Raw genomic sequence first — 46,302 nt, 5'->3', positions numbered from 1 at the left:
GATACAAGTTGTATGCCAAGTTTAATATCATATAAATAATTTTTTAATTATCTAAAAATCAGAAGCTTACAAACAACACTGCGCAATTATGATTTTCTACTATTAGAAGATGAAAAACATTCACCTTCCTTATTGCCGTTTTTTGCCGCTATTCTAGAAACATCATGCTTCGTACAAAAAAGCGGCAAACTGTGGCGTCATTCGCACGTATGGCATAGCACATACGGCAAGGAATCAACGCCATGGTGATCGACAAGCCACCATTAAATACCGATTGATCATTAAATATAGTTAAACAAGGTCAGGTCTTTGGTTTTGCCAAACGCTTGTTGAGAAGCTTGTAGTGCTCGAGAGTTTTCATTGAACTCAATGATCGCTTTCGAGTAATCCAAGTCTTCAAAGTTGCTTTTTGCTTTTGCTAAAGACAACTTGAAATCTTCATGTTGTTGCTCTTGAATATCCAAAGTACTCAAGCGTGCACCAACATCGGTTCTTGCCTTGGTCAAATGGATAAACGCAGCGTGGAACTCTTCAGTTACTTGGTGCAGTTTCGCTGTTGCTGATGCATCCGATACCGGGTTTTCAGCCTGCTCAGCAGCCTCTTTGAACGTATCAAAGATAGAGAAAGTCTCTCGTGGTTCTAAGGTGATCGAATCACCTTTAGTGATTTGGCCTTTGATTTGAATATTCAGCCCTTCATAAACAATGCCTGTCGAAGGATCAAAATCTTCTGCCGCAACCACTGCGCCGTCTTTTTCAAGCTGATAAGCGAAATTGCCCGTCTGCATGTCGACAAACGTCACTTTATAAGTAGACCCATCTTCATCGCTGTTGGTCGCACGCCCGAGCAATAACTCAGACGCAGGTTCAAGCTCGTACTGAGGTTCGTAGTCACCGAACGGGTTGTCTATTTCCATAAACATCTTGCTGCCCGGATCATTCATTGCCATTTCAAAGCTGCTTGCCACACGCATCTTGCGTTGGTAGTCATCACCTTGATATGTCACATTCCCTTCGTTATCTCGAAAGAAAGGCTGATTTTTCGGCTTAGTGCCTGCAAACGTGTAGTTACCCGACTCATCTTGAGAGTTGGCTAAATGCAGGAAGTTATTCGCCAGTTCTTGAATTTCACGCTTCTTAGCTAAACGGTCTTCCGGAGAAAGCGCACCGTTGATCATTTCCATCACGGTTCGTTTTGCTTCATCAGCAAAGCCTTCAGTGTTAGAAACCAATACTTCATGATGCTCAAGACGGTTTCTGACTAGAGTAATCGCATCGACATACTGTTTAAGCTGTTCTGACTGCTGACCAATGTTCTGTAAATAGTGCGTCGCTAATGGGTCATCACTTGGCGACTGTAACTTCTTACCCGAAGCAAGTTGTGCTTGGTTGTGATGCACCTTGTTCTCTTGACGGCGCAAGTCGTTTTGTACTGACTGATAATTATGGAAGCTAGAGATACGATTCAACATTTATACCTTCCTATCTCAGAGCCAAAATAGTGTTAAACGTATCATTGGCTGCTTGCATGATACGTGAAGAAGCCATATACGCTTGCTGAAATTTCATCATGTTTGCCGCTTCTTCATCGAGGTTTACTCCCGAGATAGAAGCAATACGTTCTTGAGCCGACTGTTTTTCTAATGTCGCAATATCACTCAGGCGATTTGCCGTTGAAGACTTCAAGCCCGTATTAGTATTCAAGTTGTGGTAAAGGTCTAAAATCGTAGACTCACCATCATTCAACAGCTTTCCTGTTTGAAGATCTTGTAGCTTACGCAGGTTACCGTTGTCACCTTCTGATGGGACAAGGTTTGCCGTAAACTTATCATTTGCCACCGCACCGGGTGTGAGCTCAAACGTTGTACCGTTGATGGTCACTGGCCCTTGTGGCGGATACGGTTGAGGCTGCATTAAAATGTTACCCTTCGGATCCGTCACAGCAAACTGCTCACCTTTTGGTGAGACAATCACTTCAAACTCACGCAGTTGACCTGCTTCTAGGATTTTAAATCCCGCTGTACCCTTGGCAAACGTGGTCGATGCCTCATAACTTTGCGCAGCAATGTCTTTCGGGTCTTTGGTTTCCATATGAATCTGCGCAGCAAAATTACGCGTTGGACGCAGTAACAGTTTCTCTCCTAATTCAGGAGGGTTACGTACTTCCACTCGCATGCCATCAAGATAAAAAGCACTACCGCTAGAGTCGGTCGCCATCTTAACGGTCTCACCGTTCGGCTTAGTCACGACATAATCACTGCCATCGTATTTCAGTCCATACTCACCGCCTTTTAAGGCAGAAGTATCATCAATGTATACCGCAACATCGGCTTTCGATTGCCCGCTAGCCGTGACACGAGATTTTGCCACCAGCTCTGAGTTCACGTCGGTAAACAAGTCCTTACCTACGTTGCCGTTAAGATCCAAACCTTGTTCTTGAAGACTATTGACCTCATATGAAAACGCGGTCGCCAAACGACCAAGCTCATCCATGATTGCTGGGATATGTTCGTCACGCATGTCTAGCATGGCGCCGATTTTTCCGTCGATATCACTGCTGGTGATCGGTTTTAAAGACTTACCTTCAACAATCGCTAGGCGGCGCTGATGTACATCGGGTAAGCCATCAACCATCTTCAGCTGACTCGCTTCACTACCAGAGACCAAGGTATGGCCATTACCAATATGGACATTAAACCCTTCGGCATTTGAGCGTGGTGTCACCGTAACTTTGGTGTAACCAGAAAGCTCATTAATCAACTTTTCATGCTGATCTCGTAGGTCATTATGAGGCCCAGGAGTTCGCATCATTAAACGCTGAACATCACGGATCTCGTACGCAAGTTGGTTAACTCGCTCGATACCCATATCTAATTTTTTATTCGTAGAATCAGACTGTTGACGAACTGTTTCATGAAATTCATTCAAGGTTTTAGTTACAAGCCCTGCTTTCTCTAACACGACCTTACGCGCACCCACATCATTTGGGGTATCGGCGAGAGTCTTAACGGAATCAAACCATTCGTTGAGGTTTTCTGGAATCTTCTTTGAAGCGACCGACGACAACATGCTCGACAACATATCGAGGTTGGCTTCGGTATCGCCTTTGTTGGCGGCATTGGTTGTCGATAAGTTAAGTTCTTTGACGGCAAACTGATCCCAAGAGCGGCGAACATTTTCCACATGTACCCCCATACCGTAGGATTGCCCACCGTACTGGCGCGGGTCATTCACACCTTGAATCACAGACTGGCGGCTATAGCCCTCTGTGTTAGCGTTAGAAATGTTATGACCTGTGGTGTTGAGCTGTCTCTGAGCCGTAAGAACACTTTGTGCCCCTACATTCAGAAGATCCGACGCCATAATGCCCCCAAAAAACTTAACAAAACCAGAATGAACTGATTAACTACAACCGTATATTACTAAGATAAATGCAATATATATGCCAACAAAAACAATAGGAAATTAAAAGACGATAATTTATTGAAGTGTAAGGAGATAACTATGGATTACGCGTAAGAACTGAAGGGGCGGAGAAGAAAAGAGCCTGCCAGTAGCAAGCTCTCTATGTTGATTTATGACGCTAGTTCATCTCATCAATCTTGGCTTTAACTCGTAAAACCTTGTCTGCATAGTTAGGGTCAGTTGCGTAACCAGCCTGATGAATACCTTTGATGAAATTCTCTGAATTGCCTTGATGCTGTAGCGCCGTTTCGTATCTTGGATTTTCGTTCAAGAACTTCACGTAATCATTAAAGCTATCTTCGAAATTAGAGTAAGAACGGAAGGAAGCTGACTCTTTAACGGCGGTTTTGCCATGGAACTCAAGAGTTTGAGTCGCGACCTTATCGCCCTTCCAACTTCTATCTGCTTTGATGTTAAATAAGTTATTGCTGTTGCCCAAAGAGTTCTTAACCATTTTAGAACCCCAACCCGTTTCAAGGGCAGCTTGTGCCAATAGAAGAGACGAGTCCACACCAAGCGCACTTGCCGCTTTTTCCGCGTAAGGCTTCATTGAGGTCACAAACGATTCTGGAGAATCAAAGGATACTGGCTGTTTTGCTGCTTGCGCAGGTTGAACGTCTGACGCTCGCTCTTCCGAACGGCCTGAATATTGCGGTCTTTGCAATGAAGCATCAAAGCCTTCACTGCGAACCTTCTCTTCAGACGTATCGCTTGCTTGGCCAGCGCTTAGTTGAGCCACGATCATATCTGCAAGACCTAATGAACCTGAAGCGCTTAACTCACTCGCCATTTGGTCATCTTGCATCTGACGATAGAACTGCTCGTTCTGGCTGTTCAACATATCCGACTTAAAGCTCGAGTTAGCATCGCGCATTGACTTAAACAACATCGAGGTGAAAATCGATTCAAACTGTTTTGCCGCCGCGGTTAATGCTTCTTTCTCGCTACCTTCTTCACCGTTTACCGCTTGTTGACGAAGACGGTCTAAACTACCGATGTCGTGAATAAAGCCGATGTCATTGTTATTCTTAATCATGCTTTATTCCTTAGATAATGATCAATTGGCCTTCAATCGCACCCGCTTGTTTCAGTGCTTGAAGGATTGCCATTAAATCAGAAGGTGCAGCGCCCACTTCATTGACTGCGCGTACCAAATCGTCCAGCGTTAGGCCAGGTTCAAATTTGAACATCTTACCATCGCCTTCCGTGATTTCGATATCAGAATCAGGGACCACTACCGTTTGGCCACCAGAGAATGCATTCGGTTGGCTTACGTTTAGATTTTCTTTAATTGCAACCGTCATACCACCGTGGGTGACCGCCGCCGCTTTTAGGCGAACGTGCTTACCAACCACAATCGTACCTGTACGAGAGTTGACGATGATTTTTGCAGAGCCTTCAGCAGGGTCGAACTCGATGTTTTCGATAGCCGACAAGAATGCTACACGCTGGCTGATTTCACGCGGTGCACGAACTTTTACTGAAGTTGCGTCTACCGCTGAAGCCATTTGTGGGCCTAGGAAATTATTAACCGCATCAGCCATACGCTGAGCCGTTGTGAAATCTGATTGGATTAGGTTGAAGGTGATGTAGTCACCACGACCGAATGGCGTTGGGATCTCTTGTTCAACCGTCGCACCGCTAGAGATGATACCAACGTTAGGGTTGTTACCGACAATCTTAGAACCGTCGTTACCTTGTGCACTAAAGCCACTTACCACCAAGTTACCCTGCGCGACCGCATACACTTGACCGTCTAGACCTTTCAAGAAGGTCTGTAGCAAGGTACCACCACGAAGGCTTTTTGCTGAACCGATAGAAGAAACGGTTACGTCAACTTCTTGGCCTTGCTTAGAGAATGCTGGCAGTTCAGCAGTCACAATAACAGCCGCGACGTTTTTGGTTTTTGGCTTAGTGCCGGGCGGCAATTGGATGCCAAAATTTTGCAGCATTGCGTTAAATGTTTGATCGGTAAAGGGAGTTGTCTCACCAGTACCCGGCAAGCCCGTGACCAAACCATAACCGACAAGTTGGTTACTACGAACACCCGCCACTTTTGCCACGTCTTTGATTCGCGCAGCATGGGCACTGGTGGCAAGAAATAGCATGCCGAATAGTACGAGTGTCAGTTTTTTCATTGAGTAACCTGTCTGTATTGCTTTAATTTATAATAGCTTAGCTAAATGTGGCTCAGTGATAGAGGCTGTCAGTATGTCGTCGTCCTATCAAGCTCTACAGAGATACATTAAAGAATCGTGCCAAGAATCCAGGCTCTTGCATATCTTTCTGCACGCCCGTGCCCGAGTACTGAATTCGTGCGTTAGAAACACGGTTTGAAGCGATGGTATTTTCAAAATCAATATCATCAGGACGGATGGTGCCGCTTAGGCGGATATACTCATCGCCTGTGTTCAGTGTCATCCACTTCTCACCACGAACCACTAGGTTGCCATTGGCTAATACTTCGATCACTTCTACGGTGATATAGCCGCTGATGCTGTTACTTTGGTTGGCTGACGCATCACCAGCGAAGGTATTGGTGTTGCTCAGATCGTAAGAGAAGTTGTACTTATCGATCGTCAGCTCTTGACCACCAACAGCCAGCGGCTCCATCGATGCATCATTCGACTTAGACATGTCTGCGTTGGCTTTTTTGGTCGCTCGAGTATTCTCATCTAGCGCTACAGTGATGATGTCACCAATACCACGAGGCTTTGAATCGTCATACATGCTGCCAATGTGGTTCACATTAAACAGTGAGCCCGTTGCCGCTGCATAATGCTCTGGCTTCTGCTTGGGGTTGATTGGCGCCCATGCAGGGTCACCAGCAATTGGATCGGTTCGCCCACGAAGCGTGTCGATAATTCCTGAACTTTCTTCTGCCGACTTATCGCCTTCAACCGCATCAACCACTGTGGTCGCGTTCTCTTGTGCTGGCGTCTCAATTGGATCCAGTACTGTACAACCAGTCATCGAAGCTAACAGGGCTAAACAAAAAATACGTTTCATGGCGATATACTCTCAGCAGGCAGTGGTAAATGGGTCAATTAGCAAAAACAGATAGATTAATTAAAAAAGTAAACGGCGAATAAACCAATTACAGCTGTTGGTTAACAAAGCTCATCATCTTGTCTACTGACGAGATAACTTTCGAATTCATTTCGTATACACGCTGAGCTTCAATCATGTTTACCAGCTCTTCGGTTACGTTTACGTTCGATGTTTCTAGCATCGATTGGCGGATGTTACCCAGGCCATCAAAGCCCGGTACACCCTCTTGTGGGTCGCCACTCGCGCCAGTTGGCAAGTAAAGGTTTTGACCTACTGGCTCTAGACCACCTGGGTTTACAAAGTCAGTAATGGTAATTTGACCAACCACGACGTTGTTTTGCTCGCCACGTAGACGAACCGATACTTCACCGTCGTTACCAACCGTTACCGAGATCGCGTCTTCAGGAATCACAATTTCTGGTTGTAGAGGATAACCTTGGCCCGACGTTACGATCGCGCCTTCACCGTTCAGTGTGAACTGACCATTGCGGCTGTAACCTGTTTCACCGTCTGGCATTTCAACTTGGAAGAAACCGTCGCCTTCAATCATCATGTCTAGGCTGTTAGATGTCGTTTGTGCGTTACCGTGAGTGTGCACTTTTTGAGTCGCGACGACCTTAGAACCAGCACCCAGCATCAAACCACTTGGCAGCTCAGTATTCTGAGACGATTGACCACCCGGTTGATTAATATTCTGGTAGAACAGATCTTCAAATACAGCGCGGCTCTTTTTAAAACCAATGGTCGAGGCGTTGGCAAGGTTGTTCGAAATCGTTGAGATATTGGTTTGTTGGGCGTCTAAACCCGTTTTACTTACCCATAATGCTGGATGCATAGCAATGTCCTTTAAATTCTATTAGCTCATACGAAGCAGTGAATCAGACGACTTGTCCATTTCCTCTGCTGTGCTCATCATTTTGACCTGCATTTCAAACTGACGTTGTAAGTCAATTAGGCTGGTCATTTCACCTACGGCATTTACGTTACTGCCTTCGATAGCACCTTTTAGCAACGTTACCGCTGCATCTGCTTCGTATGCCTGATCTGGGTTTTTCGAACGGAATAGACCATTCGTGTCTTTAAACAAACTTTGGTTGTCTGGACGTACAAGCTTAATACGATCAACCACGGCCAATTCTTCAGCTGGAGCGCCTTGAGGAATCACCGAAATCGTACCGTCTGTACCAATTTCTACTTTGCTGATTGGGATTGGCAGCGTGATTGGTGCATCGTTTTCACCAAGCACTAAGTGACCGCTTGCGTTGGTTAGTAAACCGTTTTGGTCAACCCTTAGGTTACCGTTACGTGTTAAACCTTCACGGCCAGTATTGTCCATCACTGAAATCCAACCATCACCTTGAATGGTAACGTCTAGATCTCGGCCAGTAGTAACCACACTACCCTGAGCGAAATTATGACCCGGACGCTCTGTCATGCTGAAAACACGAGTAGGCATGCCTTCGCCATACGCTTGCATTGAACGTGCCTGTGCTAAATCAGCACGGAAACCCGTTGTACTTACGTTGGCAAGGTTGTTTGCACGTAGCTGCAAAGCTTGCATATTTTGCTTAGCGCCACTCATGGCAAGAAACAGTGCGCGATCCATAATTTTGCTCCAAAAATCATCTTCTGGGGCTAATAAAGCAAACACTGTGCCAATATTTTTAACTGTTATTTATCAATAATTTAAATAGAAAACAAACGAAGATGGGTGATCGTCAAAGGATCATTGAGGAATAATTGTTGCCAGAGGCATTACCGGGCGGCAATAGGGGCGGCAAATAAGAAGACAAACAACAATACCCAATTCAATAACATTGAATTGGGTATTCGCAGATGATTCAAACGCTCGAAACGATTAACGAATCTGAAGAATATTCTGTTGTAGCTGGTTGTGTACTTCTAGAGAACGCGAGTTCGCTTGGAAGTTACGTTGAGCAGAAATCAAATCAACCAGTTCTTGAGTCATATCGATGTTCGACTGCTCTAGCGAGCCGTTGTTGATGCTACCAAATGAACCTTTGTTCGATTCACCCCAGATCTTGTCACCAGAGTCGTTGGTAGAATCCCATTGAGTACCGCCTTTCTTATCCAGACCTTGCTCATTTGGTACACGAACCAAGCCTACACGGCCAAGCATCACGTTTTCACCATTTGAGTAAGTACCTAGAACACTGCCGTACTCATCGAAATCGATTTTTGTTAAGAAACCTGTTGTCGCGCCATCTTCATCAAACTTAGTCAATTCAAACGGAGCGGCAAACTGAGTTGACGAATCTAGACCAAACTTAAGCACTTGAGTTGGATCAGCACCGTTCAAGTCAATTGGGTTCGCGCCAGCACCCAGTGGTTCCGAGTTAATCGGCTGACCATTGTTTAGGCTTGCTAACGTACCGTCATTGTTGAACTTCATTGTGTGACCAACATGACCTTGTGCATTCGTCGCATCACCACCAGTAATGTTGACCGGCTTTTCACCGTTCTCATCTGACATGGTGTAGTACGTTTGCCAAGTGTTTGGTTGAGTCTGATCTTTGAGGTAGTAAGTCGTTAACTTGTAAGACTGACCCATAGAATCGTATACCGTCGAAGACGTTGCACGGTTATAAGTATCAGCATCTTTGAAGTTAAATGCAGCCGGGTCTTTAAGATCACCGTTTGCAGGAAGGTTAACCCCTACTTCAATGTTTTCTGTCTGTTTTGGTTTACCAAACTCAGCAGGAATGTCGAGAGGCTTTGGCGCATAAGAAAGAACTTCCCCCGAGTTTGGATCAACATCGTAACCTAAAAGAAACTCATCATTAGCGGTAACCATGTAGTTGTCTTTGTTTAGGTGAAATGCACCATTACGCGTTAATTCGTTAATCTCTGGCACCATGCGGTCTTTAGATACTGCAAAGAAACCTGTACCACTTACACGTAAGTCCATTGGGTTGTTCGTATAAATACTTGAACCTTCGTGGAACTGTTGCGCCACTTGGCTAGCTTGCGCACCGCCACCTGCCGTCGTTTTTGCGTTAGTGAACAACGAGCTTGAGTAAACATCACCAAACTCGGCACGAGACTCTTTAAAGCCAAATGTGTTCGCGTTCGCAATGTTGTTACTGGTTGTATTAAGGTCTAATTGTGCAGCGGATAGGCCGCTTAAAGCTACATATGACATTCCATTATTCTCCTAATCTATCTAGCTAGCATAGTCACTCAATAAAGAGCTACGCTTTACCAACTTCTAGTACTTCAGCAAGTCGTACTGGCGATGTGAAACCAGCCAGATTGAGTAGTACGTTGCCATCGCCCTTACCAAGAAGCACACTGTTCACGTTCGCATAACTGGAAACTTGGAACTCTGTGTTCTCGCCATCCAGCAAACCCGACGCTTTCACGTTGTATTTACCGGCCGGCAATGGGTTACCGTCTTCGTCTTTTCCGTCCCATTCAACACGTGTATCACCAGATGGTTTAGAGCCGATATCAAATGTGCGAACCAATTGGCCAACTTCGTTCTCAACACGGACCATTACATTGTCCATTGCCTGAGGAAGCTTAACCATTGCCGCCATACCGCCATCACCGGGTTTTACACCTGCCGCACCAGGAACCAATACATCACGCCCAACTAAAGAGGAGGCCTGAAGAGCTTGGTTAGAGGTCATTGATGAATTCAAGCTTTCAAACTGTGTATTCATTTTGCCAATGCCATCTACGGTCGCAAATGAAGCCATTTGCGCAATCATCTGGTCATTGCTAACCGGCTTGAAAGGGTCTTGTTGTGCTAGTTGCTTAGTCAACAAAGATAAGAAGTCTTCTTGTTTAAGATCCTGCTTACCTGTTGTTTCGTCGGGCTTTTTAGCGCCATCTTGAAGACTCTTCAGCTGGTCAACATAGGACAAGCCGCTTTGACCAACATTGTTGTTGATTCCAGCCATGTGCTACCTCCTTATCCTTATTGACCCATCTGCAGCGTACGCAGCAGCATTTGTTTACTCGAGTCAGCAACCTGTACGTTTGTTTGGTACGCACGTGATGCCGAAATCATGTTTGCCATTTCTTCCATAACGTTGACATTAGGCTTGTAGATATAGCCTTCGTTGTTCGCTAATGGGTGATCCGGGTTGTACTCCGCGCTTAGCGGCTTATCGCTTTCCACAATACCTAATACTTTCACAGGCACAGTGTGACCACTGTTGCGTGCTTTATTTAACTCAGCGCCGAACACTGCGTGACGAGCCTTGTAAGTTTCTTCAGCAGAACTACTTACACTGTCCGCGTTCGCAAGGTTGCTCGAGGTCGTATTTAGACGAACAGATTCAGCACTCATCGCAGAACCAGTCACATTGAATACATTGAATAAACTCATCTAATTATTCCCCTTTAATCGCTTTAGTTAAATTCTTGAACTTACTTCCTAAGAAGTCGAGAGAGGCTTGATGCCTAATTTGGTTTTGCATGAAAAGGTTTCTTTCCAAATCCAAATCAACCGTGTTGCCATCTCCTGTATCAGGTTGGGTAGGAATGCGATACTTCGTTTCCCCGTTCACCGTTGTTGAGGCAGAAATGTGCCGACCATCTGTACGGCTAAGACCAATGCTTGCCCCAGAACTTGCCGCTTGCAGTGATTTCTTAAAGTCTAATCCCTTTGCTTTATACCCAGGCGTGTTTGCTTGCGCGATATTGGTGGAAAGCACCTCAGCGTTACGCTCACGTACACCAACTGTGTGCTGGTGAATGCCCAAAGCATTGTCAAAAGAAATAGCCATGTAAACCTCAACTCAAGAACTGACTGTTATGAAATAACCAAAGCAATATATATACCAACTTTTGAAACAAGGCGGTCTATCAATGCTTTTACAGGTTACTCGTGGGTAAACTTGCAATAAACAAGCCAAAAAATAGAGTAAATTGGAATGTCACTCTGACTTAAAGATATAGCTTAAGCAGGAAAAAGAAAACCCAGCACTTGGCTGGGTTTTAAATTTAGACGGTAACCTTACACCTAATATCGGTGCCGCTCGTTACTTTAATTTGTAGATGATGCCTGGATTACAGCGAACCATTTCAAAACGATCCGTTAAGCCTGTTAGTGATTCCGACGCACCTAATAGCAGGTAACCACCTGGGTTGAGGCTATTTGCCATCTGGTTAAGTACCTTTGACTTCATATCAGGTGAGAAGTAGATCAGCACGTTACGACAGAAAATGATGTCGAACTTGCCTAACAATGCATAGCTGTCCATCAAGTTCTGAGGGCGGAAGTTCACCATGCGCTTGACGTTATCTTTCACTTTCATACGGCCATCGCCCGCATCTTCAAAGAAAGTACGACGGCGCTCTGGAGAAAGTCCACGTCCCAATGCAAGGTTGTCGTAAGCGCCAGTGCGGCACATATCCAACATACTTGCTGAGATGTCAGTTGCGGTAATCGATACATTTGGCAGCATACCTGGCTTACGAGCTTGAGTTTCAAGAATCGTCATTGCCATTGAGTATGCTTCTTGGCCTGAAGAGCTTGCCGCAGACCAAATCTTAATAGGACGTTTATTTGCCGCTATTTCCGGTAGAAGCTTATCCGCAAGCACAGCAAACGGGTAAGTATCACGGAACCAAAGTGTCTCGTTCGTCGTCATGGCATCGACAGCAGCCACACGCAGCTCACGGTTTCGACCTGTTACTACATCTCTCAACAAATCAGACAAAGAAGCTAACTTAAACTTCGTTACTAATGGGCTTAGACGACTGCGCACTAAATACTGCTTGCTGTCACCTAATACAATGCCACATTGAGATTCTAAGAAACGGCTGAAATCGCGATACTCTTGATCACTTATTGTTATAGCAGTCATTAATGTCTCTTTTAGTTAGTTAACGCAGCTTTTACAGCTGCACCAAGCTCATCTGGGTTGAATTTAGCGATGAAGGAGTTAGCTCCAACACGCTCAACCATGGCTTGGTTAAATACACCACTCAACGATGAGTGTAAAATTACGTATAAATCTTTAAGTTCGGCGTGACGACGAATCTCAGCAGTCAGCGTGTATCCATCCATTTCTGGCATTTCGATATCAGAAATCACCAATGAAATCTGATCGTAAATACTGCCTTCTGATGACATCTGCATCAGCTTCTCATAGGCTTCTTTACCATCCTTCACCGAGATAACTTCAAAACCAATCGACTCAATAGCACGCTGAACCTGCTTACGAGCAACGGTCGAGTCATCAGCAATCAAGATGCGGCGAACCAGTTCTTTCTCTTGTTCTACTTTCGCAATATCTTCAGCAATCTTGCTATCCATTGTTTCATCAACAGGAGAAATTTCTGCAAGGATCTTCTCAACATCAAGAATTTCTACCAATTCATTATCAATGTTGGTTACCGCTGTCAGGTAGTTAGCTCTACCTGCGCCATCTGGCGGCGGAAGAATCGATTCCCAGTGCATGTTAATAATGCGCTCAACTGAACTTACCAAGAAACCTTGAATGGTTCGGTTAAACTCAGAGATAACCACAAAACACTTTTCAATATCCGTTGTAGGACGGCCACCAATCGCTAAGCTCAAGTCGATCACAGAGATCGTTTGGCCACGAATGTGTGCTACACCTTTAACCAGTGGGTTCAAGTTTGGCATCTTTGTCAGCTTAGGGCATTGCAGCACTTCTTTTACTTTAAAGACATTAATGCCGTAACGCTGACGCCCCATTAGGCGAAAGGTTAGTAATTCTAATCGGTTTTGACCGACGAGTTGCGTACGCTGATTCACCGAATCAAGAATACCCGTCATGAGCTCATCTCCATATCAAACTTTTTTGTATAAAAAGTGTTAGTCTACTGCAGGCTACGAACCACCAGAGAAACGGAATGACGTATTATAAAACAAATTTGCCACCTCTTTCCATAGCAATGTGTAGAGCTACTTTTAAAACTGTCGCTAAGTTTATCGGCATTTTATCAATATTGTTTAGTTTTTTTGTACAAGCTGCGACCCCAGAACAAATTGAGATGATTCAGTCTGCAGCGGAGCAACATATCCTTGATACAGTTGAGCAGCCACAAGGTGGCGAACTCTTTGTTAATTCAGCAAATGTTGACTCAAGAATCAAAGCGACAGACTGCCCAGTGCCTTTAGAGACCAGCGCTTCAACGACCACCAATACCCGCAGCAGTATTACGGTTTTAGTGCAATGTGTTCCTGATGAGTGGCGAGTTTATGTACCGGTGCGCCTTTCGATGTCGGTGCCTCTTGTCACCACCACTCGCTCACTCGCGAGAGGCGAAATCGTCGGTCAATACGATGTCACCACCGCTATGATTTCTCTTAACAAGTTTCGTCGCCAAGGTTTCACAGCTCCACATCAGGTCATCGGCGCTAAGGTAAAAAAGAACCTAAGACCGGGCGATGTTGTAGAAAGAGGTGATATCTGTGTCGTGTGCCGAAACGAGAAGGTTATCATACAGGCAGTAAAAGGTGGCATGACCATTACCACCAAAGGAACTGCGCTTACCGATGGCTCTATGGGTGATCAAGTAAGAGTGAAAAATGATAAATCACAGCGTATAATTGAAGGGATTGTTACCAGCATGTCTGAAGTCACGGTTTACTTTTAACTCTTTACTTCTAAATTGACGGTATCGTTAGCGATTTCACCCTCAACTCTAACGCCAAATATAACGGCTGCGGTGTTTTGTCCCTTTTCGACTATTGAGCTAAAAATTGCTAAAGTATTCGAACCCTTGGTCGATATTGACTGTACAGGTTCCCATTTTTGAAGAAAAAGGCTTAACTATGGCAGGCATTGATAATATTCGTTCAGGGCAAACCCTAACGACCACTAACCGATCAGCAGTACGCTCTGATTCTAGTTCTGAGGCATCACGCTCTGATGTATCAACTAAATCACCAGCAAGCAAAGATGCGGTTTCACTGAGCCAACAAGGCAAAGCGATTGGTCAGCTCCACCAAGATATGGCAGCACAGCCAAGCTTTGATTCTGTGAAAGTAGCAGCGATCAAAGAAGCAATTGCGAATGGTTCATACACTGTCGATCCAGAGAAACTGGCTGACAACATGATCAAGTTCGAAGATGAATTAAAAGGCCTTTAAGAAAACACTAACTTTTCATTGAAGTTATTGTCTTAAAGTACTCGAGGTTATGAATAGGTTTACGTTATGGCGGCACTAGCAGATTTAGTTAATTTTCAACTTCAAAATGCCAAAGCCTTATCTGAATTACTAAGTTCAGAGAAAACCGCTATTACGAGCCGACAATCAAACGATATTGAGCGAATCGCCAAAGAAAAAGTGGTCCTAGTTGAACAACTAAGATCAACCGATCAGCGAATCGCAGCCCATACCAATATCTCAGAACTGACCGAGAACCCTGAACTTGCTCAGTTAGTCACTAAGATCCAGTCGATAGTGCACGATTGCCAGCAAGCGAACCTTGTTAATGGCGAAGCCTTGAATCGAGCACACCTTAGCTTCAAAAAACTCAGCAATATGATGCAGCAAAGCCACGGCAAAATTGGCATGACCTACAATGCCGGTGGTCAAACGCATACTATCTCTACGCTGGGAACCAACGTAAAAGCCTAGTTAAGTTAACTCTTCCTCTTCAGTAATACCCCTTGTTAACCGTTTATCTGTATCTCAGACTATTCCTGTCGTTATCTTTTATTAAAACACCTAATCAGCCTTTGAACGCCCTGACAAAATCGATAAACAAAAAAGCGGCAAGTATTTTCATACTTGCCGCTTTTACATTCATATTAGTTATTGGTTGCCGATACGCCATCTGGAAAACGAAAGCAGCCAATATAACTGGATAGTCCTATCGCTAGACGCCCCTTGGGCTAGAACAGCGTTTGTTGTCTCTTTTCAGGTACAGGTTGAACTTCACCGTAATTACGTAGCTGTTCCATCTTACGGATATCAAGCTGAAGCTCAGTAACATAGCTATCGCCCACAGGGTAGCTGCGTACCACTTCTGCACCGCGGATTACGCCATCAACCGCACCAGAAGTACGTTCCGTACCAAGGCGTTGATCTTCCAACTCTGCCCGACCACTCACTCGCATGCCGTAAACCTGTTCAGCAAGCTCACGATAAGCATCGATCTTAGAGGCTCTCATCGCGCGGATACGTCTCTCTTCGTCGTTACGACCTTTCTGCTCACTGATACTCGCATAGCCAACAGCCACTAAGAAATCATCAGGTCTCATGCTCTGCAATGGCTGACAGCCAACAAGCAATAAAGCGGCAACAACAAACATTAACTTCTTCATCTCGAACTCCTAAGGGCGAAGAATAACAGTATAAGGCTGACTGATCGTTGGATCGGAACGAATGATCACGCCATCTTGAGTTCGAATACTGTTTAGAGTATCTAGGTCACGACCAATACGGTCTGCAGGCAAGAAGCCTTGTGCCGTCGCCACGACAATGCGAGTTTGCATGCCAACAACACGAGCATTGACTAACACACCACCTTCTTGGCGAAGCATAGTGCCTGTCAGTACGTACTGTACGTCTTGTTCTTGAGCTAAGTCTTTCCAATCGCGGCTTAACGCAAAGTCACCTTGATGAGTCACTTGAATAGAACCTGTTGTTTTGAAATCAACAACCTTGAAGCCACGACGCTGAAACTGATGAATGAAACCTTCTGATACCGAGTTTCCTAGCCAGTTCGTTGTGTCCATGTGTTGCAGGTCAACAAACGACGTAATCGCTATCGGAGTTCTTGCTGAGATACTCGTATTCGAAATGATCAGATCTTCGGTCATACTTTCCACGAAGAAATCCATGGTATGACGAGGGCTATCCATCAACATAAACTGACTGCCTGAATATTCAGACTTGCCGTTATAGATTGGCGAATAAGCGCATGAGGTCAACAACATGACACTCATTACTACGAGCCATTTTTTCATTCTCTTATCTCCAGATAGGTTTAGTGCTCCCTGTTCCAATATGTTCTCACCATTATTCTTTTCAATGGATTACAATGTTGGAACAGTCTTTGCTTTTCATTAATGGTTCAGATTAAGAAAAACGCACTTAAGTCAGCTTCAAGCTTATAGTTATTTGTTAAGCAATATTTATACCCAACTGGTAACGAATAGATGAAAAAAATAATTTCTTACTTATTTTCAATAAGTTCACTGATAACCATAAGCTTCAGTGCTCATGCCTCTTGGTATGAAGTTACCGGTACCGCAGCCATCGTATCCTCAGAGGAAACGGCAAGGGTTCATGCTCTGGAAGACGCGGTATATAAAGCGATCCAGTTCTCAGGTGCTGATATTGGTAGTATCTCCAACCTCACGCCGTACCTCGACGCAAACAAGAAAGAGTTTCAATTTACCAATCATGAAGTGCGCTACATCTTGGTAGAGAAAGAGAAAAAACGCAGTGGCAATATAATGATCACCGCAAGGATCGATATCTATCCTTCGGCAAATGCTTGCCATGAGAGCCAATACAAGAAGACATTTTTAGTCGGCAACATTGATGTGACCTCCCCTCAGCAAGCTGTAATGGGCAGAATCTATAACATTGGTGATGATTTTGGCCATGTCGTGGACCGACAGCTGGCGCAAGAGTCTCGCAGCTTTGTTTCCGTTGGCACGACCAATTACGATATCGACAAGCGTCGACCAGAGGTGATCAAGATGATCGCCCAAGACACTGGCGCGCAGTACATCATTGGTGGCGACATTACCGATTTAACCGCGACCATCGAATCCAAGCTTTTGAAAGACGACATCATCAATCGTCAGTTTGCGTTAGAGATGCAAGTCTTCGATGGTAAAACAGGACATCAGGTTTACAACCGTAGCTATCGTGAAGTGGCAAAGTGGCCATTTGCTAAGACCAGTGAAGTGGACACCCGCAGTGCTCGTTTCTGGGCATCAACCTACGGCAGTATGATGCTGCGTGTTAGCCGCAATATTATGTTGGACTTGGAATCTGAAGTGTCATGTAAGATCACGCTTCCAGAGGTGGCAGCGGTATTTGGTAACACGGTGACCATTGATTTAGGTCGAATGCATGGTGTTCAACAAGGTGACAAACTGCAACTGTGGCACACAGGTTCGTTTATCGACCAACGCGGCTTGCCACGTAATAAGGTATCTCAAAGCGATATCACACTGACCGTTTCTCGCGTTTATGAAAACGAAGCAGAACTGACGATCGACCAACCAAGCCTTGCTGGAAGCATTCAAATTGGTGATGTGATGCAGAAAATCATGTAGTTAGCGACACGCCCGCCTCACAGTTTCTAATAAAGCCTTAGCACTTTTGTTAAGGCTTTATTTTTTTTCATGGGTATTAGTTTCGGTTTTGCAGTATTTGGCGTAATCTTATTAATAACATAATCATCACTTAGCAAACTATGAGTCAGAATAATCTAATTGGTGCTACCGGTTACCGCTTTATCTCGAAAGGTAAAACCGCTTTTAAGATCCACATTCATACTCCCGAAGATACGGTGTTGCATCGGTCGGTCGGTTTTGTTCGTATGGGTGAAGACAAAGCACTGAAGAAAACCATTAAATTAAGAGATGAACTGGGCAGACAGCTATGGGGCAAATTTTGGCCCAAAGTCCTCAAAGAGCCCTACCTGATGACGCGCCTGCCTCATAGTCTAGAACCCAAAATTGTATTCAAACCAAATCCAACTCAGAGTGATCCCGAACACCGCGACGAATGCTACATCGCTAAGTGGCGTGTATTCTCTGAGAATGGTGACTACAAGTACAAAACCAAGGTATGTTCAATCAGAAAGCACGGCAGACTTGCCGCTTATAGCCAAACCAAACGTGCGCTGCTTGATGCTCACAAAGACGTAATTGATCTACTTATATTTATGGGACGATTGAACAGCATCGACTTAAAATAGGCTTAAATCCGATTAAGCTGACCGCCCATATTTTTCAGATACAAAAACAGCCGCACATTGCGGCTGTTTTTAATTTATGACGATCCATCGTGGCAATTTAGAGTATTGCTACATACAAAATCGATTACCTAGTTTCGGCATATCTCAGCCAGTGTCGCCAATCGGCGCTTAGACTCTTTCACATAAGGGTTGGCTTGATCCCATGCGTAACCCGCCAGAATTGAGCACACCATCTGCTTAATCTTTGGATTTGGATCTTGATAGAAAATCACATCCTGCAAAGTACCTGAGTACCACCCCTCAACATACGTTCTAAAGGTGTTTACACCAACCATCAAAGGAGCGGCATAATCGCGTTCCCAATCTACCTTCTCACCGTTAAGTTGCTTTTCGACACACTCAACCGCAAACTGTGCCGACTTCATCGCAATCGTCACGCCTGACGAGAACACCGGGTCAAGGAACTCGCCGGCATTGCCAAGCAACGCGTACTTATCCGTCGCCAAATGTTTTACATTGGCAGAATAGCCACCAATTTCACCCGCAGGGTTTGGATACTCGGCGCTTGCCAGTATCTCAGCCAAGCCCGGCTCTTCCGCTGCCAGCTGTTTAATTGCAGCAATCTTGTCTTCTGGATAGGACTCAAAGAACTTAGGCTCTCCTACGACACCAAACGAAGAGACACCGTTACTAAACGGGATCAACCAATACCAAACATCAGGGTTGGTTGGATGCACAGAGATAAGAATTTTATTTCGGTCATATTCAAGATCGGTATCCACCTCTGCAATATGATCGTTAATGTGCGTAAAAATAGCTTTGCGTGGAGGGAGCGATGACGGCTCTGCCAAGTTAAGCATTTTTGGTAGCACTCGACCAAAACCACTGCCATCCAGAACGTATTGCGCTTCTATCTGATAACGCTCTCCACCCAGCACTTGTACATCTAAAATGGTGCTGTCGTCGGTGAAATTAATGCCCATTAACTCATGTTGGTAATCAATGCAGACACCCTGCGCCTCAGCCGTATCTGCCAAAACCTTATCAAAGGCACCTCGCTGAACCTGAAACGTAGTTCCAGGGCCAGAAGAGAACTTGTCTTCAAAATTAAACGCCGTATAAACGCCATTTTTGCGAAAGGCAGCGCCATCTTTGTATTGGAAGTTAGCGTTGATCACTGCGTCAGTCATCCCAGCCTGTTCAATCACTTCCATACAAGCTGGTAATAGGCTTTCACCAATAGAAAAGCGAGGGAATACGCTCTTTTCAATCACTCGAACATCGATGCCTTTTTTATGAAGTAAAGACGCAGCAATAGACCCTGATGGCCCAGCTCCGATGATCACCACTTGAGTTGATAGTTTTTTCATTATTTAAGCCATGTTTGTTATTTTTATTGCGCGCCAGCTTTCAATTCAAGAAGCGTGTGACCAAGACCGATATCGTCGGTGCGAGTTACCACTTCAAAGCCCGCTTCTTCAACGATCTCTAAGAAATCTTCACTGCGGTAAAAACGGCTGTTGCCATTGGCCAAGCAGGTAAAGTAGAGAGACGTCGCGTTTAAGCTATAAGAAGCCGCATCGTATTTCTGTGCATCCCAAAACAGTTCAAGGATATAGACAGTCGCGTCTTCTGACATATGAGAGCGAACGCGCTTTAATATGCTCAGAATCTCCATTGGCGAGAAACAATCAAGGAACTGACTCATCCACCAAACATCCGCGCCCGTTGGCAGAGTTTGCTGTTTATCGAGCATATTCGCTGGGAATGGCGTGACTCGCTCTTGATGACCATGCTTTGCCGCGTTTGCCATTGCCATTTCTAGCTGCTGTGGCAAATCAACAATCGTCACCTCAACGTCCGCATCATGGTTGCAGCATTGCATCGCCCACTTACCCGTGTTGCCGCCGATATCCACCAGCGACTTAGGTTTCTTGCTGAAGACTTTTTCAAGTAACACAGGGAACGAGCGATCCGAATAGAAGTGATCAAACTTGAACCAACTCTCTTTTGCTTTTTCTGGCAATTGAGACAAGCCTTGGTAAATGGTTTCCCAATCACCCAACTCTTTCAAGCCTGCAGGTGTCCCTTCTTCAATCGCTTCTGTTAGATGCATCATCGCGGCATAACAAACATCGGCTGTGAAATCCATGTTTGCGTTAGTCATACCATCATGCAGAAGGTAGAAACCAAGGTTAGCCATTTTGTAGTTAGGCTTTTCCCAAGTCACAATATGAGCACTTAACGCCATATCGAGCAGGACTTTCACGCCGTACTCAGAGACACCGGTCGATTCAGAGATAGACTCTGCTGGTAAACCCTCGTTGCCCGCGTCATCTAACGCTTTCAAAATGCCTAAATCACGAAGTGTACGAGCAGTATGAAAAACAATCGGAGCGAAAGACAATTTCTGCGCTTCTGTTTTTGCTTCTAATGCGTTGAATGGATCTAATTTATATTCCGACACGAAAAACCTAACTTTAAATAATAGAGAGTTACTCAGCTGCCATTTGCGCAAGCTTACGTTTAATATCAACGTTTAAGTTATTAACCCAACGGTTGTAATTACGGTGTATTTCACCATCGTCGTACTTCAAATTCTCTGATTCAACGTAAAGAATAGAGTAAAACTTATCACTATAAGGAATTTCAACCACAGCGTGGTGCGAACGAACATACAATTCAGCGCGGATCAAACCAGGCTTTATTTCTGAAACCAACCAGCCTCGATTTTCAGCAGATTCAGAAATAGCTGATTTAACCTGTTTACTTTGAAGATTCAGTGCAACTGGAGTATCCTCAACATTCATTACAGGTTGGACGCGTCCACATCCTGCAAGAACGAATATGAATAACATTGAAACTGCTATTTTTAGTAATTTCATTTAAATTCCTTATCTGTGTTTATTTATAAGCGCGCATAGTATTTAGTTAGACTCAAAGCAAATCAATACTCTATGTCAAATCAATCCCAATTAATGTCGTTTAATATTGAGAAATGGTCTGCAAATTCGGCTGGTCTCAATTCTGTTGCCCAATGGCAAGCGTGGAGCACTAATTTAGATTGGCCACAAGATGGCTCAACTGAATTTAAAGCGATCCCACCGATGATGCGCCGCCGAATGAGCCTACAAAGTAAATTGGCCGTTCAAACTGCATTGACACTCTTAAAAGACAACTCGATTGATTATCTGGTTTTTGCCAGTCGACATGGTGAACTGCACCGAACCGCAACCTTGATCCAGTCGATATTGGAAGGTGATGATGCCTCGCCAATGGCGTTTTCACAGTCCGTGCATAATACAGCTGCAGGGTTAACTACCATCGCAGCGAAAGCACCAATCCCTCTGACCTCTATTGCGGCCGGCCAAGATACTTTCCACAACGCTCTGATCGAAGCTTATCTTTACCTACATCAGTACCCGTCACATCGTGTACTCGTCATTGACTTCGACCAGCCTTTGCCTGAGCTTTACCAAGAATACGAAACACAAGACTATACGGATTATGCTCTGGGCTTAGTGCTCAGCGTTGGCAGTGAATATTCTATTACTAGAACAGTAGAAGCCAACCAAGCACCTTCCGTGTTACCACAAGGGCTACAAACGCTCCAACATATCTTATTGGGCGCAAATAAGTGGGCTATTGCTGGCAAGCACCAAACTTGGTCTTGGGTAAATAACACCGAGACAGGTCCACAATCATGAGCAAAATCGACCAATATTGGCGAGTATTCGCGACAGGGCTGTGCTTTACCATCTTTGGTCTAGGTGGCTTAGTATTAAGCTTCTTAATCTTACCCACTATCGCGCTAACGACTTCCAACACCATTAAAAGAGAGCTTAAAGCACAGCGATTGATTCGTTTCTCATTCAACGCCTTTTGCCAAATCATGAAGTTCACCGGAGCAATCGATTACCGAATTGATGGTGCAGAACTACTGCGTAACGACCGTAACTGCATTATCGTCGCCAACCACCCAAGTTTGATTGACTATGTGCTGATCGCCTCTCAACTTCCTCAATGTGATTGCCTCGTCAAAGCGGCCATTTGGGAAAACCCTTTTATGAAAAGGATTGTCAAAGCGGCAGGTTATATACCGAACCAAGCCCCTGACGATCTTTTAGAGCGCTGTGAAGAACGCTTCTCACGTGGCAATGTCATGCTGATTTTTCCCGAAGGAACTCGCACAACGCCAGGAATTGAACCATCCTTACAGCGTGGGGCGGCACAAATCGCGACTCGAACACAAACCGATTTACGCGTGATTCATATTACGGTTTCTCCGACATTCTTAACGAAAGAGAAAAAATGGTATCAAGTTCCTGCGTCGAAGCCCTTTTTTCATGTCGCGGTGAAAGGTAAAATAGAAGTCGAACCATTTATTGAAGGCTCAAATAATTTAACTTCGGCAGCAAGGCGCCTTAATCATCATCTTGCACAAACAATTTTCCCTTCCGAAGAAAACATTTAGCGTATCAATAACATAACAGGCGATATCGGCATTTCGAAAATACCTCATATAATGTAGAATCGCCCCCTTAAAGCAGCATTCAGATAAAGCATTAAGTAGGCCAAAGTGGAAACATTACACAACGAACTGAAACAACTGATCATCGACGCATTGAACCTTGAAGACATGAGCATTGATGAGATTGAAACGGAAGCTCCACTATTTGGTGATGGACTTGGACTAGACTCTATCGATGCCCTTGAGCTTGGCCTTGCTATCAAGAAAAAGTACAACATTGTTATCGATGCAGATGATTCAAACACTCGACAGCACTTTGCGTCAGTTGAAAATCTAGCGAACTACATCTCTTCTCAAACGAATAACTAGACAGATCTTTATGACACAAGCTAACCAACAAGAAGTATACAACCAGGTTAAAGATGCGCTTATTGAGCTGTTCGAGCTTGACGCTGAAGATATCACCCCTGAAGCTCATCTCTATCTTGATCTAGACCTAGACAGCATTGATGCCGTTGATTTGGTCGTTCACCTACAGAACGTCACAGGTAAGAAGATAAAACCTGAAGAGTTCAAAGCAGTGCGCACCGTTAATGACGTTGTCGAATCTGTGGTTGAACTATTGAAGGACGCCTAATGCGTCCTCTGCTGACTTTACTGTCGGCAATTATACTTTTCACTTATCCAATAGCGGTTTACTTTGGACTCAACAAGTTTGGCTTACAAACCGTTGGTATTGCCTTAGCCGCTATCTTTGCTGTACGCATTTTCACCGGCGGTCAGGCTAAAATCAAAGAGCTAAAACACCTAGCTTGGATCAGTGGAAGTGCCGGTATTGTTCTGCTGGCTTTAGGCTTAGCCTTTAAGCAACACGGCTGGCTAACCTATTATCCCGTTATCGTTAATGTTTGTATGCTGGTTGTATTCGCTTCGAGCCTATGGCAACCGCAAACGATTATCGAACGTCTTGCTCGCCTTCAAGAGCCTGAACTTCCGCAAAGTGGCGTTGATTACACACGAAAAGTCACCAAAGTGTGGTGCTTGTTCTTTGTTATCAATGGCTCTATTGCCCTTTACACCTGCTTCCAACCGCTAGAAGTATGGACCCTATACAATGGCTTACTCAGCTATCTGTTTGCAGGGTTACTCTTTGCAGGAGAGTGGGTAGTAAGACAGCGCATTCGTCAGAGTTAAATTGTTATGACCCAAACCGTATCTTACACCTCGTTGTCTGAGCTTCTTAGCCAGGACAGAGCCCCTGAATCTATTGTCTGCTTTGACGACAATAGCGAGATTACGTGGCAAACATTTAACGACGACTTATCTCAACTCGTACAATTTTTGTCTTTATCCCCTTTTCAACGAATCGCGATTTGTACCCAAGACAGCTACCTATTTACGGTGGCCTTTTTGGCATGTGCAGCAGTCAACAAACACATCATCTTACCGGGCAACTACCAGCCATGTGCGCTTGCTGAGTTAAGTAAGCAGTTTGCTTGCCTGCTAGTTGATAACTCGATTGGCGAAGTTGAGGTGAGTGACGTTCGTAATATCCAAACCTTATTGGATTCAAACACTGAAGCACAAAAACCTCTAACCGAGAATCTTACGACCATTGATTTGGCAACAGTCCCATTAACTCTGTTCACTTCAGGTTCAAGTGGCACGCCAAAAGCGATAGATAAAACGTTAGAACACCTAGATATTGAAACGGCTCAGTTACACAAGAACTGGGATGCTTTACTCAAGGGAAACCGAATCCAAAGCACCGTTTCCCACCAACACATCTATGGCCTGCTGTTTAGAATCTTATGGCCGCTCTGTTCTGGTGTGCCATTTGCTCGAAACAACCTTGAGTACCCAGAACAAATTCTGTCTCATGCCAATAAAAACTGTGTACTGATCAGCAGCCCAGCGCTACTTAAACGATTAAAGCATGAGACCAACAAGGTACAACTTGCAGGAATCTTCTCTTCGGGTGGTCCATTGCCTACCGAGTCGGCTCACCAGTCACGAGATCTGCTTGGTCATTTACCGATTGAAGTCTTTGGTAGCACAGAAACCGGTGGCATCGCATTTCGTCAGCAAGAGAGCGCTCAAACGCCTTGGCAGCTTTTTGCCTGTATTGAGGCTAGTCTCAACAGTGAGAATTGCATTAAGTTATTGTCGCCGTACATCGATAAGAATAACTGGTATCAAACCTCTGATGAGTGCGAGATGGTCTCGGAGAATCAATTCATATTGAAGGGCCGAACGGACCGAGTGATCAAGATAGAAGAAAAGCGAGTATCACTGGTTGAAGTGGAAAAGCGACTGGAGCAACTGCCTTGGATAAGTGAGTGCGTGGTTATTCCATTTGAGGAGCCTGAGCGATTAATATTAGCCTCTGTTTTGGTATTATCAGATGAAGGCCAAGCCGCTCTATCGACCATGAGCAAAGGTAAATTCTGGTTGATGCTGCGTACAGAACTCAGAAAGTGGTTAGAGCCAATCGCAATCCCGAGAAAATACCGTGTTGTCGATGAGATCCCCCTCAACAGCCAAGGTAAGCGATTAACATCTCACATAGAACAGCTAATAAAATCATAGAAACCGCTGATCGTATTTTACACTGAGATTATCTTTTTATATTTTTGTCAAAGAACCAATATTTGCCCAAGGATTCTAAGCACGCCCTATGGATAAAAGAAAACCAAACATCATTGCTGTAGACACGGTAGAAAATGAATCGACCCTGACACTTCATGTTAGCGGAGATATCACCGACTTTAATGGGCACTTCAAGAGCTTCCCTATTCTACCTGGCGTCACGCAAATTGATTGGGCACTTCACTACGCAGTCCAAGAGTTAGGCGTTCCTGGTTTCTTTAAAGGAATGGAAGTCATTAAGTTCCAAGAGCCTATCCTGCCTGACGCTACAATCCAGCTATCACTCAAATGGAATGCTGACAAAGACAAGCTGAGCTTTAGTTACACATCAAACAACGGTGAACAGACCCACTCTTCAGGCAAAATGAAGCTGGGAGAAAAAAGTGAATAGCGCTCCCGTCGAGGCTACTTCTCAACACCACACAAAAGAAAGCAGCTACAAGGCTTGCTTCCTTATCCCGTGCTTTAACCATGGCGCAACCATGCCGGCTGTGGTGTCGTCACTTCATCATTTTGAGTTACCGATCATCATCGTTGACGATGGCAGTGAACTCACAACAAAACAGTTTCTGTCTCCCCTAGCAGAGAATTCAAACGTAACCTTGGTGACGCTTGAACAGAACCAAGGTAAAGGCGGCGCAGTAAAAGCCGGAATCAAAAAAGCGCAGCAACTAGGCTTTAGCCACGCTATTCAGATAGATGCTGATGGGCAACACGACCTGGAAGCCTTGCCAACATTGATTGAGGCCTCACAAGCTAAGCCACAACGTCTGATATCAGGCCAGCCTATCTACGACGACAGCGTACCCAAAGCAAGGCTCTATGGGCGCTACGCGACACATATCTGGGTATGGATAGAAACCCTTTCTTTATCAATTAAAGACAGCATGTGTGGCTTTAGAGCGTATCCTATCAACCAAACTCAAACTGTGTTGAATAAGTACGATGTTGGTTCGAGAATGGACTTCGATATCGAGATTTTGGTTCGCCTGTATTGGGAAGGTTGCGACATAGACTTCGTTGAAACGCGCGTTATCTATCCTGAGAACGGCATCTCTCATTTCGATGCGTTGTGGGATAACGTCAAAATCAGTTGGATGCATACACGTCTATTCTTCAGCATGCTGCCAAGAGCACCAAAACTGATTGCTCGCCATTTCAAATCCGATTCAGCTGATAATAACCCAAATTTATCGACTGATTCAGAGCCGCAAGCTTCTGAACAACCACACTGGTCCCGCACTCAAGAACGCGGCACAGTATTAGGCATTAAGCTGTTATTAGCCATTTATACCTTGTTAGGTCGCGGTGTGTTCAACCTCATTCTGCGTGGTGTGATGCGTTACTACCACTTGACGGGCCAGCGTGCGCGAAACGCTTCCGAACAATATCTATTCCAATTAAAAGCCTATGCGGAACAGCAAAATATTGAGCTCCCCGGAGAACTAACCAGTTACAACCATCTGCTTTCATTTGGCCATACGATGCTCGACAAGCTCGCGGCATGGAAAGGTGATTTATCGGCAGATAACCTGACTATTCATGGCCAAGACCAGTTCGAGAGCATGGTGGCAAATAAGCAAGGTGTGCTAATCCTTGGATCTCACCTTGGCAATATTGAGCTGTGCCGAGCTTTAGGTCGCAGACACTCGAACATCAAAATCAACGCCCTGGTTTTTACAGAACACGCCGAACGTTTTAATTCCGTGATGAAAGCGGTTAACCCGCAGTCTGATTTAAATCTGATTCAGGTGACATCGATGGGGCCTGATACCGCTATCTTGTTACAACAGAAACTAGAGCAAGGCGAATGGATCGTGATTGTTGGCGATCGAACTTCCACCAGCAAAGAGAGCCGCTCAGTATGGGCTGAGTTCTTAGGTAAGGAAGCTCCATTCCCTCAAGGTCCATTTATGTTAGCCTCGGTTCTCAAAGCACCCGTATTTTTGCTGTTTGGGTTACGTGACGACTCACAATCTAAGCCGCATTTTAATGTCTATTTCGAGCATTTTAGCAACAAGATCGAGCTACCAAGAAAGACTCGCGAACAATCTTTACAGCAAGTCGTGCAAAAATACGCAAATCGACTTCAGCACTACACACTGCAAGCACCGCTTCAGTGGTACAACTTTTTTAATTTTTGGACATTGAGCAAGCACCATGACGAAAAAGAATTCAAATAGCATCACCTTTGGTGCCGAGCGCCTCACGATTGAGGATGTTGTCGCTATCTCACAAGGCGCAAAAGCCTCGATGAACACAAGTGAAGCATTCACATCTAAGATCGACCGTGGTGTCGCTTTCTTAGAACGCCTATTGAAAGAAGAAGGTGTGATTTACGGTGTAACGACGGGTTACGGTGACTCATGTACGGTTGCGATTCCGCCAAACCTAGTTGACGAGCTACCACTGCATTTAACACGTTTTCACGGCTGTGGTTTAGGTGAAATATTGTCTCACGAACAAGCTCGTGCAGTCCTTGCAACTCGTCTTTGTTCGTTATCACAAGGTGTCTCTGGTGTGACTCACGATCTACTCAACCAGATCGTTACCCTAATCAACCAAGACATCTCACCACGCATTCCTCAAGAAGGATCGGTGGGTGCCAGTGGCGACTTAACACCTCTGTCTTACTTAGCCGCAGCACTGATTGGTGAGCGTGATGTAATCTACAAAGGTGAAGTGCGCCCAACCAGTGACGTCTACAAAGAGTTAGGAATTAGCCCTATCAAACTTAAGCCAAAAGAAGGCTTGGCGTTGATGAATGGTACGTCTGTAATGACGGCATTAGCTTGTATCGCTTACAAGCGTGCGGAATATCTAGCTCAGCTATCAACTAAGATCACCGCTATGGTATCAGTCGGTATGCACGGCAATGACTTCCATTTCGATGAAGCGCTGTTTGCAGTCAAACCTCATCCTGGTCAACAACAAGTTGCTGCATGGCTGCGTGATGATCTGCAAGCGGATCGCCCGCCACGTAACAGTGATCGCCTCCAAGATCGTTACTCTCTGCGCTGTGCTCCACATGTTATCGGCGTGGTTCAAGACTCTCTGCCTTGGCTACGCCAAATGATCGAGAACGAGCTAAACAGTGCCAACGACAACCCAATTATCGATGGTGATAATGAGCGCGTACTGCACGGTGGACACTTCTACGGTGGACACATTGCAATGGCGATGGATACGTTAAAAACTGCAGTTGCGAACCTTGCTGATCTGCTTGACCGTCAAATGGCTCAGCTGATGGACTACAAGTTCAACAACGGTTTGCCATTCAACCTAACGGGTGCTGAAGGCGAACGTAAGCCAATCAACCACGGCTTTAAAGCAGTACAGATTGGCGTTTCAGCTTGGACAGCAGAAGCATTGAAACACACCATGCCAGCAAGCGTATTCTCTCGCTCAACTGAGTGTCACAACCAAGATAAAGTGAGTATGGGCACCATCGCAGCTCGTGACTGTTTACGCGTTCTAGAGCTAACCGAACAAGTGGCAGCAGCGTCACTACTGGCGGGGACACAAGCACTCGAACTTCGTAAGCGCCACAATGAGCTTGATGAGCACCACATGAGTGAGAACCTCAAGCACATTCGCGACGAAGTGCTTAAGGAGTTTGAATTTATCGTAGAAGATCGACCACTTGAAGGCGATCTACGCCACTTCATTGCTCGTATTCAAAGTCAGCACTGGTCACTTTACTCATAAAGTAGCCAACCCTTTACGCAATATTGTTGAGAGCGATTTATGTCTGAAATCCTTCACCCATTACAATCTGAGGTGACGCTTATCACCTCATTCCAAGATGCCGACCCAATGGGCGTGATCTATCACGGCAACTACTTCCGATTCTTTGAAGAAGTTAGGCGCATCATGATGGATAAGATTGAGTACAACTACCATGAGATGAAGGATTCTGGCTACATGTGGCCTATCATCGATACCCGCGTGAAATACATTAAGGCGATACCGTTTAATCACAAGATTAAGGTAACGGCGAAACTCACCGAGTGGGAAAATCGCCTGCGCGTCGATTATGAAATTCATGATGCTCTAACCGGTGCTCGAATGACACGTGCTCACACCATGCAGGTTGCCGTCACCATCGAAGAACAAGAGATGTGCTTTGCCTCACCCAAAGTGTTTACTGACAAAGTCGAACACTGGCACCAATTTGGTTGCTTACCTCTAGCAACTGAACATCAAACACAAACCTCTAACCCACAGCAGGTGAACCATGAATCTGTTTAAACGCAGTCGCAAATACATCAATATCGCGCTAATTGGACTTACTGCGATGATGGCAAGCGGCCTTGTAAGCGCCAAAGAAAACTCTGCTGCTGTCAATTCTATTTCAGAGCTGCAGACGGTGCTCAGCGAAAATAGTATTGTGCGTGGTGAGTTCACTCAAACACGCAATATGGAGATGTTCGCCCAGCCTTTAACGTCACAAGGTACATTTCTGTTAGACAGATCAAGTGGCTTACTCTGGACACAAACCACTCCGTTTCCCGTGAACTTAGTGCTCACCGATAACAAACTGAGCCAAAGGTTTGCCGATCAACCCGCAAAAATCATCACCGACAAAGAAAATCCAATGGCGTTTTATTTCAGCCATATCTTCTTGTCAGTGTTTCATGGGGACACGCAAAAACTTCAGGAACAGTTCGCACTCAATTTTGAGCCCGCAACTAACACCAGCTCTGATGAAAATGTACAAGCATGGACACTGACTCTAAAGCCCAAAAATGCACCGATGAATGCGGTGTTTGAGGCTATCACGCTGCAAGGCAACAGCGATATTGAACGTATTGAGTTGAAAGAGATTCGTGGAGATAGCACAGTGATCGAATTCAGTCAGTTAAGCCATCTACCGGAAGTATTATCAGATGCTGAAGCGAAACAATTCCAACTCTAGTCTTGCCCTTGTTTGGCTTGTTGTTGTAATGCTGTTTAGCGGGTTGTTGATAAAACAATTCGCTTTTTCTTCGTCGGTACCCATTGAAAGCAACATCCTAAAGTTACTACCAGAAAACCAGCAAGACCCAATGGTAGAGCAAGCCTTTCAGCAGATATCCAGCTCGATGAGCGAGCAAGTGGTGTTTATCATCAGCGCCCCCGACATCGAACAAACCATGGTTGCGACCGACGCTTTTGAAAAAGCTCTCAACCAAAGAGCCTTTTCAAGTCAGCCAACTCTGTTTCAGCAAGTTCAAGGCAAAATCAGCGCCAGCACCCAAAGCCAGTGGAGCGATTTCTACTTTCGTCACCGAGCTCAACTGCTTACCCAGCAACAAAAAGAGACGCTGACCCACTCGCCTGATTCACGAGCTCAATATGTGATTCGGTCTCTGTACAATCCGTTCTCAGGCGTGACTGCAGCCGAACTGTCGATGGATCCATTTCTACTATTTCGCGACTACATCAGTGCCGTTGGCGTTCAATCAAGTAATTTTGTTCAGAAAGAGGGATACCTCACCGCTCAATCTAATGACCAAACTCATATTTTGGTTACAGCAACTCTGGCTGGCTCGCCTTATAGCTTGGCGATTCAAGAACAACTTCCCGATCTTGATTCAATTGAGCGCGAGGTCGAAAAACAATTTGGCGTCAAGGTGCAGCATACTGGTGTGGTGTTCTACGCCAATTACGGTACCGAAAGCGCGAAATCAGAAATCAGTACCATTGGTTTGGGCTCATTGGCAGGCGTTATTTTATTGGTGTGGCTGACATTTCGTAGTGCGCTACCACTTGCCTTATCTTTACTCTCAATCAGTACAGGATTATTGGTTGCACTGGCAAGCACTGTCGCTATCTTTGGTAAGGTGCATCTATTCAGCTTGGTGTTTGGCGCTAGCTTGATTGGCGTATCCATCGATTACTCTTTTCACTATCTCACTGACCGTTTGGCCGCAGGAAGCCACTGGCAGAGCGATAAAGGCCTAAAGCATATTTTCATTGCCATCACTCTAGGTTTAATCACCAGCTTAATCGGATACTTAGGGCTACTGGTTGCGCCATTCCCAGGCTTGCAGCAACTGGCTCTGTTTTCGTCGATTGGACTGATCGCAGCTTACGCCAGTGTGGTGTGCTGGTACCCCGTTTTAGCGGTAAAACCAGGCCAAGAGCGCCCTCTTCCCCTGTCGAAACTTTGGCATACTTGGTTAAGCCTTTGGAGCAACCAAAAATTTAGAATTGGCTTACCGTTAACAGTGACTGTCGTTAGCTTGATGTCACTCAGTCAAATTCGTTACGACGACGATATTCGCCAGCTTCAGGCGATGCCAGAGCAACTCAAACAGCAAGAGCAAGCCATTACTGAAATCTCAGGATTAGGCAGTGGTCAAAATATGCTTTTGGTGACTGCCAACAGCGATCAGAAGCTACTCAAAAAACTGGCAGAAATCACCACAAGCTTAGATTCTCTAGTCGATAGCCAAGCTATCTCTGGGTATCGCAGCATCAATCAACAGTTGCTAAGTGAGCAAGAACAACATGTTAACTATCATTTAGTTGAGCAGCTCTATGGTCAACAAAGCCATATATTACAAAGCACGCTAGGTTGGTCTACTTTTCCACAACTACCAAAATTCGCACCCATCACGGTATCTGGATTTTTGGAGTCACCGGTGTCAGAACCCGTTCGACCACTTTGGTTAAAGCCGATCGACGGGCAAGCAGCGTCGGTCATTTTGATAAAAGACGTCACTGATGCTGAGCTGTTCTCACAGTGGTTGGAGTCAGATTTTGCTCAGAAGCAAGGTGTGAAACACCTCAATAAAGCGGATGAAATCTCCTCTCTTTTTGCTGAGTACCGCGTCAAGATTACCGAGCTGTTATTGATAGCATTGGCAGCTATTGGCATGCTGTTAGGCTGGCGCTATGGTGTGAAGCAAAGCCTGTTAATGCTGTTGCCTTCATTGATTGCAGGCGTAGCAGGTTTGGCGGTCACGGGCATTTTAGGCTCGACACTGAACCTATTTAACCTGCTTGGTTTGATTCTGATTTTAGGGATTGGCATAGACTACACCCTGTTCTTTGCTGAGCAAAAGAAATCGCTGAGCACCTTATTAGCGATCACCTTGTCAGGTCTCACAACACTACTTTCATTCGGCTTACTGTCGCTGAGCCAGACTCATGCTATTCATAGCTTCGGGGTGACGGTTCTGACAGGGATCTTTGTCGCTTGGCTGCTTTCTCCACTCGCGATCAACAGTAGTAAAAACGTAGAAGGACCAATTACTCGAGAGGCTTTTAGATGATCCAGACATTAAAGGTAACCTTCGTCACACTAGTGGGTATTCTACTTACTGCCTGCTCGATGGTTTCTCAGCAACCGAGTGGTGCCAGTGTGTCTATCGACAATGACACCGAGCTAGCACTACCAATGCCAGCTGAACTAGGGTATTCCCTCACGGCCAGTCAGCTGATTAGCGCCACGTGGGAAACCGACACACAGCAGCTTCCTGTTCAAGTCGAAGTCACAGCGGATAAAGTCGTGTTAGCGGGTTTTTCCTCTTGGGGAACGCGCATCCTATCGCTGCAATATCAAAATCAAGCCATTGAAACGCAAGTGCTATCTGGCCTTGGCGCGACTTTACCGCAACCCGAACAGGTGCTTTTTAATTTAATGCTGACTCTATGGCCAATTGAAGCATGGGCTCAGTCTCTGCAAGGCATAGGTTGGCATTTGGTCGATACAGATAACAGCCGCACAGTGTTTAATGACAAAAAGCAGGCAATCATCCGAATTGATTACCAAGCCGAACCGAATACACACAAAACGGCAGGCAACATTGTTTTTAAACATTTGACCCAAGGCTACACCATTACTATACAAACGTTGGATTCAACGATTGTCGATAACCCAAGTAAGAGCTAAACACTATGCCTATTTATATCCAAGACTGTGGTTTCCACTCAGCGCTAGGCTCAAGTATTACTGACATTCATAGCTGCCTAAAAGGCGAATGTGAACCAAACATGGTTGAAGTGAGCGATATGCTGAACGACGGCAAACACACTGTCGTTGGCAAAATCGCAGGTGAGCTACCAGAGGTTCCATCCACCCTCGTGAAGTATGCCACTCGCAACAATCAGCTGGCGTTGTCAGCTCTCAACCAAATCAAAGATTCTATTGAACTTGCCAAGGCACAGTTTGGCGCAGACCGTATTGCTGTTGTTATAGGCACCAGCACCTCTGGTATCTCCGATGGTGAAGCGGCCTTCAAACAAAAACTGACAAACGGTGAGTTTCCAGAAGATTACCATTACTCAAAACAAGAGCTTGGTGACACTTCTGAGTTCATTAGCCAATACTGCGCGTTAACAGGACCAAACTACGTCATCTCTACGGCTTGCTCATCCAGCGGCCGCGTGTTTCTGACCGCCCAGCGCTTGTTAGATTCAGGCATGTCTGATGCCGTGTTAGTCGGTGGCGTGGATACCTTGTGTAAGCTGACACTCAATGGTTTCCATGGTCTTGAAGCCCTTTCAACCAAACATTGTAAGCCATTTAGCGAATCTCGAGATGGCATCAATATTGGTGAAGCAGCCGCATTTATGTTGCTCAGTAAAACCAAGATCAAGCGTGTTCATTCTACTCAAAACACACCTCAAATTGCCTTATTAGGCTGTGGTGATAGCTCTGATGCACACCACATTTCAGCGCCTCACCCTGAAGGCAATGGTGCTGAACAAGCAATGAAAAAAGCGTTACATTCTGCACAGTTAAACGCAGAAGACATTGGTTATATCAATGCACATGGTACAGCAACGCCACTCAATGACTCGATGGAAAGTAAAGCCATTCATCGTATTTTTGCAAACAAGGTTCCCGTCAGTTCTACCAAACCGCTGACCGGGCATACTCTAGGCGCAGCAAGTGCGATTGAGGCTGCAATTGCGTGGCATATTTTGAAATATGACTTACCGCTTCCCTTACAAAAATGTCAGGATAAAGCTGAAGATATTGAGATTGATTTGGTAAACTGTTCACAGAAACTTAAAGCAAAGAACATCTTAAGCAACTCGTTTGCTTTTGGTGGCAACAACATTAGCCTGATTTTTGGTGTAGTAAATGACTGATATCCCTTCTGTAGACCAACTTCTCCCTCACGATGATCCGATGATATTAATCGATCGTGCTATCAGCGTAGAGGCGTTGTCGACCCACTGTCAGGTCGATATTGGTGACCATAATCTGTTCTTTGACGCCGAATCTCAAACGGTACCAGCATATGTTGGAATCGAGTTTATGGCGCAGTCTGTAGCGGCATGGTCTGGATATCACGCACTTAAAAACGGCACCACGCCCCCAATCGGATTCTTACTCGGCTCTCGTCGCTATAAATCACTGTGTGATGAGTTTACTCAAGGTCAGACCCTTGATATCTACGCCGAACAGATGATGGAAGACAGCGGTATGGCTGTGTTTACCGCAAGAGTCGAAGACCGAGGTGAGTTAGTGGCTCAATGCCAACTCAACGTCTACGTGCCGACCGAACAAAAATTACAAGAAATGAAAACTAGGAGCCCATCATGAGCCGTCAGGTTTTAGTCACTGGTGCCAGTAAAGGTATTGGTAAAGCGATCGCTATTCAACTCGCGAAAGACGGGTTTGAAATCGCCGTTCATTACATGGGTGACAAGCAAGGTGCTGAAGAGACGCTAAAGTCGATCACCGAACTGGGTGGCGCTGGACGTCTTATTCAATTTGATATCAGCAAACGAAGCGAGTGTCGCGAAAAGCTTGAGTCTGATATCGCTGAACATGGTGCTTACTATGGTGTAGTGAACAACGCGGGCATTACTCGTGACACTGCATTCCCCGCGATGACGGAAGAAGAGTGGGATGGTGTGATCCATACCAACCTAGATAGCTTCTACAACGTACTTCACCCTTGTGTAATGCCTATGGTTCAAAAGCGTAAAGGTGGCCGTATCGTCACTCTAGCGTCGGTATCCGGCATTATGGGTAACCGTGGTCAAACTAACTATGCTGCAGCAAAAGCGGGGGTGATTGGCGCAACTAAGTCTCTTGCTCTAGAACTCGCAAAACGCAAGATCACGGTAAACTGTGTCGCTCCTGGCTTAATTGACACAGGTATGGTTGACGAGCACGTGAAAGATCATGCACTTCCTCAAGTACCACTGCGCCGTATGGGTGAGCCGGAAGAAGTAGCCGGCCTAGTCAGCTACCTAATGTCTGATATTGCAGGCTACGTAACTCGCCAAGTGATTTCAGTAAATGGAGGCTTAGTATGACCCGCCGCGTTGTTGTAACTGGAATGTCTGGTGTTACTGCTTTTGGTAACGACTGGCAACAGATAGAGCCTAAGCTAAAGGCCTGTGAAAATGCGACTCAATATATGCCAAGCTTCGAGCAATATGATGGTCTCAACACAAAACTTGCCGCGCCTATTGATGACTTCCAACTGCCTAAACACTACAAGCGTAAGCAAGTGCGTGGCATGGGCCGTGTATCACGCCTAGCTACCGTTGCGACTGAGAATGCATTGGAGCAAGCCGGCTTAATTGGTCACGATGTATTGACCAATGGCGAAACTGGTATCGCTTACGGCTCTTCAACTGGCAGTACCGATGCGGTTGGTGCTTTCGGAGTAATGCTGAACGAGAAGTCGACACGAGCAATCACAGCAACCACTTACGTTCAAATGATGCCACACACAGCCGCGGTAAACGTAGGTCTGTTCTTTGGTCTGCGTGGCCGCGTGATTCCCACCAGCAGCGCCTGTACTTCAGGAAGCCAAGCCATTGGTTACGCCTATGAAGCGATCAAGCATGGTTACCAAACCGTAATGGTTGCCGGTGGTGGTGAAGAGTTATGCCCAACTGAGTCTGCCGTTTTCGATACCCTTTTCGCTACCAGTTTAAAAAACGACACACCCAAGAAATCCCCTAGCCCATACGACAGCGAGCGTGATGGCTTGGTTATCGGCGAAGGCGCTGGAACCCTGATCCTTGAAGAGTACGAACATGCTGTTGCTCGTGGCGCAAAGATCTACGCAGAAATCATAGGTTTTGCGAGCAACTGTGATGCGGCTCATGTGACTCAACCTCAGATGGAAACCATGCAAATCTGTATGGAGAAAGCATTGAGAGACGCACAACTTCCAGTTGAGAAGATTGGCTATGTTTCTGCGCACGGTACTGCGACTGAAAAAGGTGATATTGCAGAGAGTAACGCGACAGCGAATATCTTTGGTGAAGTACCAATCAGCTCTCTTAAGAGTTACTTTGGCCATACGCTTGGTGCGTGTGGTGCAATTGAAGCGTGGCTCAGCCTAGAGATGATGCATAGCGGTTGGTTCAGCCCAACCCTAAACCTTAAGAATGTCGATGAACAGTGCGGCAAGCTCGATTACATCACGGGCTCAGGTCGCGAATTGGATGTTGAATACTTGATGAGCAACAACTTTGCTTTTGGTGGAATCAACACCTCTATCATCTTCAAGAAAGTCTAAGCTTAGCTACATAAAACGCTAAGTAAATAAAAAGGGCCAGTAACCAAGTTACTGACCCTTTTTTGATTCTATCAATCGCTCAAATTAAGCGTTAGCTTCACGCTCAGCGATGAACTCAAGAGCCATCTTGATACGAGCGATTACGCGCTCTTTACCAACAAGCTCCATCACTGCATCAACAGAAGGAGACTGACCGCCGCCTGTTACTGCTACGCGAAGTGGCATACCGATTTTACCCATGCCGATCTCTAGCTCTTCACATACAGCTGCAATTACACCACCTTTGATGTTTGCAGTAGTGAAATCTTCAAGTGCTTCAACCTTAGCAAGAGCAAGCTCTAGTGGGCCTTTAGCAACACCACGTAGGTGCTTCTTCGCTGCACCAGCTTCAAACTCAGAGAAATCTTCGTAGAAGTAACGAGATTGCTCAGCAAGTTCGATAAGCGTGTTACAACGCTCGCCAACTAGCTTGATCACTTCAGTGATAGCTGGGCCATTTGTTGTATCGATCTTCTGTGCGTCTAGGTGCCATTGCAGGTATTTAGCAACGTACTCAGGCTCAGAAGTCTTGATGTAGTGGTTGTTCAACCAAAGTAGCTTATCAGTGTTGAATGCAGAAGCAGACTTGCTGATAGCCTTCAGGCTGAAGAATTCAATCATCTCTTCTTGAGAGAAGATCTCTTGGTCACCGTGAGACCAGCCTAAACGAACTAGGTAGTTGTTTAGTGCATTTGGTAGGTAACCTTCGTCGCGGTATTGCATTACAGAAACAGCACCGTGACGCTTAGAAAGTTTCGCACCGTCATCACCAAGAATCATTGCACAGTGAGCGAAAGTTGGAACTGGCGCGCCTAGTGCTTCATAGATGTTGATTTGACGAGGTGTGTTGTTGATGTGGTCTTCACCACGAACAACGTGTGTAATACCCATATCCCAGTCATCCACTACAACTACGAAGTTGTATGTTGGTGCACCGTCTGTACGACGAATGATTAGGTCATCAAGTTGGCTGTTCGCGATTTCAATGCGACCACGGATTTGGTCATCAAATACTACGCTGCCTTCTTTAGGGTTACGGAAACGGATAACGCATGCATCACCTTCTTTTGCTGCTTCGTTTGCTGCAACAATTTTAGGGTGGTTAGCATCGTAACGAGCCATCTCTTTGTTTTCTTCTTGCTCTGCACGAATTTCATCAAGCAGTTCTTTAGACGCGTAGCATTTGAATGCTTTGTCTTCAGCAAGTAGCTTATCAACCATTTCGTTGTAACGGTCAAAACGCTTAGATTGGTAGTAAGGACCTTCATCCCATTCCATACCCATCCATTGCATGCCTTCTAGAATTGCATCAACCGCTTCTTGAGAGTTACGCTCAAGGTCTGTGTCTTCGATACGTAGAACGAATTCACCGCCTTGGTTTTTAGCGAATAGCCAAGAGTAAAGTGCAGTACGTGCACCACCAACGTGAAGATAGCCAGTTGGGCTAGGAGCAAAACGAGTTTTAACCGTCATTTAAATACCTTGATTATGTAGGTGATTCTTTTAGTGCTCGCCATTACAAAGCCTGTAACAGAAAAATATCACTAAATTTTGGGCGCTATTTTATCACCACCGCTTAAATCTACAATCAGTAGTGAATGATTAATGCACTGTTGTTGTACGAAAGCTGTTATTGAAAGGCCAATTACGTCTTCAAAGTAGCAAATCGATGGTATTAGCCTGTAGGTTATAGTCGCACATTCTTTATTCCCCTCTCTCATTCCCAAATTGAATCCACCAGCTAATGCACCACTAAGATCAAATTCTTGAATTTATGTTTGACCTTACCCTTACGGGAAGGTTTATGTTAGGCGTAGATGAGAATTGGAGTATCGATATGAACTACTACACAACGGCGCTCAACGGCCTAAATTGCATGGGTTGCGCGAAGAAAGTTCGCACACTGTTTAGCGATCTCGACAGCACGATGATTAATGACATATCGCCGACCTACATCGATATTTCGACTCCATTTAGTTACATTCAGCTCAACGAACAGTTAGCAACGCTTGGCTATTCTATGGGTAATCAGCTGCACCTTTCGCTATCCGGTCTGAGTTGCGGCAAGTGTGTGAGCAAACTGACTAAAGCGCTTGAACAAACTGAGCAAGCCTTAAACCTAGAAGTCAGCAAACAGGAATTATCACTGGTTACTCTGCTTTCTGAGTCTGAGGTGATTAAGCTGGTCGAAAGCCTGGGTTACCACGCAGCTCCCTACTCAGAAACGAATGACCTTTCATCGAGTTCAGATTTAGAAGACGAACAAGCAGATAAAAAGAGTGAAGATAAAACCGCAGCTAGCCAATATACCTATCACCTTGTTCTTGAGGGGATGACTTGTGCGAGTTGTGTCTCTTCGGTAGAGAAAGCACTGAAAAAGAATGAGTTTGTCGACCAAGCTCAGATCAACCTTGCCGAACAAACTGCCTTGGTTTTCACCTCTCAAACAAGAGACATCATTGAAAACGCTCTAATAGAATCGGTGAAAGCTGCTGGTTATGGCGCTGAGTTTGTCGACGATGCAGCGACTCAACAGCAAAAACAACAAGAACAGCAACTTCGTACTCAACAAGCCTTCCTTAGAAACTCAGTAAGCGCGTTGGTAATCGGTGCGCCGCTGATGGCATGGGGTCTGTTCGGCGGCAGCATGACCATTGCCACATTTAACGATCAACTGGCTTGGGGCTTGGTTGGTGTCGTTTGTTTGATACTGCTTGCTACCTCAGGTCGTAGCTTCTTCACCAATGCTTGGCAGTCTCTCATGTATAAGCGCGCGACCATGGATACCTTAGTCGCTCTAGGTACAGGCGCAGCATGGTTCTATTCAATGTTGGTTGTGCTGATTCCATCATGGTTTCCAGAACCATCTCGCCATGTCTACTTTGAAGCAAGCGCAATGATCGTTGGCTTAATTTCTTTGGGTCATTACATCGAAGCCAAAGCCAAAGCGCGTACCACAAAATCTTTACAGGCATTGATTAACTTACAGCCTCAAAAAGCGGTGGTTATTGTCGATGGCAAAGAACAAACCATCGCAGTAGAAGCGATTCAGGTAGGCATGCAGGTACGAGTAAAACCCGGAGAAAAAGTCCCTGTCGATGGTGTCGTGGTTTCGGGTGAATCTTATATCGATGAATCGATGCTGACTGGCGAACCACTGCCCAACGTTAAATCGATTAATGATGGCGTTTCAGCAGGAACCATTAATGGTGATGGCAGCCTGATCATTGAAGCGACGGGAATTGGCTCAAGCACTATGTTGGCACGCATCATTCAAATGGTTCGCCAAGCACAAAGCAGCAAACCTGCGATTGCGAAACTAGCCGACTCTATTTCTGCCGTGTTCGTACCCGTTGTGGTCGCGATCGCAGCTGTTGCCGCCCTAGTTTGGTTTTTTGTTGGCCCACAACCAAGTGCAAGTTATATGCTTGTGGTATCGACTACCGTGCTGATCATCGCTTGTCCGTGTGCCTTAGGCCTAGCGACTCCGCTTTCTATTACCGTCGGCGTAGGTAAAGCCGCTGAGCTTGGTGTTCTAATCAAAGACGCCGATGTGTTGCAATCAGCCAGCAAAATCGATGCTGTCGTGTTTGATAAAACAGGCACTCTAACCCAAGGCAAACCAAGCGTTCAGCAGGCGTTTTATCACAACCTATCAGAACAAGAACTGCTGGCTTACGCCTATTCGGTTGAAGTCGGTTCAGAACACCCACTTGCCAAAGCCGTTTGTCAGTATGCCGAAAACCTAGAAGTTTCAGCACTCCCACACAGCGACTTTGAAAACCGCCGAGGCCTTGGAGTACAAGCCAACATTAACGGAAAACACGTCCAAGTCGGCTCTCTTAAATACCTAACCCAACTTGGTATTGATACTCAAATAGGCCGTGACTTTATCGAACTTTGCCGTACACAAGCATGGACGCCAATCTTCGTAGTCATCGACCAAAAACTGGTAGGCATATTAGGCATTTCAGACGCATTAAAAATAGATAGCACACAAGCCATTGCTCAACTAAAATCCGCCGGAATTCACACTGTGCTATTAACGGGCGACAACGACTCTGTAGCTCAAGCGATAGGTAAAAACGTCGGTATCGACGAAGTGATTTCAGAAGTGCTTCCAGAGCAGAAAGCTCAACACATTGTTCAGCTGCAACAGCAATATAAGAGTGTTGCCATGGTCGGAGACGGTATTAACGACGCGCCTGCACTTGCTCAAGCAGATATAGGCATAGCAATGGGCAGTGGCAGTGATGTCGCGATTGAAAGTGCGCAAATGACGCTACTCAACTCATCGCCATTATCAGTAAGCAACGCGATCGAGCTATCTCAAGCGACCGTGAGAAATATGAAGCAAAACCTATTTGGTGCCTTCATCTACAACTCGCTTGGTATTCCTATCGCGGCCGGTGTGCTTTACCCATTTTTCGGATTTCTGCTTAGTCCAGTAGTTGCAGGGGCAGCGATGGCGATGTCGTCAATTACTGTAGTAAGCAATGCCAACAGGCTGAGATTGTTCAAACCAACTCATTCTAATATTAATAAAAACCATATTCATGAGGTTAACCATGATTCGTAAAATTATGACTCTTACTGCACTCGCTGCAATCTCAGGACAAGCTTTAGCTACTGATGTTCTAAACCACAAATCTCCATACTGCGGCTGCTGCACAGAATGGACTGAACATATGCGAGATGCTGGGTTCGATGTTACTGAGAAGCTCCACGATGATATGAACCCAATCAAGCAGAAACTAGGGATAACACAAGAGCTAGCCTCTTGCCACACTGCAGAGATCGACGGATACGTATTTGAAGGACACATTCCAGCAGATGACATTAAAGCCTTTCTAGAAAACCCACCACGTAATGCGATTGGTTTAGCGGTTCCGGGTATGCCAATGGGTTCGCCAGGCATGGAATATGGCGATAAGAAAGACGAGTATTCTGTGTATGCGTTTAATGAAAAAGGTCAGGTGTTTGAATACCGTCACTACAACGGGAAATAGAACCTAAACAGACCAACACACAGCAATAAAAAGAAGTCATAAAAATAGAGCCTAGCATTCAGTAAACCCAAGACTGTGGTTTACTTGCTAGGCTCTTTGCTTTTGGACAGTAAAGCAAATCTTGTCGCGGCACCAACCGGGCTGTTAGTACCGCTATGTTCCCCTCGCTAATTAGCTAGCAAGCTATTTAGCAAAAAGCTATTTAGCGAAGAAGCTCACTCGGCTAATAATCTAATAGACTAAGCAACCAAGCGAATCAGCTTAGAAGCCGTAAGAAGCACCGAATACGAATGCGTTGTTCTGCTTAGAATCGCCGTTTGCGAAATCTACACCGTTAGCTTGGCTACGGAATTCAAAGTAAGGTTGAACACCTTGACGAGTCCATGTTGCACGTAACTCGTGGTCCATCGCTTCAGCATCAATCATGTATACGTTGTTGTAGCTAAGCGCTAGGTCAGCATTCACTGTGTAAGCAATGCGGTTATCCATGCGGTAGTCTGTGTCAGCATTAGCTGAAGTATCATCGATGTGTGCACGAGTACGGTTACTAATAGAGATGCCGTTGTCGAAGTTGTAACCGATCTTAACTAGTGGACGGAACTGAATGCTTTCGCCTGCAGAGAATAGGTGTTGGTAACCCGCAGCAACCCATAGGTTGTCAGTGATGTTGAAAGATTGCTCACCACCTACAGTGATGCCTGGAGTAGTATTACCTGCACCGCCATTTTCAGATTCAAGTTTGCCCAGTTGGATACCATCAAACTCAGAATAAACCGTGAAGCCGCCTAGAGAGTTGTCAAACGTGTGACCAGCTTCTAGCGTAGAAGTCATGTCAGAACCGTGGATACGGCCATCGTCATGAATTTGGATGTTACCCGTTACGTAAGAAGAACCAGCAAAAGCACTAGAAGCGAAAGCAAGAGAAAGAGCACTTAGAGCGATAATTTTTTTCATAGTAAACTGCCTTAGTTTAATTTTTTCAGCGGCACATCTTCGGTACATCATTCACCTTCACCGCTTGAGTAGTTGGTAGCCTCCCTGGCATGAAATCTATGTTGCTCGAATTAATTCGCGTTTAAAAATAAAAGGGACAGCAGAGTGATCCCTCTCACTATCAAAAAAAGACAAGTTATTTAAAACTTTAAAATCAACAACTTAAAAACATAAAAATTGATAAAAAACTTAAGATGGAAAAATATACAGATCGGGATCACGTTATTTCACGAAGAAAAATTAGATCTAGATAGTTGAATCACATCTGATTTAGAGTTTTTTACAGGGGGCTTATTTTTTGAAGAGAATAATGAGAAGCGCGTCACTTTTGGGATTAAAGTCACCTTATGTGCATTGTTGATGATATGACCAAAGGCGATTTCTATATGTTTCAGTTTTGGATATGCACCTAATTCGCAGTAAACAAAAAGAGCTCCCGTTTTATCTTGAATAAGATAAAGGTCAGGAGCTCTTCTACTAATAGTGCTTATCGATTATTTAACTGAGGTCACTCGACTTACTTTCTCACCACTTTCTGAAATAGAGCGGATGTAAGTCTCACCAGAAACTGATGGACGTTGTTGCTCATCGTATGTTAGCCAGTTTTCGCCATCAGCAGAGTATTGCAGCTCTACACCTGGGAATTGAACGTTCATCGCTAGCTTACCGTCAACAACCTTCGCACCTGGAACTGGTAGTCGGTAATCAATACCCGCTTTTTCTAGCTTAGCTAGCTCACGTTGACCAAGAATATTCGCGAAGCGATTAAAGTCGCTGTTCAACGCTTGCTTATTCACTAAGTTAGTTTCTTGAGAGTATTCAACACCAACCTTGTAGTCGTTTTCCCAATCTGCTCGGTGCCATGCGCGCTCTGCTGCTGCCAATACGCGAGGGAACACCATGTATTCATATTGCTCGTCAGTACGTACTGTTTCAGACCAAAGTTGAGCTGACAGACCGTAGAAAGGTTTCGCTTCAACCTCACCTTTACCAGTAAAACCATTGCCATCACGGTCTAATGATGTTTCTGCGTTTTGTGGCATGTTTTCTGGTGCGAAGCCAAACATCTTACGAGTATCGGTTGCACGTGTTGCCCAGTAGTAACCACGCTCAGCTGCATCAACTTCGTATGGCATATCCATGTATACGTAGTCTGGGTTAGAGACAATCACGTCATACCCTTTTGCTGACCAATCGTATACTGATGAAGTTCCGCCCCAGTAAAGAACGTCCCAGAAGTTCACGCGTGTACTTTCGGTCGCAAATGCTTCCTCGCCTTCGCTGTATTTCAGACCATCTTGCCATGCTTGGAAGTGGGGAATACCCTTCTCAGCAACAATCTTAGAAACCTGTTCTGCGAAGTGGCTTGGTAGATGACCGAAATCGCTTACAGTACCATCAGCGATCAATGACTGACATTGTGGTGATTGTTGGAACGGCTTATCTTGCTTAGACAAATCGATGTTGCCTTTCCAAGCCACTTTATCTTCTGCATTAATATCTTGTAAGCCTGCGCCTAACTTGATGTTTTTCGCTTCATCGCCGCCGAAGTGCCAAGTCGTTAGCGGTACGCCCGCTTCTTGGTGCATTGCCGCCACTTCAGAGATTACTTTATCGACGAAGTGAGTTGATGACTCCATACATGGGTTAATGAAGCTTTGCTTATCGTAGAACTGAACCGTGGTTACATTCGATGTATCTTGCGGATCCATCAAGCGGTATTCGTTCGCTTCTGCTTCTTTGCCTTCCGCCATGAGACGAGTGTAACGCGCTTCCATTGATACCACAGCTGAACGAGCGTGTGCTGGCATATCAATTTCAGGGATAACTTCGATGCTGCGCGCTTTAGCGTAGCTTAGGATCTCGACGTAATCCGCTTTACTAAAGAAACCAGAGCCAAAGTTGTCTGTTGTTGGACCAGAACCTAGCTGAGGCAGTAAGCAGCTTTGTTCATCCAAATCAAAACAACGATTAGACCCTACATCCGTTAGCTCTGGTAAACCTGGAATTTCTAAACGCCAACCTTCATCATCCGTTAGGTGAAGGTGCAGTTTATTCATCTTGTATGCCGCCATTTGATCTAGCGTTGCTAGGATGGCATCTTTTGAGTGGAAGTTTCGAGCAACGTCCACCATCACACCACGATAATCAAAGCGCGGCGCATCTTTAATTGACAGTTGTGGTAATGATTCAGCGTTCTGACTATCTATTAGGCCAAAAATAGACTGAACTGCGTAGAAAGCACCCGTTTTATCAAACGCTTTAATTGCAATCCCCTCTTCCGAGATGCTTAGTTCATAAGCGCCAGATTTCGCTAAATCACCCGTAAACTGAGTAGGAACAACAGCGACACTCACAGGTAGGTCGCCACTCACATCTACGTTTACCACATCTGCACGTTCTTCAATTGCTGCGAATTGCTCAGCGTCGAATGCGTCTTTAGGTAGGGCAATACCACCAGCAATGCTAACTGAACCTTCACCGGCTTCTACCGACATTGGCGTTGGTAGTAAAGTAGTTGATACGTCTTGCGTTGCTAGATCAGCATTCTTTTCAAAACGCGTCACCGCTGTCGCCATTACGTTATTATCATCAGGCGTACGCTTAAGGTTATTACCCTCTAGACCAGTTACGAACGATGCAACATCTTCTGTATTCAATGATGCAATCATCTTAGGTTCTGCGTTTGGCGCCGTCACGAATGCACCTGGCATAAAGTCAGTTTCAAACAGTTGCCAGTATTCACTCGTTAACGGAAGAACCACTTCTTCACCAGCCGCAAAGCCGTCAAATTTTTCAGTAGGTTCTAGCTTGTGAAGGTCACCAGTAACGCGAGTGATCTTAAATTGCTCATTATCAACATCTAAAATAAGACGAATACTGTGGAAGTAGATGCTCCAATCTTTAGAGTCAATCGCTTCACCTTCATTGGTTAGCGTCATGTTCACTTTATTACATGACGCCCATTCAGCACCTAGGTCCTGACAAGCCAAGCCTTCATTCGCACCATGATTAGTTAGAATTTCGTACTGAACATCAAGATTATCAGCCAGTGCATTCACTACTTTTTGTTCTGGTGCTTGCGTTACTGCACAACCTGTTAGGCCAGCCAATATCGCTACAGATAGTAAGTTTCTCTTCAACATCGTATTCACCCATAAATTAAAAATTGAGTAAGAAGCAAAATGGAGCGCTTCGAAAGTTAGATAAACTATATGGGCTTATTTTTTACCGTGAATTAA

At 45.2% G+C, this 46,302-nt stretch carries 45 protein-coding genes; 24 read left to right on the top strand and 21 right to left on the bottom strand.

The annotated features are described in order from the left end of the window. Positions 1-281: 281 nt before the first annotated feature. The 13 genes from flgL to AB4623_RS16275 all read right to left on the bottom strand — a co-directional run bounded on the left by flgL (position 282) and on the right by AB4623_RS16275 (position 13,294). Positions 282-1,472 carry a flagellar hook-associated protein FlgL gene (gene flgL / locus AB4623_RS16335; RefSeq protein ID WP_017064129.1) on the bottom strand — a complete coding sequence of 397 codons (1,191 nt, stop codon included), beginning with the start codon at positions 1,470-1,472 and terminating at the stop codon, positions 282-284. A 10-nt stretch (positions 1,473-1,482) separates the two neighbouring features. Then, complete coding sequence (gene flgK, locus AB4623_RS16330) at positions 1,483-3,363, bottom strand: flagellar hook-associated protein FlgK (protein WP_371720993.1); 1,881 nt, start codon at positions 3,361-3,363, stop codon at positions 1,483-1,485. Between the two features lie 220 nt (positions 3,364-3,583). Further along, a complete protein-coding gene (gene flgJ, locus AB4623_RS16325; protein WP_017064131.1) occupies positions 3,584-4,501 on the bottom strand; it encodes a flagellar assembly peptidoglycan hydrolase FlgJ in 918 nt (305 codons plus the stop codon). Positions 4,502-4,511: 10 nt separating this feature from the next. After that, on the bottom strand, positions 4,512-5,603 hold the full coding sequence (locus AB4623_RS16320; protein WP_017062257.1) for a flagellar basal body P-ring protein FlgI: 1,092 nt from the start codon (positions 5,601-5,603) through the stop codon (positions 4,512-4,514). Between the two features lie 94 nt (positions 5,604-5,697). After that, positions 5,698-6,474, bottom strand: a complete 777-nt coding sequence (gene flgH, locus AB4623_RS16315) for a flagellar basal body L-ring protein FlgH (RefSeq protein ID WP_017062258.1) — start codon at positions 6,472-6,474, stop codon at positions 5,698-5,700. 88 nt (positions 6,475-6,562) lie between these two features. Continuing rightward, positions 6,563-7,351 carry a flagellar basal-body rod protein FlgG gene (gene flgG / locus AB4623_RS16310; RefSeq protein WP_017062259.1) on the bottom strand — a complete coding sequence of 263 codons (789 nt, stop codon included), beginning with the start codon at positions 7,349-7,351 and terminating at the stop codon, positions 6,563-6,565. A 21-nt stretch (positions 7,352-7,372) separates the two neighbouring features. After that, a complete protein-coding gene (gene flgF, locus AB4623_RS16305; protein ID WP_017056855.1) occupies positions 7,373-8,122 on the bottom strand; it encodes a flagellar basal-body rod protein FlgF in 750 nt (249 codons plus the stop codon). A 252-nt stretch (positions 8,123-8,374) separates the two neighbouring features. After that, positions 8,375-9,679 (bottom strand): flagellar hook protein FlgE, encoded by a 1,305-nt coding sequence (gene flgE / locus AB4623_RS16300; protein ID WP_017062260.1) that lies wholly within the window; start codon positions 9,677-9,679, stop codon positions 8,375-8,377. 49 nt (positions 9,680-9,728) lie between these two features. Continuing rightward, a complete protein-coding gene (gene flgD / locus AB4623_RS16295) occupies positions 9,729-10,442 on the bottom strand; it encodes a flagellar hook assembly protein FlgD (protein ID WP_010439286.1) in 714 nt (237 codons plus the stop codon). Positions 10,443-10,459: 17 nt separating this feature from the next. After that, positions 10,460-10,873, bottom strand: coding sequence for a flagellar basal body rod protein FlgC (gene flgC / locus AB4623_RS16290; protein WP_004736176.1), 414 nt, complete (start codon positions 10,871-10,873; stop codon positions 10,460-10,462). Between the two features lie 4 nt (positions 10,874-10,877). Next, entirely contained in the window at positions 10,878-11,273 is a 396-nt protein-coding gene (gene flgB, locus AB4623_RS16285; protein ID WP_004736175.1) for a flagellar basal body rod protein FlgB, read from the bottom strand. Between the two features lie 255 nt (positions 11,274-11,528). Further along, positions 11,529-12,356 (bottom strand): protein-glutamate O-methyltransferase, encoded by an 828-nt coding sequence (locus AB4623_RS16280; RefSeq protein ID WP_004736174.1) that lies wholly within the window; start codon positions 12,354-12,356, stop codon positions 11,529-11,531. Positions 12,357-12,367: 11 nt separating this feature from the next. Next, positions 12,368-13,294, bottom strand: coding sequence for a chemotaxis protein CheV (locus AB4623_RS16275; RefSeq protein WP_017062261.1), 927 nt, complete (start codon positions 13,292-13,294; stop codon positions 12,368-12,370). 77 nt (positions 13,295-13,371) lie between these two features. On the opposite strand from AB4623_RS16275, the gene flgA reads away from it, so the two are divergent. From flgA to AB4623_RS16260, 3 genes are all read left to right on the top strand, one after another. Next, entirely contained in the window at positions 13,372-14,118 is a 747-nt protein-coding gene (flgA, locus tag AB4623_RS16270) for a flagellar basal body P-ring formation chaperone FlgA (RefSeq protein ID WP_017064135.1), read from the top strand. A gap of 178 nt (positions 14,119-14,296) precedes the next feature. Further along, on the top strand, positions 14,297-14,614 hold the full coding sequence (flgM, locus tag AB4623_RS16265) for a flagellar biosynthesis anti-sigma factor FlgM (RefSeq protein ID WP_017062263.1): 318 nt from the start codon (positions 14,297-14,299) through the stop codon (positions 14,612-14,614). Between the two features lie 66 nt (positions 14,615-14,680). Beyond that, complete coding sequence (locus AB4623_RS16260; RefSeq protein ID WP_017064136.1) at positions 14,681-15,106, top strand: flagella synthesis protein FlgN; 426 nt, start codon at positions 14,681-14,683, stop codon at positions 15,104-15,106. 257 nt (positions 15,107-15,363) lie between these two features. Here the strand turns inward: AB4623_RS16260 and flgP are convergent, their stop codons facing one another. Both flgP and AB4623_RS16250 read right to left on the bottom strand, forming a co-directional pair. Beyond that, complete coding sequence (flgP, locus tag AB4623_RS16255) at positions 15,364-15,795, bottom strand: flagellar assembly lipoprotein FlgP (RefSeq protein ID WP_102428633.1); 432 nt, start codon at positions 15,793-15,795, stop codon at positions 15,364-15,366. Positions 15,796-15,804: 9 nt separating this feature from the next. Then, a complete protein-coding gene (locus AB4623_RS16250; RefSeq protein WP_017064137.1) occupies positions 15,805-16,440 on the bottom strand; it encodes a FlgO family outer membrane protein in 636 nt (211 codons plus the stop codon). A 192-nt stretch (positions 16,441-16,632) separates the two neighbouring features. Between AB4623_RS16250 and AB4623_RS16245 the strand changes: the two genes are divergently transcribed. Then, complete coding sequence (locus AB4623_RS16245; protein ID WP_017064138.1) at positions 16,633-17,766, top strand: flagellar assembly protein FlgT; 1,134 nt, start codon at positions 16,633-16,635, stop codon at positions 17,764-17,766. Between the two features lie 140 nt (positions 17,767-17,906). Then, positions 17,907-18,413, top strand: coding sequence for a hypothetical protein (locus AB4623_RS16240; RefSeq protein ID WP_017062268.1), 507 nt, complete (start codon positions 17,907-17,909; stop codon positions 18,411-18,413). 128 nt (positions 18,414-18,541) lie between these two features. Here AB4623_RS16240 and AB4623_RS16235 read toward each other — a convergent pair whose 3' ends face one another. From AB4623_RS16235 to AB4623_RS16225, 3 genes are read right to left on the bottom strand one after another with little or no spacing between them, the layout of a single operon-like run. Then, the gene (locus AB4623_RS16235) at positions 18,542-19,783 is read right to left on the bottom strand and encodes an NAD(P)/FAD-dependent oxidoreductase (protein ID WP_017062269.1); all 1,242 of its coding nucleotides are present in this window, start codon (positions 19,781-19,783) and stop codon (positions 18,542-18,544) included. Positions 19,784-19,806: 23 nt separating this feature from the next. Further along, a complete protein-coding gene (locus AB4623_RS16230) occupies positions 19,807-20,880 on the bottom strand; it encodes a methyltransferase (RefSeq protein WP_065584069.1) in 1,074 nt (357 codons plus the stop codon). Positions 20,881-20,908: 28 nt separating this feature from the next. Continuing rightward, on the bottom strand, positions 20,909-21,298 hold the full coding sequence (locus AB4623_RS16225; protein WP_017062271.1) for a hypothetical protein: 390 nt from the start codon (positions 21,296-21,298) through the stop codon (positions 20,909-20,911). Positions 21,299-21,370: 72 nt separating this feature from the next. Here AB4623_RS16225 and AB4623_RS16220 point away from each other — a divergent pair, with 72 nt between their 5' ends. The 17 genes from AB4623_RS16220 (at position 21,371) to AB4623_RS16140 (ending at position 37,019) form a co-directional block, all read left to right on the top strand. Then, positions 21,371-22,120, top strand: coding sequence for a beta-ketoacyl synthase chain length factor (locus AB4623_RS16220; protein WP_170962821.1), 750 nt, complete (start codon positions 21,371-21,373; stop codon positions 22,118-22,120). After that, entirely contained in the window at positions 22,117-22,887 is a 771-nt protein-coding gene (locus tag AB4623_RS16215) for a 1-acyl-sn-glycerol-3-phosphate acyltransferase (protein WP_017064140.1), read from the top strand. The genes AB4623_RS16220 and AB4623_RS16215 overlap by 4 nt, the downstream gene beginning before the upstream one ends. Positions 22,888-22,992: 105 nt before the next feature. After that, on the top strand, positions 22,993-23,253 hold the full coding sequence (locus tag AB4623_RS16210) for a phosphopantetheine-binding protein (protein WP_004736154.1): 261 nt from the start codon (positions 22,993-22,995) through the stop codon (positions 23,251-23,253). Positions 23,254-23,263: 10 nt separating this feature from the next. Then, the gene (locus AB4623_RS16205) at positions 23,264-23,521 is read left to right on the top strand and encodes an acyl carrier protein (protein WP_004739745.1); all 258 of its coding nucleotides are present in this window, start codon (positions 23,264-23,266) and stop codon (positions 23,519-23,521) included. Then, positions 23,521-24,078, top strand: a complete 558-nt coding sequence (locus AB4623_RS16200) for a septation protein IspZ (RefSeq protein ID WP_017062274.1) — start codon at positions 23,521-23,523, stop codon at positions 24,076-24,078. Before AB4623_RS16205 ends, AB4623_RS16200 begins: the two co-directional genes overlap by 1 nt. Before the next feature lie 6 nt (positions 24,079-24,084). Further along, entirely contained in the window at positions 24,085-25,473 is a 1,389-nt protein-coding gene (locus AB4623_RS16195; RefSeq protein WP_372146864.1) for an AMP-binding protein, read from the top strand. A gap of 88 nt (positions 25,474-25,561) precedes the next feature. Continuing rightward, complete coding sequence (locus AB4623_RS16190; protein WP_372146862.1) at positions 25,562-25,924, top strand: 3-hydroxyacyl-ACP dehydratase; 363 nt, start codon at positions 25,562-25,564, stop codon at positions 25,922-25,924. Further along, positions 25,917-27,716, top strand: coding sequence for a glycosyltransferase (locus AB4623_RS16185; protein ID WP_372146860.1), 1,800 nt, complete (start codon positions 25,917-25,919; stop codon positions 27,714-27,716). Before AB4623_RS16190 ends, AB4623_RS16185 begins: the two co-directional genes overlap by 8 nt. Then, positions 27,694-29,241 carry a histidine ammonia-lyase gene (gene hutH / locus AB4623_RS16180; RefSeq protein ID WP_102428630.1) on the top strand — a complete coding sequence of 516 codons (1,548 nt, stop codon included), beginning with the start codon at positions 27,694-27,696 and terminating at the stop codon, positions 29,239-29,241. Before AB4623_RS16185 ends, hutH begins: the two co-directional genes overlap by 23 nt. 39 nt (positions 29,242-29,280) lie before the next feature. Beyond that, positions 29,281-29,784: a thioesterase family protein gene (locus AB4623_RS16175; RefSeq protein ID WP_017062279.1), complete on the top strand. Its 504-nt coding sequence runs from the start codon at positions 29,281-29,283 to the stop codon at positions 29,782-29,784. Then, on the top strand, positions 29,771-30,451 hold the full coding sequence (locus AB4623_RS16170; protein WP_372146859.1) for an outer membrane lipoprotein carrier protein LolA: 681 nt from the start codon (positions 29,771-29,773) through the stop codon (positions 30,449-30,451). Before AB4623_RS16175 ends, AB4623_RS16170 begins: the two co-directional genes overlap by 14 nt. Beyond that, entirely contained in the window at positions 30,423-32,795 is a 2,373-nt protein-coding gene (locus AB4623_RS16165) for an MMPL family transporter (protein WP_372146857.1), read from the top strand. The genes AB4623_RS16170 and AB4623_RS16165 overlap by 29 nt, the downstream gene beginning before the upstream one ends. After that, the gene (locus tag AB4623_RS16160) at positions 32,792-33,415 is read left to right on the top strand and encodes a DUF3261 domain-containing protein (RefSeq protein WP_102428628.1); all 624 of its coding nucleotides are present in this window, start codon (positions 32,792-32,794) and stop codon (positions 33,413-33,415) included. The genes AB4623_RS16165 and AB4623_RS16160 overlap by 4 nt, the downstream gene beginning before the upstream one ends. Positions 33,416-33,420: 5 nt before the next feature. Next, a complete protein-coding gene (locus AB4623_RS16155) occupies positions 33,421-34,620 on the top strand; it encodes a beta-ketoacyl-[acyl-carrier-protein] synthase family protein (protein ID WP_102428627.1) in 1,200 nt (399 codons plus the stop codon). Further along, entirely contained in the window at positions 34,613-35,077 is a 465-nt protein-coding gene (locus AB4623_RS16150; protein ID WP_102428626.1) for a hotdog family protein, read from the top strand. The genes AB4623_RS16155 and AB4623_RS16150 overlap by 8 nt, the downstream gene beginning before the upstream one ends. Then, positions 35,074-35,799, top strand: a complete 726-nt coding sequence (locus AB4623_RS16145; RefSeq protein WP_017062285.1) for a 3-ketoacyl-ACP reductase FabG2 — start codon at positions 35,074-35,076, stop codon at positions 35,797-35,799. Before AB4623_RS16150 ends, AB4623_RS16145 begins: the two co-directional genes overlap by 4 nt. Continuing rightward, on the top strand, positions 35,796-37,019 hold the full coding sequence (locus AB4623_RS16140; protein ID WP_102428625.1) for a beta-ketoacyl-ACP synthase: 1,224 nt from the start codon (positions 35,796-35,798) through the stop codon (positions 37,017-37,019). The genes AB4623_RS16145 and AB4623_RS16140 overlap by 4 nt, the downstream gene beginning before the upstream one ends. 84 nt (positions 37,020-37,103) lie before the next feature. Here the strand turns inward: AB4623_RS16140 and gltX are convergent, their stop codons facing one another. Continuing rightward, the gene (gene gltX / locus AB4623_RS16135) at positions 37,104-38,531 is read right to left on the bottom strand and encodes a glutamate--tRNA ligase (protein ID WP_372146856.1); all 1,428 of its coding nucleotides are present in this window, start codon (positions 38,529-38,531) and stop codon (positions 37,104-37,106) included. Between the two features lie 301 nt (positions 38,532-38,832). On the opposite strand from gltX, the gene AB4623_RS16130 reads away from it, so the two are divergent. Together AB4623_RS16130 and AB4623_RS16125 are read left to right on the top strand one after the other, a co-directional pair. Beyond that, the gene (locus AB4623_RS16130) at positions 38,833-41,637 is read left to right on the top strand and encodes a heavy metal translocating P-type ATPase (protein WP_102428624.1); all 2,805 of its coding nucleotides are present in this window, start codon (positions 38,833-38,835) and stop codon (positions 41,635-41,637) included. Beyond that, positions 41,627-42,067 carry a DUF411 domain-containing protein gene (locus tag AB4623_RS16125; RefSeq protein ID WP_017064149.1) on the top strand — a complete coding sequence of 147 codons (441 nt, stop codon included), beginning with the start codon at positions 41,627-41,629 and terminating at the stop codon, positions 42,065-42,067. Before AB4623_RS16130 ends, AB4623_RS16125 begins: the two co-directional genes overlap by 11 nt. A 261-nt stretch (positions 42,068-42,328) precedes the next feature. On the opposite strand, the gene AB4623_RS16120 is transcribed toward AB4623_RS16125, so the two are convergent. Together AB4623_RS16120 and AB4623_RS16115 are read right to left on the bottom strand one after the other, a co-directional pair. Then, positions 42,329-43,021, bottom strand: coding sequence for an oligogalacturonate-specific porin KdgM family protein (locus AB4623_RS16120; protein ID WP_017064150.1), 693 nt, complete (start codon positions 43,019-43,021; stop codon positions 42,329-42,331). 533 nt (positions 43,022-43,554) lie between these two features. Further along, positions 43,555-46,206, bottom strand: coding sequence for a beta-N-acetylhexosaminidase (locus AB4623_RS16115; protein WP_102428622.1), 2,652 nt, complete (start codon positions 46,204-46,206; stop codon positions 43,555-43,557). Between the last annotated feature and the right edge of the window lie 96 nt (positions 46,207-46,302).

The organism is Vibrio sp. 10N.222.52.C12 (assembly GCF_041474215.1).
In the GTDB taxonomy this organism is placed as follows: Bacteria; Pseudomonadota; Gammaproteobacteria; order Enterobacterales; family Vibrionaceae; genus Vibrio; species Vibrio crassostreae_C.
The sequence above is the reverse complement of the archived record's forward strand: the minus strand, read 5'-3'. Positions and strand labels throughout refer to the sequence as shown.

Excerpts from the sequence above, each read along its gene's own strand:
- gltX (WP_372146856.1), bottom strand. The coding sequence starts at position 38,531 with ATGACGGTTAAAACTCGTTTTGCTCCTAGCCCAACTGGCTATCTTCAC.
- AB4623_RS16125 (WP_017064149.1), top strand. The coding sequence starts at position 41,627 with ATGATTCGTAAAATTATGACTCTTACTGCACTCGCTGCAATCTCAGGA.
- AB4623_RS16150 (WP_102428626.1), top strand. The coding sequence starts at position 34,613 with ATGACTGATATCCCTTCTGTAGACCAACTTCTCCCTCACGATGATCCG.
- AB4623_RS16130 (WP_102428624.1), top strand. The coding sequence starts at position 38,833 with ATGTTTGACCTTACCCTTACGGGAAGGTTTATGTTAGGCGTAGATGAG.
- flgB (WP_004736175.1), bottom strand. The coding sequence starts at position 11,273 with ATGGCTATTTCTTTTGACAATGCTTTGGGCATTCACCAGCACACAGTT.
- AB4623_RS16225 (WP_017062271.1), bottom strand. The coding sequence starts at position 21,298 with ATGAAATTACTAAAAATAGCAGTTTCAATGTTATTCATATTCGTTCTT.
- AB4623_RS16260 (WP_017064136.1), top strand. The coding sequence starts at position 14,681 with ATGGCGGCACTAGCAGATTTAGTTAATTTTCAACTTCAAAATGCCAAA.
- AB4623_RS16120 (WP_017064150.1), bottom strand. The coding sequence starts at position 43,021 with ATGAAAAAAATTATCGCTCTAAGTGCTCTTTCTCTTGCTTTCGCTTCT.
- AB4623_RS16280 (WP_004736174.1), bottom strand. The coding sequence starts at position 12,356 with ATGACTGCTATAACAATAAGTGATCAAGAGTATCGCGATTTCAGCCGT.
- flgP (WP_102428633.1), bottom strand. The coding sequence starts at position 15,795 with ATGAAGAAGTTAATGTTTGTTGTTGCCGCTTTATTGCTTGTTGGCTGT.
- flgJ (WP_017064131.1), bottom strand. The coding sequence starts at position 4,501 with ATGATTAAGAATAACAATGACATCGGCTTTATTCACGACATCGGTAGT.
- flgH (WP_017062258.1), bottom strand. The coding sequence starts at position 6,474 with ATGAAACGTATTTTTTGTTTAGCCCTGTTAGCTTCGATGACTGGTTGT.
- flgC (WP_004736176.1), bottom strand. The coding sequence starts at position 10,873 with ATGAGTTTATTCAATGTATTCAATGTGACTGGTTCTGCGATGAGTGCT.
- AB4623_RS16195 (WP_372146864.1), top strand. The coding sequence starts at position 24,085 with ATGACCCAAACCGTATCTTACACCTCGTTGTCTGAGCTTCTTAGCCAG.
- AB4623_RS16155 (WP_102428627.1), top strand. The coding sequence starts at position 33,421 with ATGCCTATTTATATCCAAGACTGTGGTTTCCACTCAGCGCTAGGCTCA.
- AB4623_RS16320 (WP_017062257.1), bottom strand. The coding sequence starts at position 5,603 with ATGAAAAAACTGACACTCGTACTATTCGGCATGCTATTTCTTGCCACC.
- flgD (WP_010439286.1), bottom strand. The coding sequence starts at position 10,442 with ATGGCTGGAATCAACAACAATGTTGGTCAAAGCGGCTTGTCCTATGTT.
- AB4623_RS16250 (WP_017064137.1), bottom strand. The coding sequence starts at position 16,440 with ATGAAAAAATGGCTCGTAGTAATGAGTGTCATGTTGTTGACCTCATGC.
- flgF (WP_017056855.1), bottom strand. The coding sequence starts at position 8,122 with ATGGATCGCGCACTGTTTCTTGCCATGAGTGGCGCTAAGCAAAATATG.
- flgM (WP_017062263.1), top strand. The coding sequence starts at position 14,297 with ATGGCAGGCATTGATAATATTCGTTCAGGGCAAACCCTAACGACCACT.
- AB4623_RS16115 (WP_102428622.1), bottom strand. The coding sequence starts at position 46,206 with ATGTTGAAGAGAAACTTACTATCTGTAGCGATATTGGCTGGCCTAACA.
- AB4623_RS16205 (WP_004739745.1), top strand. The coding sequence starts at position 23,264 with ATGACACAAGCTAACCAACAAGAAGTATACAACCAGGTTAAAGATGCG.
- AB4623_RS16165 (WP_372146857.1), top strand. The coding sequence starts at position 30,423 with ATGCTGAAGCGAAACAATTCCAACTCTAGTCTTGCCCTTGTTTGGCTT.
- flgG (WP_017062259.1), bottom strand. The coding sequence starts at position 7,351 with ATGCATCCAGCATTATGGGTAAGTAAAACGGGTTTAGACGCCCAACAA.
- AB4623_RS16240 (WP_017062268.1), top strand. The coding sequence starts at position 17,907 with ATGAGTCAGAATAATCTAATTGGTGCTACCGGTTACCGCTTTATCTCG.
- flgK (WP_371720993.1), bottom strand. The coding sequence starts at position 3,363 with ATGGCGTCGGATCTTCTGAATGTAGGGGCACAAAGTGTTCTTACGGCT.
- AB4623_RS16190 (WP_372146862.1), top strand. The coding sequence starts at position 25,562 with ATGGATAAAAGAAAACCAAACATCATTGCTGTAGACACGGTAGAAAAT.
- AB4623_RS16215 (WP_017064140.1), top strand. The coding sequence starts at position 22,117 with ATGAGCAAAATCGACCAATATTGGCGAGTATTCGCGACAGGGCTGTGC.
- flgE (WP_017062260.1), bottom strand. The coding sequence starts at position 9,679 with ATGTCATATGTAGCTTTAAGCGGCCTATCCGCTGCACAATTAGACCTT.
- AB4623_RS16175 (WP_017062279.1), top strand. The coding sequence starts at position 29,281 with ATGTCTGAAATCCTTCACCCATTACAATCTGAGGTGACGCTTATCACC.
- AB4623_RS16170 (WP_372146859.1), top strand. The coding sequence starts at position 29,771 with ATGAATCTGTTTAAACGCAGTCGCAAATACATCAATATCGCGCTAATT.
- flgA (WP_017064135.1), top strand. The coding sequence starts at position 13,372 with ATGACGTATTATAAAACAAATTTGCCACCTCTTTCCATAGCAATGTGT.
- AB4623_RS16160 (WP_102428628.1), top strand. The coding sequence starts at position 32,792 with ATGATCCAGACATTAAAGGTAACCTTCGTCACACTAGTGGGTATTCTA.
- AB4623_RS16145 (WP_017062285.1), top strand. The coding sequence starts at position 35,074 with ATGAGCCGTCAGGTTTTAGTCACTGGTGCCAGTAAAGGTATTGGTAAA.
- AB4623_RS16275 (WP_017062261.1), bottom strand. The coding sequence starts at position 13,294 with ATGACGGGTATTCTTGATTCGGTGAATCAGCGTACGCAACTCGTCGGT.
- AB4623_RS16235 (WP_017062269.1), bottom strand. The coding sequence starts at position 19,783 with ATGAAAAAACTATCAACTCAAGTGGTGATCATCGGAGCTGGGCCATCA.
- AB4623_RS16200 (WP_017062274.1), top strand. The coding sequence starts at position 23,521 with ATGCGTCCTCTGCTGACTTTACTGTCGGCAATTATACTTTTCACTTAT.
- AB4623_RS16140 (WP_102428625.1), top strand. The coding sequence starts at position 35,796 with ATGACCCGCCGCGTTGTTGTAACTGGAATGTCTGGTGTTACTGCTTTT.
- AB4623_RS16220 (WP_170962821.1), top strand. The coding sequence starts at position 21,371 with ATGTCAAATCAATCCCAATTAATGTCGTTTAATATTGAGAAATGGTCT.
- AB4623_RS16245 (WP_017064138.1), top strand. The coding sequence starts at position 16,633 with ATGAAAAAAATAATTTCTTACTTATTTTCAATAAGTTCACTGATAACC.
- hutH (WP_102428630.1), top strand. The coding sequence starts at position 27,694 with ATGACGAAAAAGAATTCAAATAGCATCACCTTTGGTGCCGAGCGCCTC.
- flgL (WP_017064129.1), bottom strand. The coding sequence starts at position 1,472 with ATGTTGAATCGTATCTCTAGCTTCCATAATTATCAGTCAGTACAAAAC.